This window comes from Desulfoluna sp. CYM3A, from assembly GCF_056829965.1.
In genome coordinates this window covers 4,443,086-4,498,809 of the sequence record NZ_CP186556.1, presented here as the reverse complement: position 1 = coordinate 4,498,809, position 55,724 = coordinate 4,443,086, and the positions used below count along the sequence as shown (strand labels likewise).

The 55,724-nt window shown below is 55.1% G+C and carries 61 protein-coding genes, 2 pseudogenes and 1 riboswitch (2 of these 64 running past the window's edge); of the genes and pseudogenes, 50 read left to right on the top strand and 13 right to left on the bottom strand.

The window, feature by feature from the left end; translation table 11 throughout:
• The 8 genes from ACOYW1_RS22790 to ACOYW1_RS22755 all read left to right on the top strand — a co-directional run.
• On the top strand, nt 1–610 hold the 3' portion of the coding sequence (locus tag ACOYW1_RS22790) for a YcaO-like family protein (protein WP_482419873.1). 746 nt of this gene lie to the left of the window's left edge; the window shows 610 of its 1,356 coding nt (coding positions 747–1,356); its start codon lies beyond the left edge, outside the window; its stop codon occupies nt 608–610.
• Nucleotides 583–978, top strand: coding sequence for a hypothetical protein (locus ACOYW1_RS22785; protein ID WP_482419872.1), 396 nt, complete (start codon nt 583–585; stop codon nt 976–978). Before ACOYW1_RS22790 ends, ACOYW1_RS22785 begins: the two co-directional genes overlap by 28 nt.
• Nucleotides 979–1,806: 828 nt before the next feature.
• Entirely contained in the window at nt 1,807–2,166 is a 360-nt protein-coding gene (locus tag ACOYW1_RS22780; RefSeq protein WP_180147170.1) for a DVU0772 family protein, read from the top strand.
• 197 nt (nt 2,167–2,363) lie between these two features.
• Nucleotides 2,364–3,692, top strand: a complete 1,329-nt coding sequence (locus tag ACOYW1_RS22775) for an NAD(P)/FAD-dependent oxidoreductase (protein ID WP_482419871.1) — start codon at nt 2,364–2,366, stop codon at nt 3,690–3,692.
• A gap of 33 nt (nt 3,693–3,725) precedes the next feature.
• The gene (locus tag ACOYW1_RS22770) at nt 3,726–4,538 is read left to right on the top strand and encodes a rhodanese-like domain-containing protein (protein WP_482419870.1); all 813 of its coding nucleotides are present in this window, start codon (nt 3,726–3,728) and stop codon (nt 4,536–4,538) included.
• A 263-nt stretch (nt 4,539–4,801) separates the two neighbouring features.
• Nucleotides 4,802–5,179: a desulfoferrodoxin gene (locus ACOYW1_RS22765; protein ID WP_482419869.1), complete on the top strand. Its 378-nt coding sequence runs from the start codon at nt 4,802–4,804 to the stop codon at nt 5,177–5,179.
• A gap of 2 nt (nt 5,180–5,181) precedes the next feature.
• Nucleotides 5,182–5,697, top strand: a complete 516-nt coding sequence (locus ACOYW1_RS22760; RefSeq protein WP_482417923.1) for a ferritin — start codon at nt 5,182–5,184, stop codon at nt 5,695–5,697.
• 217 nt (nt 5,698–5,914) lie between these two features.
• On the top strand, nt 5,915–6,862 hold the full coding sequence (locus ACOYW1_RS22755; protein WP_482419868.1) for a phosphotransferase enzyme family protein: 948 nt from the start codon (nt 5,915–5,917) through the stop codon (nt 6,860–6,862).
• Nucleotides 6,863–7,317: 455 nt separating this feature from the next.
• Here ACOYW1_RS22755 and ACOYW1_RS22750 read toward each other — a convergent pair whose 3' ends face one another.
• Nucleotides 7,318–8,931 (bottom strand): thioredoxin domain-containing protein, encoded by a 1,614-nt coding sequence (locus ACOYW1_RS22750; RefSeq protein ID WP_482419867.1) that lies wholly within the window; start codon nt 8,929–8,931, stop codon nt 7,318–7,320.
• Between the two features lie 16 nt (nt 8,932–8,947).
• Nucleotides 8,948–9,487: a DUF255 domain-containing protein gene (locus ACOYW1_RS22745; RefSeq protein WP_482419866.1), complete on the bottom strand. Its 540-nt coding sequence runs from the start codon at nt 9,485–9,487 to the stop codon at nt 8,948–8,950.
• 915 nt (nt 9,488–10,402) lie between these two features.
• On the opposite strand from ACOYW1_RS22745, the gene ACOYW1_RS22740 reads away from it, so the two are divergent.
• The 3 genes from ACOYW1_RS22740 to ACOYW1_RS22730 all read left to right on the top strand — a co-directional run bounded on the left by ACOYW1_RS22740 (nt 10,403) and on the right by ACOYW1_RS22730 (nt 12,590).
• The gene (locus ACOYW1_RS22740; RefSeq protein ID WP_482417920.1) at nt 10,403–10,582 is read left to right on the top strand and encodes a rubredoxin; all 180 of its coding nucleotides are present in this window, start codon (nt 10,403–10,405) and stop codon (nt 10,580–10,582) included.
• A gap of 178 nt (nt 10,583–10,760) precedes the next feature.
• Nucleotides 10,761–11,390, top strand: a complete 630-nt coding sequence (locus ACOYW1_RS22735; RefSeq protein ID WP_482419865.1) for a nitroreductase family protein — start codon at nt 10,761–10,763, stop codon at nt 11,388–11,390.
• Nucleotides 11,391–11,798: 408 nt separating this feature from the next.
• Nucleotides 11,799–12,590 carry a TIGR02757 family protein gene (locus tag ACOYW1_RS22730; RefSeq protein WP_482419864.1) on the top strand — a complete coding sequence of 264 codons (792 nt, stop codon included), beginning with the start codon at nt 11,799–11,801 and terminating at the stop codon, nt 12,588–12,590.
• Nucleotides 12,591–13,000: 410 nt separating this feature from the next.
• Here ACOYW1_RS22730 and ACOYW1_RS22725 read toward each other — a convergent pair whose 3' ends face one another.
• From ACOYW1_RS22725 to ACOYW1_RS22695, 7 genes are all read right to left on the bottom strand, one after another.
• Nucleotides 13,001–14,086, bottom strand: a complete 1,086-nt coding sequence (locus tag ACOYW1_RS22725) for an ABC transporter ATP-binding protein (protein WP_482419863.1) — start codon at nt 14,084–14,086, stop codon at nt 13,001–13,003.
• A 4-nt stretch (nt 14,087–14,090) separates the two neighbouring features.
• Nucleotides 14,091–14,360 (bottom strand): hypothetical protein, encoded by a 270-nt coding sequence (locus ACOYW1_RS22720; RefSeq protein ID WP_482419862.1) that lies wholly within the window; start codon nt 14,358–14,360, stop codon nt 14,091–14,093.
• Nucleotides 14,361–14,400: 40 nt separating this feature from the next.
• A complete protein-coding gene (locus ACOYW1_RS22715) occupies nt 14,401–15,030 on the bottom strand; it encodes an ABC transporter permease family protein (RefSeq protein ID WP_482419861.1) in 630 nt (209 codons plus the stop codon).
• Nucleotides 15,023–15,892 carry a carbohydrate ABC transporter permease gene (locus ACOYW1_RS22710; protein ID WP_482419860.1) on the bottom strand — a complete coding sequence of 290 codons (870 nt, stop codon included), beginning with the start codon at nt 15,890–15,892 and terminating at the stop codon, nt 15,023–15,025. The genes ACOYW1_RS22715 and ACOYW1_RS22710 overlap by 8 nt, the downstream gene beginning before the upstream one ends.
• Nucleotides 15,885–16,271 (bottom strand): hypothetical protein, encoded by a 387-nt coding sequence (locus ACOYW1_RS22705; RefSeq protein WP_482419859.1) that lies wholly within the window; start codon nt 16,269–16,271, stop codon nt 15,885–15,887. The genes ACOYW1_RS22710 and ACOYW1_RS22705 overlap by 8 nt, the downstream gene beginning before the upstream one ends.
• Before the next feature lie 45 nt (nt 16,272–16,316).
• Nucleotides 16,317–17,111 (bottom strand): ABC transporter substrate-binding protein, encoded by a 795-nt coding sequence (locus tag ACOYW1_RS22700; RefSeq protein WP_482419858.1) that lies wholly within the window; start codon nt 17,109–17,111, stop codon nt 16,317–16,319.
• Nucleotides 17,112–17,705: 594 nt separating this feature from the next.
• Complete coding sequence (locus ACOYW1_RS22695; RefSeq protein WP_482419857.1) at nt 17,706–19,805, bottom strand: TonB-dependent receptor; 2,100 nt, start codon at nt 19,803–19,805, stop codon at nt 17,706–17,708.
• A gap of 267 nt (nt 19,806–20,072) precedes the next feature.
• Nucleotides 20,073–20,276: riboswitch (cobalamin riboswitch) on the bottom strand.
• A gap of 287 nt (nt 20,277–20,563) precedes the next feature.
• Here ACOYW1_RS22695 and ACOYW1_RS22690 point away from each other — a divergent pair.
• The 18 genes and pseudogenes from ACOYW1_RS22690 to ACOYW1_RS22605 all read left to right on the top strand — a co-directional run bounded on the left by ACOYW1_RS22690 (nt 20,564) and on the right by ACOYW1_RS22605 (nt 37,686).
• Nucleotides 20,564–20,851, top strand: coding sequence for a hypothetical protein (locus ACOYW1_RS22690; protein ID WP_482419856.1), 288 nt, complete (start codon nt 20,564–20,566; stop codon nt 20,849–20,851).
• Between the two features lie 312 nt (nt 20,852–21,163).
• On the top strand, nt 21,164–21,961 hold the full coding sequence (locus ACOYW1_RS22685) for an MBL fold metallo-hydrolase (protein WP_482419855.1): 798 nt from the start codon (nt 21,164–21,166) through the stop codon (nt 21,959–21,961).
• Between the two features lie 43 nt (nt 21,962–22,004).
• Nucleotides 22,005–22,190: a hypothetical protein gene (locus tag ACOYW1_RS22680; protein ID WP_482419854.1), complete on the top strand. Its 186-nt coding sequence runs from the start codon at nt 22,005–22,007 to the stop codon at nt 22,188–22,190.
• Nucleotides 22,139–22,654 (top strand): class I SAM-dependent methyltransferase, encoded by a 516-nt coding sequence (locus ACOYW1_RS22675; protein WP_482419853.1) that lies wholly within the window; start codon nt 22,139–22,141, stop codon nt 22,652–22,654. Before ACOYW1_RS22680 ends, ACOYW1_RS22675 begins: the two co-directional genes overlap by 52 nt.
• A gap of 323 nt (nt 22,655–22,977) precedes the next feature.
• A complete protein-coding gene (locus ACOYW1_RS22670) occupies nt 22,978–24,417 on the top strand; it encodes an eCIS core domain-containing protein (protein ID WP_482419852.1) in 1,440 nt (479 codons plus the stop codon).
• Nucleotides 24,418–24,483: 66 nt separating this feature from the next.
• Nucleotides 24,484–24,642, top strand: a complete 159-nt coding sequence (locus ACOYW1_RS22665; protein WP_482419851.1) for a hypothetical protein — start codon at nt 24,484–24,486, stop codon at nt 24,640–24,642.
• Between the two features lie 213 nt (nt 24,643–24,855).
• A complete protein-coding gene (locus tag ACOYW1_RS22660; RefSeq protein WP_180147215.1) occupies nt 24,856–25,470 on the top strand; it encodes a hypothetical protein in 615 nt (204 codons plus the stop codon).
• A gap of 182 nt (nt 25,471–25,652) precedes the next feature.
• Nucleotides 25,653–26,393 carry a hypothetical protein gene (locus ACOYW1_RS22655; RefSeq protein WP_482419850.1) on the top strand — a complete coding sequence of 247 codons (741 nt, stop codon included), beginning with the start codon at nt 25,653–25,655 and terminating at the stop codon, nt 26,391–26,393.
• Between the two features lie 35 nt (nt 26,394–26,428).
• The gene (locus ACOYW1_RS22650; protein ID WP_482419849.1) at nt 26,429–26,848 is read left to right on the top strand and encodes a hypothetical protein; all 420 of its coding nucleotides are present in this window, start codon (nt 26,429–26,431) and stop codon (nt 26,846–26,848) included.
• 76 nt (nt 26,849–26,924) lie between these two features.
• Nucleotides 26,925–27,767, top strand: a complete 843-nt coding sequence (locus ACOYW1_RS22645; RefSeq protein ID WP_482419848.1) for an ion transporter — start codon at nt 26,925–26,927, stop codon at nt 27,765–27,767.
• Between the two features lie 140 nt (nt 27,768–27,907).
• On the top strand, nt 27,908–29,761 hold the full coding sequence (locus tag ACOYW1_RS22640; RefSeq protein WP_482419847.1) for a sigma 54-interacting transcriptional regulator: 1,854 nt from the start codon (nt 27,908–27,910) through the stop codon (nt 29,759–29,761).
• A 370-nt stretch (nt 29,762–30,131) separates the two neighbouring features.
• Nucleotides 30,132–31,361, top strand: coding sequence for an NAD/NADP octopine/nopaline dehydrogenase family protein (locus ACOYW1_RS22635; protein WP_482419846.1), 1,230 nt, complete (start codon nt 30,132–30,134; stop codon nt 31,359–31,361).
• A gap of 65 nt (nt 31,362–31,426) precedes the next feature.
• Nucleotides 31,427–32,047: pseudogene (locus ACOYW1_RS22630) on the top strand (trimethylamine methyltransferase family protein); the annotation flags it as partial.
• 91 nt (nt 32,048–32,138) lie between these two features.
• A complete protein-coding gene (locus ACOYW1_RS22625) occupies nt 32,139–32,894 on the top strand; it encodes a trimethylamine methyltransferase family protein (protein ID WP_482419845.1) in 756 nt (251 codons plus the stop codon).
• Between the two features lie 78 nt (nt 32,895–32,972).
• On the top strand, nt 32,973–33,764 hold the full coding sequence (panB, locus tag ACOYW1_RS22620) for a 3-methyl-2-oxobutanoate hydroxymethyltransferase (RefSeq protein ID WP_482423801.1): 792 nt from the start codon (nt 32,973–32,975) through the stop codon (nt 33,762–33,764).
• A gap of 113 nt (nt 33,765–33,877) precedes the next feature.
• Nucleotides 33,878–35,287: a trimethylamine methyltransferase family protein gene (locus ACOYW1_RS22615; protein WP_482419844.1), complete on the top strand. Its 1,410-nt coding sequence runs from the start codon at nt 33,878–33,880 to the stop codon at nt 35,285–35,287.
• 35 nt (nt 35,288–35,322) lie between these two features.
• Complete coding sequence (locus tag ACOYW1_RS22610) at nt 35,323–36,915, top strand: BCCT family transporter (RefSeq protein ID WP_482417899.1); 1,593 nt, start codon at nt 35,323–35,325, stop codon at nt 36,913–36,915.
• Nucleotides 36,916–37,050: 135 nt separating this feature from the next.
• Entirely contained in the window at nt 37,051–37,686 is a 636-nt protein-coding gene (locus tag ACOYW1_RS22605; RefSeq protein WP_482419843.1) for a corrinoid protein, read from the top strand.
• A gap of 216 nt (nt 37,687–37,902) precedes the next feature.
• On the opposite strand, the gene ACOYW1_RS22600 is transcribed toward ACOYW1_RS22605, so the two are convergent.
• On the bottom strand, nt 37,903–38,466 hold the full coding sequence (locus ACOYW1_RS22600; protein ID WP_482417897.1) for a (2Fe-2S)-binding protein: 564 nt from the start codon (nt 38,464–38,466) through the stop codon (nt 37,903–37,905).
• Nucleotides 38,467–38,878: 412 nt separating this feature from the next.
• On the opposite strand from ACOYW1_RS22600, the gene ACOYW1_RS22595 reads away from it, so the two are divergent.
• The 3 genes from ACOYW1_RS22595 (at nt 38,879) to ACOYW1_RS22585 (ending at nt 40,030) form a co-directional block, all read left to right on the top strand.
• The gene (locus tag ACOYW1_RS22595) at nt 38,879–39,436 is read left to right on the top strand and encodes a Crp/Fnr family transcriptional regulator (RefSeq protein WP_482419842.1); all 558 of its coding nucleotides are present in this window, start codon (nt 38,879–38,881) and stop codon (nt 39,434–39,436) included.
• Nucleotides 39,334–39,549 (top strand): helix-turn-helix domain-containing protein, encoded by a 216-nt coding sequence (locus ACOYW1_RS22590; protein ID WP_482423800.1) that lies wholly within the window; start codon nt 39,334–39,336, stop codon nt 39,547–39,549. The genes ACOYW1_RS22595 and ACOYW1_RS22590 overlap by 103 nt, the downstream gene beginning before the upstream one ends.
• A 163-nt stretch (nt 39,550–39,712) precedes the next feature.
• On the top strand, nt 39,713–40,030 hold the full coding sequence (locus tag ACOYW1_RS22585; RefSeq protein ID WP_482419841.1) for a cupin domain-containing protein: 318 nt from the start codon (nt 39,713–39,715) through the stop codon (nt 40,028–40,030).
• 40 nt (nt 40,031–40,070) lie between these two features.
• Here ACOYW1_RS22585 and ACOYW1_RS22580 read toward each other — a convergent pair whose 3' ends face one another.
• On the bottom strand, nt 40,071–40,364 hold the full coding sequence (locus ACOYW1_RS22580) for a hypothetical protein (protein WP_482419840.1): 294 nt from the start codon (nt 40,362–40,364) through the stop codon (nt 40,071–40,073).
• A gap of 1,705 nt (nt 40,365–42,069) precedes the next feature.
• Between ACOYW1_RS22580 and ACOYW1_RS22575 the strand changes: the two genes are divergently transcribed.
• The 11 genes from ACOYW1_RS22575 to ACOYW1_RS22525 all read left to right on the top strand — a co-directional run bounded on the left by ACOYW1_RS22575 (nt 42,070) and on the right by ACOYW1_RS22525 (nt 49,265).
• A complete protein-coding gene (locus ACOYW1_RS22575) occupies nt 42,070–42,531 on the top strand; it encodes a hypothetical protein (RefSeq protein WP_482419839.1) in 462 nt (153 codons plus the stop codon).
• A gap of 206 nt (nt 42,532–42,737) precedes the next feature.
• Complete coding sequence (locus ACOYW1_RS22570) at nt 42,738–43,130, top strand: hypothetical protein (RefSeq protein ID WP_482419838.1); 393 nt, start codon at nt 42,738–42,740, stop codon at nt 43,128–43,130.
• A gap of 236 nt (nt 43,131–43,366) precedes the next feature.
• Nucleotides 43,367–43,690: a hypothetical protein gene (locus ACOYW1_RS22565; protein WP_482419837.1), complete on the top strand. Its 324-nt coding sequence runs from the start codon at nt 43,367–43,369 to the stop codon at nt 43,688–43,690.
• Nucleotides 43,691–43,738: 48 nt separating this feature from the next.
• Nucleotides 43,739–44,137: a hypothetical protein gene (locus ACOYW1_RS22560; protein ID WP_482419836.1), complete on the top strand. Its 399-nt coding sequence runs from the start codon at nt 43,739–43,741 to the stop codon at nt 44,135–44,137.
• 130 nt (nt 44,138–44,267) lie between these two features.
• On the top strand, nt 44,268–44,807 hold the full coding sequence (locus ACOYW1_RS22555; RefSeq protein WP_482419835.1) for a hypothetical protein: 540 nt from the start codon (nt 44,268–44,270) through the stop codon (nt 44,805–44,807).
• Nucleotides 44,808–44,866: 59 nt separating this feature from the next.
• A complete protein-coding gene (locus ACOYW1_RS22550; RefSeq protein WP_482419834.1) occupies nt 44,867–45,100 on the top strand; it encodes a hypothetical protein in 234 nt (77 codons plus the stop codon).
• A 55-nt stretch (nt 45,101–45,155) separates the two neighbouring features.
• Nucleotides 45,156–45,566, top strand: a complete 411-nt coding sequence (locus ACOYW1_RS22545) for a hypothetical protein (protein ID WP_482419833.1) — start codon at nt 45,156–45,158, stop codon at nt 45,564–45,566.
• 85 nt (nt 45,567–45,651) lie between these two features.
• Complete coding sequence (locus ACOYW1_RS22540; RefSeq protein ID WP_482419832.1) at nt 45,652–46,089, top strand: DUF4279 domain-containing protein; 438 nt, start codon at nt 45,652–45,654, stop codon at nt 46,087–46,089.
• 157 nt (nt 46,090–46,246) lie between these two features.
• Nucleotides 46,247–46,657, top strand: a complete 411-nt coding sequence (locus tag ACOYW1_RS22535; RefSeq protein WP_482419831.1) for a DUF4279 domain-containing protein — start codon at nt 46,247–46,249, stop codon at nt 46,655–46,657.
• Nucleotides 46,658–47,176: 519 nt separating this feature from the next.
• Entirely contained in the window at nt 47,177–47,494 is a 318-nt protein-coding gene (locus ACOYW1_RS22530) for a hypothetical protein (protein WP_482419830.1), read from the top strand.
• Between the two features lie 1,420 nt (nt 47,495–48,914).
• A complete protein-coding gene (locus ACOYW1_RS22525) occupies nt 48,915–49,265 on the top strand; it encodes a zinc ribbon domain-containing protein YjdM (RefSeq protein WP_482417881.1) in 351 nt (116 codons plus the stop codon).
• 290 nt (nt 49,266–49,555) lie between these two features.
• On the opposite strand, the gene ACOYW1_RS22520 is transcribed toward ACOYW1_RS22525, so the two are convergent.
• Nucleotides 49,556–50,725, bottom strand: coding sequence for a radical SAM/SPASM domain-containing protein (locus ACOYW1_RS22520; RefSeq protein ID WP_482419829.1), 1,170 nt, complete (start codon nt 50,723–50,725; stop codon nt 49,556–49,558).
• A 157-nt stretch (nt 50,726–50,882) separates the two neighbouring features.
• Between ACOYW1_RS22520 and ACOYW1_RS22515 the strand changes: the two are divergent.
• From ACOYW1_RS22515 to ACOYW1_RS22505, 3 genes and pseudogenes are all read left to right on the top strand, one after another.
• Nucleotides 50,883–51,703: pseudogene (locus ACOYW1_RS22515) on the top strand (damage-control phosphatase ARMT1 family protein).
• A 128-nt stretch (nt 51,704–51,831) separates the two neighbouring features.
• Nucleotides 51,832–52,074, top strand: a complete 243-nt coding sequence (locus ACOYW1_RS22510) for a DUF6630 family protein (protein WP_482423799.1) — start codon at nt 51,832–51,834, stop codon at nt 52,072–52,074.
• Entirely contained in the window at nt 52,064–52,447 is a 384-nt protein-coding gene (locus ACOYW1_RS22505; protein ID WP_482419828.1) for a hypothetical protein, read from the top strand. Before ACOYW1_RS22510 ends, ACOYW1_RS22505 begins: the two co-directional genes overlap by 11 nt.
• 148 nt (nt 52,448–52,595) lie before the next feature.
• Here ACOYW1_RS22505 and ACOYW1_RS22500 read toward each other — a convergent pair whose 3' ends face one another.
• A complete protein-coding gene (locus tag ACOYW1_RS22500) occupies nt 52,596–53,654 on the bottom strand; it encodes a CNNM domain-containing protein (protein ID WP_482419827.1) in 1,059 nt (352 codons plus the stop codon).
• Nucleotides 53,655–53,878: 224 nt separating this feature from the next.
• Between ACOYW1_RS22500 and ACOYW1_RS22495 the strand changes: the two genes are divergently transcribed.
• From ACOYW1_RS22495 to ACOYW1_RS22480, 4 genes are all read left to right on the top strand, one after another.
• Nucleotides 53,879–54,370 carry a GNAT family N-acetyltransferase gene (locus ACOYW1_RS22495; protein WP_482419826.1) on the top strand — a complete coding sequence of 164 codons (492 nt, stop codon included), beginning with the start codon at nt 53,879–53,881 and terminating at the stop codon, nt 54,368–54,370.
• Nucleotides 54,371–54,505: 135 nt separating this feature from the next.
• Complete coding sequence (locus tag ACOYW1_RS22490; RefSeq protein WP_482419825.1) at nt 54,506–54,832, top strand: DUF3795 domain-containing protein; 327 nt, start codon at nt 54,506–54,508, stop codon at nt 54,830–54,832.
• Between the two features lie 92 nt (nt 54,833–54,924).
• Nucleotides 54,925–55,218, top strand: a complete 294-nt coding sequence (locus ACOYW1_RS22485) for a YciI family protein (RefSeq protein WP_482419824.1) — start codon at nt 54,925–54,927, stop codon at nt 55,216–55,218.
• 120 nt (nt 55,219–55,338) lie between these two features.
• Nucleotides 55,339–55,724 carry the 5' portion of a LysE family translocator gene (locus ACOYW1_RS22480; protein ID WP_482419823.1) on the top strand. Its footprint extends 247 nt past the window's final position, so the window shows 386 of its 633 coding nt (coding positions 1–386); its start codon is at nt 55,339–55,341; the stop codon falls past the right edge of the window.

Genomic DNA, 55,724 nt, shown 5'->3' with positions numbered 1-55,724 from the left:
CTCCCTGGGGGGGCGCTGGCCCGTGATCTGTATTGCCGCGGTGAACCCCGAGGACGGCGGCGTGTTTGCAGCCTTCGGTGCCCATCCCCTGTTCGGTGTGGCCCTGGAGCGTACCTTCACCGAGATGCTCCAGGGACGCAGCGAGATCAAGGGCTTTGCCGCTCCGAGCTTTGATGCGGAGCTGGTGGCATCTCCCACCAATATAGAGGAGCATTTTGTGGACTCTGCGGGCGTGCTCCACTGGGATTTTTTCAAACAGACCCCGGATTTTTCCTTTGCCCCCTGGGGCCTGGAGGACTCCACTGGCGGCGGCAGGGGCCGTGAGTACGACCTTCTGGTGTCGCGGATCCATGACGAGGGTTTTGAGATCTACAATTGGGTGACCACCCATCTGGGCATGCCCTGTTGCCGTATGGTGGTGCCGGGGATGTCCGAGATTTATCCCGTGGAGGACCTGCTCTGGGAAAACCGCAGCAGGCAGGCCGAGGTGCGCCATGGCCTGATCCGGCTTCAATCCCTGGTGCAGGACGAGGCGGAACGCCTCGCCGACCTTCTGGAAGAGGGCGGGGGCCCGAAGCCCTGGTGTGCGAACTCGTGGGCGTGGAGGTGACGCCGGGTAGCGCCTGGGCAGATGCCCGGGTGGCGGAGATGATCGCCCTGTGCAGCCTCCGGGCCGGTGACCGGGAAGGGGCCGCCCGCTGGAGTGCCATGTCGTCCCAGATGGAGATCCCCCAGGGCCGCCGCCTTTTTTTCCGGTGCATGGAAGCCCGCCTGGAGGCCGGGATAAGGGAGACGGATTTACCGGAGCTTGGACGCATTTTCGGCGCCGAAGCAGACCGCCTCACCGCCCTTGCCTGCGACGGCAGCGCCCCGTTCCCTTTCTTCGACGAGCCCCTGGACTCCTTTCTGGACAAAGGCCCCCACGGCCACATCACCCGCTGCGTGAGGGCCCTGAGGCAAATCGTTTCTCACCCCTGACGGGCTACGATCCGAAGGCTCCAGACCACTGGAAGCCCCCGCAGCCTGTAGGGTGCGTCCCACGCACCGAAACCGAGAGGCAACGGTCCTTCAAAACGTGCCGGAAACCGCTTCCTTCCGGGGATCCGTCCATGGTGCACAGAGTGCACCCTACGGGCCGTCGCCTAACGACCGGGATCGTTTTTACCCGAATTGATTTGAATACCCGGGGTGGGAAGAAAGCCAAATCAGAATGGCAGTGATGTCTCACCCTTCGGCGCGTACCGAACACACCAGAACCACTGGAAGCCCCGCAGCCTGTCGGGTGCGTTCCACGCACCGGAACCGAGGGGCAACGGCCATTCAAAACGTTCCGGAAAAGCGAACTCAAGTCCACAAAAAAGCTGTAAAAGTCTTGTAAGATGGCGATTCCCGTGTTTTCATTCCCTATTCCCTATTCCCTATTCCCTATTCCCTATTCCCTATTCCCTATTCCCTATTCCCTATTCCCTATTCCCTATTCCCTATTCCCTATTCCCTATTCCCTATTCCCTATTCCCTATTCCCTACCTGATACACAGGTGTATCGACGATGTGTTAATGGCAACCTAACACACGTCTTGTTTTGGAATGTCCTGTGAAAACGGCCTTGTATCTCTTTTATGCGATTTTGGCACGGCTCTTGTAATGTATCTTGTCAACGGGCAAGGATGGCGGGTGCCACGCCTTGCAATGGACAGCCTGGACGGTAATGAAGAGCTTCATGGGGCCATCGGCTCCGGAGGGCAAGGCACAGGAACTTCGGGCCGGATGGGCATGGGATGAACGCCACGACACAGGAGGCGCCGAATGAAACGATTGGAAGAGCTTAAAAATGACCTCTCCCTGCTCAACAGCGTGGACTGGAACATCAACCCCGCCGCAGCGGTGGGGCGTCATCTCGAGTGGGGCGCCGGCTGGTATTGCGACGAGCAGCGGGGCCGTGGAAGCGAGGATGAGTCCACCTATTTTGCCATCAACACCTGGGGCGAGTATCCGGTGATCACCCTGGTACACCGCAAAGGGTTCGATATGGAGGAGCTTGCCGTGTTCCGCATGCCCCCCAAGCTGGAGAAAGCATTTATGAAGTCCATCAACAACCATCGCGGCATTTATGAACTGGACCCGAACATCAAAAGCTGGCTGAAAGATCAGCTCAATGTTCACTGAAAAAGGCCAGGTGAAAGGGGCTCCCCGGCATGATCGGGGGCTGAACCTGTATAAGAAAAAGTGAATCTGATAAGGTGGGGCATCACGGCTTGCAAAAAGCCCGGTTTGCCCCACTTTTTTTCTTTTTGGCGTCTGTCTCCTGAAGCACGCACACAGCGATCAACAGTTATGTATCTCAAAAACGGGAATCTGCGATTATGACGAAAAAGGTGATTATTGTCGGCGGAGGCTTTGCCGGTCTCAAGGCCGCCAAGCTCCTGGGCAACAAAGAGGGAATTCAGGTTACGCTCATCGACAAGGCCAACCACCATCTGTTTCAACCCCTGTTGTACCAGGTGGCAACGGCTGGGCTCAGTCAGTCCGATATTGCCATGCCCATTCGGAGCATTCTATCGGAGTTCAAAAACATCAAGGTACTCCAGGGAGAGGTCGCCGGGGTGGATTTTGACGGGCGCACCGTGATGACCGATTTCGGGCGATTGTCCTACGATCACCTGATCCTGGCCTGCGGGGTCCGCCACTGCTACTTCGGCAAGGAATCCTGGGAACCCCACGCACCGGGCTTAAAAACTCTGGAGCAGGCCCTGGAGATCCGGCGGCGCATCCTGAGTGCCTTTGAGGTGGCTGAGCGGGCCGAAGACGAAGCCGTGCGGCGTCGCGCCCTGACCTTTGTGGTGGTGGGCGGAGGCCCCACCGGCGTGGAGCTTGCCGGAGCCATCGGGGAGATGACCCGTTACACCCTGGGGCGTGATTTTCGCAACATCGACCCCAAACTCACCCGTATTATCCTGGTGGAGGCCGGAGACCGCATCCTCGCCTCCTTTCCCAAAAAACAGAGCAGTCGCGCCACCCGTGACCTCGAAAACTTAGGGGTCCAGGTTTGGACCCAGAGTCCCGTAAGCGAGATCCGGGAGACCTCCATTGAGGTGGGGTCGGAAAAAATCGAGACCATGACCGTGCTCTGGGCTGCCGGGATCACTGCAACGGACCTCAACCGGGGCCTCGGGGTGGAGACCGGCGTGCAGGGGCGCATTGTGGTGGATGCCTGCCTCAATATTCCCGGCCGTAAGGACGTGTTTGTGGCCGGGGACCAGGCCGCCTTTACCGATTCTTCGGGCAAGGTCCTTCCCTGCCTTTCGCCCGTGGCCATTCAGCAGGGGCAGTGCATTGCCGAAAACATCCTTCGGGACCAGGCCGGTGAGGCCATGGAGCCCTTCGACTACGTGGACAAAGGCCAGATGGCCACCATCGGCCGCAGCCGGGCCATCGTGGATTTCGGGTTTTTCCGGCTCCAGGGGTTTATGGCCTGGGTGACCTGGCTCCTGGTGCATATTTATTTTATTTCCGGGTTCAACAACCGCCTCTCCATTTTTCTGAAGTGGTGTCTCTCGTACCTTACCAACAAAAAAGGGGCACGGATTATCTCTGGTGCAACCTGGCGATTTTTTGATACATTACCGGAAAGCATGCCGGGTGAAGCATCCGTTGACCCCTCAACCTCGATATCTCTTAAAAAAGCGGAGTAATCCTTTCCCACCATTGAGCCCTTCGGAGGTCCCATGAGCGAAAACCGTGTTGTTGATGCAACCCCTGAGTCCGTCAAAGCGTATATGAGCGAGCATGAGGAGAGCGAGTACCTCCTATTGGACGTGCGGGAGCCCCAGGAGTACGAGCAGGCCCACATCCCCGGCGCCAGGCTCCTTCCCCTGGGGCAGCTGGAGACCCGTCTTAAAGACCTTCCCGAACACCGGGACATTATCTTTGCCTGCCGGAGCGGGGCGCGGTCGCGGGTGGCGGCTCACATGGCCGTGGAGAAGATGCCGCGGCACCAAAGCATTTTCAACCTGGAAGGCGGTATTCTTGCCTGGCAGGGACATACCGTCACGGACTTTCCCCGGGTAAGGCTTTTGGTCCTCGAGGAGGGCATGCAGCAAACCCTCATGGCGGCCATGGATCTTGAAAAGGGCGCATGGAACATCTATCGGCATATCCTTGATGCGTACCCCGGCACCGCCCTGACCCGGACCATCGAGTCCCTTTGCCAGGCAGAGCTGGCCCATGCCAGGGCACTTTACGATGCCTGGCAACGCCGGGAGGATATTCCGCCACGGTTTGAGGATGTTTTCGATGGCCTGAAGGGCGAAATCCTCGAAGGGGGCATGCCCCTTGAAGGTGCCCTGCTTCGCCTGGAGAGCACCATGGTCCCTATGGACCTTGCCATCTATGAGCTGGCCCTGGACATTGAGTTCACCGCCTACGACCTCTACCGATACGCCGGCGATCCCGCCTTGAAATCCCTTTTCCTGGAGATCAGCGAGGGGGAGAAAAAACACATGAATACCATTGTGGGGGCCCTGGACACTGCCTTTTGAGGTGGTTTTTCCGTGAGACACTTTTTGCGTCGGGTGTCTCATGGCCCGTATCGTCTCTGTTTTGCTTTCGAGCCGTAACGAATCCTGGGCTCGATCACCTTGTCATGAAATCAGTGTGTTGTCTCTTTTTTGTGCCGACAATGCCGTGTGGCATGCTTATTGAAATGTTTTCCTGGGCAACAGGTTAAGGAAAGGGGCTTGGCCCCGGCATGATCATATCCTTGCGGCGGATACAGAATCGGAAACGGAAAAGGAGACCCACCATGATGAGGCGCAATCAACTCTACGCATGCGAACACTGCGGCAATATCGTTGAAATTATTCAGGCTGGCGGGCCCACGGTAAGGTGCTGCGGGCAGGCCATGACCCTTTTGGAAGAGAATACCCGGGACGCCTCCCGGGAGAAGCATGTGCCTGTCGTGGTCGAGGTAGACGGTGGCATTTGCGTTTCCGTAGGCGAGACAGCCCATCCCATGACAGAAGAACACTGGATTCCCTGGATCGAGGTGACCCAGGGAGCAACCATCCTGCGAAAGCACCTCCTGCCCGGAGAGAAGCCCGAGGCGTTTTTTGCAGGGATCACAGGACCTGTGGTGGCCAGGGCATACTGCAACCTTCACGGCCACTGGACAAGGGGGTAACCATGTTGAAATCAGAGGTTGAAGACGCACTGAACCTTCAGTTGAACCGAGAGATCTTTTCCGCGTATCTCTACTTTTCCATGTCGGCATGGCTGGGCAGCCGGAATTTGACCGGTTTCAGCCACTGGATGTACGCCCAGGGCGTGGAAGAACTGACCCACTCCCAGAAGTTTTACGATTACATCCAGCAACGGGGCGGCACGGTTCGCTTAAGCGCCGTGGAAGCACCCAAGGCAGCCTGGGAGTCTCCCCTGGCCCTGTTTGAAGAGACCCTGGAGCACGAGGTTTTTGTCACCGGGTCCATCAACGCCCTTGTGGACATTGCCCGGGACGCCTCGGACCACGCCACCGGGATTTTCCTTCAGTGGTTTGTCACCGAGCAGGTGGAAGAAGAAGAGAGCGTCGAGCAGGTTCTCCAGCGGCTCCGTCTCGTGGGGGACAACCCATCGGCCCTGCTCATGATGGACCGCGAGATGGCCGGACGTGCCATGCCTGCGCCAACCGAGCCCGCTGAGTAGCCTCCCGTATATTCAAAAGGCCAACCCACACTCCCATGGCCGGATAAAGACCGTCTGCGAACGCCGCATGCGGTCTTTTGGTTTGGGTGGCTGCAGGGGTGCGGTTGTGGGACGGCATGTTGCGGGTACAGCCCGTATGCACATGTGAAGGGGCGAAGCCCCAGAGGCTGGCTTTGCCCCTCAACGGAACAGTGATTTAAAAGCGAGACGAGAAACCATGGACGAGACAGTAATGAAGCAGGCCGCCCGGGCCTGGGGTATTGAGGGCGCGACGGTCTGCAATGAACAGGATCCTGCCGGGAGCCCGGAGCGCTCCCTGGGGCGCTGGGTGGTGCAGGGGGCGGGCGGCGCCCGTTTTCTCTTGGAGCGCATTGATCCGGCCACGGCACCGAGAAAACGTGAGATGGCCCGGTTTATGAGCGCCCTGGCCCAAGCCGGGCTCCCGGTGGCGGCGCCCCGTGCCACCCAGGCCGGTGATTTTTTATCCTCCCAGACAGGAAATCTCTGGCAGCTGACGCCCTTTGTGCAGGGCCTGCCCCTGGATCGGCCCGCGTACACACAAGAGGCATGGCGGGGCAAGGCTCTCGCCGGGTTCCTGACAGATCTGCGCACCGCATCCGCTCCCCTTGCCCCCTCCTTTCCGGGGGCGTCCTTTGACCTGCCCGGGTACATCGACATCTTGACCTCCACCATCCGGGCCCGAAGGCCCAAGGTGGAAGGCGCCCTTGACGAAGCCGTCCGATACCTCACCGACCATCTTTACCCCCACTGGCCGGGCCTTGCCACGGCCTTGGCCCACGGGGATGTCCACGGCGTCAACATCCTCTGGAAGGAGAAGGACATCGAAGCGGTCATCGACTGGGAGTTCTTCGGTCACAAACCCCTGCTCTACGATGTGGCCAACATGGTCGGCTGCTGCGGCATGGAGACCCCCGACGCCCTCCTTCACGGCCTGGTCCCTACCCTGACCCGAACCCTTCGCCAGGCTGATTTTGCCGATGCAGCAAGCTGGAACCTTCTTCCCGAGTGTGTCATGGCCCTGCGCTTTGCCTGGCTCTCGGAGTGGCTCCGCAAAGACGACGCCGAGATGATCAACCTCGAACTCTCCTATATTTACCTGCTGATGGATAATAGAGAAAAATTGGTGGCGTCTTGGGGCATTTAAGAGGGGGCGCTACCCGACCTTGGTGCACAGAGTGCACCCACCGTGCCGTCACCTGAGCGATCCATCTCCACCAGCCCCATGCCTTCGCCCGGCGAAGCAGAAGGGATGAACCAGCTCCATTGGAAGCCCCGTGGCCCGTAGGGTGCGTCCCACGCACCGAAACCGCAGGGCAACGCTCCTTGAAGCCGCCACTGCCACGATGCCCGGCCTGTCCTCAAAAGCGGGGGAAAAGTCCGCATGGGCGTGCTGCCTCGGCCACAGGGTACCCGGTCATGGTGCTCAGAGTGCACCCTACGTGCCGTCACCTGAGCGATCCATCTCACCATTCTCATGCCTTCGCCCGGCGAAGCAGAAGGGCTGAACCAGCTCCATTGGAAGCCCCGTGGCCCGTAGGGTGCGTCCCACGCACCGAAACCGCAGGGCAACGCTCCTTGAAACAGCCTCTCCCACGGTGCTCAGCTTTCCAAAACCACCTGCCCGAATATCCCCGGATCCGACACCGGGAGGCCGCATGTACCTTCTTTGCACGGATAGAGGGTGGGTTCGCCATCCTGTGCGGCTTTGTCCTTGACCGCAGGCAGGTGTGCCTCCATGGTTTTTGCCTGTTCTCCCTCCCGCAAGGGCGCTGTGACGGCATAGGGGGCGTACAAAGATGAAAGGGTACTCACGGCCTCGGTCTCTTTGGGCGACGGTGTCTCCGGCAGGATAAGGAGCAGGGCCTTGGGGCCTGCCAGGTGAAAGTCCAGGGCCGACACCAGGGTGGCATAGGGGGCCGGAGAACGGTCCGGGGCAAGGAAGGCTGAAACCGTTCCCAGGCCCTGGGTGAGCAGGGCCGTGTCACCTGTGAGGGCGTAGAGCCTGAACAGGTTCATGGCGGCCACGCTGTTTCCCGAGGGGATGGCCCCGTCTGTGCCGGGTTTTTCCCGGGTGATAAGGGTCTCGCCGTCGCTGCCGGTCATGTAGTACCCCCCTTTTTCCGAGGCAAAGAGACGGTGGGTTTCGGTCTGGAGGTGAAGGGCGCGGGTGAGCCAGGAGGCGTCGCCCGTGGCTTCGAAAAGGTCGATGAGGCCTGCAATGACAAAGGTGTAGTCCTCTAAGAATCCCAAGGGGCCCAGGTCTTCCAGGCGGCTTCGGTGGAGCCTGCCGTTTCGGGTGAGGCAGGTCAGGATGAAATCCGCGGTGCGCATGGCTGCGGCCAGGTACGTCTGGTTGCCAAAGGCGCGTCCGGCACGGGCAAAGGCCGAGATGGCCAGCCCGTTCCATGCGGCGATGATCTTTTTGTCGGTAAGGGGCGCTTGCCTTGCTGTTCGGGCTTGGCGCAGGATCTCCCGGGCGTTGTCCAAAAGAGCTTCAAGCTCTGCCACGTCCAGGCCGTGTTTTTTTGCGGTTTCCTTTACGTCCCTTCGGATGTGGGGAATGTAGCGCCCCTCGAAGTGGGGTACCCCGGTGAGGCTGAAGTGGTCCAGAACCGCTGCCCAGGAATCCCCGGGCAGGGCCGCGTCGAGTTCGGCCTTGCTCCAGGTAAAGAAGTATCCCTCTTCTTTGTGGCCGTCCGGCGTGAGGGAGTCGGCGTCCGTGGCCGAGTAGAATCCCCCTGCCGGATCTTCCATCTCCCGCAAAAGGTAGGCCAGGGTGGCTTCGGCCACGGTTTTAAAACGCGGATTTTCCGTGGCCAGGAACCCTTCCACGTAGGCAGAGGCCAGAAGAGCGTTGTCGTAGAGCATTTTTTCAAAGTGGGGGACCAGCCACTTGGGGTCGGTGCTGTAGCGATGGAACCCGCCCCCTGCCTGGTCGTGGATGCCTCCGTCGGCCATGGCTGTGAGGGTGTGCTCCGCCATGTGGCGGTACGCACCGATGCCTGTGCGCTGGTGGGCGCGCAAAAGGAGCTGCACGGGCAGGGTGGCAGGAAACTTGGGAGCACCCCTGGTGCCGCCGAAGCTGGGGTCGTAGCTTTGGGAAAACAGGGCCACGGCCTTGTCCACCCACGCTCTGTCGGGCAGGGTCCCGCTCTCCTGACCGCCCCCCAGGTGGTCAATGGCCTGGGTGAGTTGGCTGGCGGAGAGGTCCACCTTTTCCCTCTCCCTTTCATAGACCTCGGCAAGGCCCTTTAAGACGGTGAGAAATCCCGGGGTGGGGCGGTCTGTCCCCGTCCCGGGCCGGAAAATAGGTGCCTCCGTAAAAGGGTTTGCCGTCCGGGGTCAAGAAGACATTCAGGGGCCAGCCGCCCCCGCCGGTGAGTACCTGCACCGCGCCCATGTATATGGCGTCGATGTCCGGCCGTTCTTCCCTGTCCACCTTCACCGGCACGAAATGGGTGTTCAGGAATTCGGCGATCTCCACGTCCTCAAAGGACTCTTCCTCCATCACATGGCACCAGTGGCAGGTGGCGTACCCGATGCTCACGAAAAGCGGGCGGCTCGTCTCCTTTGCCAGGGCCATGGCCTCTTCTCCCCAGGGAGACCAGTTGACGGGGTTGTGGGCATGCTGCAAGAGGTAGGGGCTCTCCTCAAGAAAGAGGCGGTTCGTATAGGTTGCCGTGCCGTCGGGGTTCAGGTGGCGGGTGCGCGGAACATACTCCGGGCCTCGGGCTTTTGCTTTTTCTTTGATGCGGTCGTCAAGGCTCATGGCAGGTTTTCCTTGGCTATGGGTGAAAGGCAGTCCCCCTTGCTCTCCGTGGTTCGAACAGTCAGGGTGAGAAGAGGCCCATGGTGACGACGGGCGTTGATGCTCGGCACAGGAGAAGCAAGGGCTGCCAGGGTGGAAAAAACATGGACACCTTCATCATGGCCTCGGGACGCACGTTGTTTCCCACAGGGAGGTTCGGTTAGCCCGGATATTTCATGAGAAAACAATCAGTCAAAAAAACACCAGTATTTCGGATGGCTACAATGGAAATGTCAGCTATTCTGAAAATACAAAATGTAAACCGACGTTTGCTGTTTGATTTTCTCACCCTTCGGGCGAGCCGAGTGCACCCATCTTCTGCGTTATCAGAGCTTTGAGGTAAACAACTACATCTGCAGCTCTGATGCCTTGAATATGGGTGCACTCGACTCGTGAAATATCCGGGATAGGGTAACCCGTGGGAATGCGTGTCGATCCCGAAACATGTGATCCGGCCACCTTGGCGGGGCGGGACCGCCTGGGAATGTTATTGCAAGATGAAGACCACTGTCGCGAAAAATCGTGATGGCCGCTGACGCACCATTGACAGGGACGCTCTACAGGCAGAGACTAAGGGGAATGCTTCGAAACTGTCCCGAAGAGAACAGGTACATGAGACAGAATCATCTCATGATCTTCCCTGGGATGCGTCACGTCCCATGCTGCGCCGTTGAATACGCCCTGATATGTTGCGGAATTCCGGAAGGATAGTGCCAGCTTTGGGCCTGGCCCCGAAGATGGCATGCTTTTTGATATATTGTCGTCACTGTGAAGACCAAGGAATACGCCGGCGGCCCTGCCGTGCGGCATGTTTTGACCATAATCTATCGGCCCCGCCTGTCACGGCCCGGACCGCGATACCTGAAAGGAGACACCATGAGCCAGCCCCACGAAATGTACCAGTGCCAGATCGCAAACTGCGGATGCATCTACAACCCCGATAAAGGAGACAGAAAGGGCAAGATAGCCAAGGGAACCTCTTTTGACGACCTGCCCGAGGACTGGAGATGCCCGGTGTGCGGGGCGAGTAAGAAAGCCTTTAAAGCATTGGGGTAAAAAAAGAGGGCATAGGAAAAAAAGGTCATAGATCATAGAGGAATAGGGAATAGGGGGCGGCTGTTGCATCACGTCTCTTGCCGTGGGGTTGTTTCCATGCACAGGGCGGATGCACGTTGTCCCGGCAACAGGTGAAACCTGAAAGGTTGTGAACCACTTCAACACGCAAGGAGGAACCATGGATTTTTCCGACGTTATTGCCACCCGCCGCGCAGTCAATCATTTTGATTCCAACCAAGATGTGCCGGATGCCTTGTTGAGAGAGGTCGTGGAGATGGCCGCCACCACCCCGTCGTCCTTTAACCTCCAGCCCTGGAGCCTCATGGTCCTGCGGGACGAAGAGGAGAAGATGCGTCTTCGCAAGCAGGCCATGGGCCAGGCCAAGGTGAGCGAAGCCCCGGTGACCCTCATCGTCCTTGCCGACCGCAGGGGCTGGGCCCCGGGCACCCCCTTTGCCGAGAAGAATTTTCAGGAGATGATCAAAGCCGGGGCCATGACCGAAGACCGGCGGGACTGGTTTGCCAATGCCTGCACCAACCTCTACGGCACCTCCGAAGAGTCCCAGGTGGCCTTTGCCACCAAGAACACCGGCTTTTTCGCCATGGCCCTGATGCTCGCCGCCCGGAGTAAAGGCCTCCATACCCACCCCATGGACGGCTTCTCCCGGGAGGGCGTCATGAAAGAGTTCAACATCCCCGACCACTACTGGATTCCCCTTCTCATGGCCGTAGGTTATTTCAACGACGGAAAAGAACTCGCCCCTCCCAAATGGCGCAAAACCTACGACGAGATCGTTGTAACATTTTAAAGAGAGAATGCGATTGCGTAACCCACGCCGGGCCCCATGGTGGTGAACGTAGTGCGCCCTACGGGTGTGACGGTTTGCAATCTCCGTCATGGTAACCGGGCCAGTTATGAACCAAGTGGTGAGAAAAAAGCCGCACAGGAGTGCGGCGCTCCACAGGCGAGGAAGAAAACCGGTTTTGACCGCATAAGCCGCCACCATTGGAAGCGCCGGGGCCCGTAGGGTGCGTCCCACGCACCGGAACCGAAGCGTAACGATCCTTAAAACGCATCCCAAAAACCAGGGTTGTTGGGTGCTCAACCATGGTGCACGGAGTGCACACCATGGGTGTGACGGTTGGCAACCACGGTTACGATGATCCAGCTTGCCATTGAAACGAAGGCAAATTGATAAAAACGAAGGACGGATTGGTTGAATAAAAAAGAGAAAGCCCTGAAAGCCCGGCTGGAAGAGCTCCACGATCGCTGGAACCGGCGCGAATACGTAAGCCCTGACCCCCTGGAGACCCTGTATGATTACGAGGATCCCCTGGACCGCGAGGTGGCGGGCATGGTGGCCTCGGGCCTAGCCTACGGGCGCGTGGCCCAGATCCTCATCAGCGTGCGAAGGGTTTTGGAGCTGATGGGGCCGTCTCCCCGGGGCTGGCTTCTCTCTATGGAGCCTGCCGAGATCGAGGCGGCCTTGAAGGGCTTTGTCCACCGTTTTACCAAAGACACCCATATGGCGGCGCTTCTCGTGGGCATCCGGGAAGCGCTCCTCTCCCACGGCTCCTTGAAGGCGTGTTTCCTTTCCGGGTACGACGCCCGGGACAAGACCCTCCTGCCCGCCCTGTCCGCCTATGCAAAAACAATCAAAGGAAGCCGGGACCTGCCCGGCCACCTCCTCTCCGACCCCGACGGCAAGAGCGCCTGCAAAAAGGCGAACCTCTTTCTTCGCTGGATGGTCCGGTGCGATGAGGTGGACCCCGGGGGCTGGCACGATGCCCTCCCTTCCGCCAAGCTCATCATTCCCATCGACACCCACATGCATAAAATCTCCCTGGCCCTGGGGCTCACCGCCCGCAAAGCCGCCGACCTCAAAACCGCCGTGGAGGTGACAACCCGCCTCGGCCGCCTCTGCCCCGAAGACCCCACCCGGTACGATTTTGCCCTGACCCGCTTTGGGATTCGCGGCGAGCTGGAGCTGAGCGACTTGTTACGGTAGGTCTCCTTATCGCAAGGTAGGGGAAAAAGAGGCTCCGGCGCCCAAGGGCTGAGCCCTTGGAACCCAGGTTCGGGAGTGCTCCTGGCCTTCGTGCCTCAGGCCCTTCACATTCCCTGACGGGCTTCGCCCGTGTCCATGTGTCGCCATCCAACCCATGGCACGATGCTTTCGAGGCGGCTCACCTTGCCGGCGGAGCGTGTTCGGTGACATCCTGTAGGGTGTGCTTGCGCACCATGTGGTCGAAAAATCGATATCTTTTATCATGTCTATACGGCGTGGAGCTTACCCGTGTATGGGGTTCTATGACCGTTACGAGCCTTCGGCGGTGCGCAAGCGCACACCTCACAGCCCCTACTCCGTGGGCAAGGTGTCGTTCCCACACACGCTGAATCGTTCCATTGAGCCCCCGATCATTTGCGAACCCGTCCGGTTTCCGGGTCGAAGAGGTGGGCATGGTCCGGGGCCAGGTCAAAGCATACGGGGCTGCCGGGGCTGATTCCCTCACCTGCGATGCCTGTGAGGGGGTCTGCGCCGCAACGGGCGTGGGCGTAGCGGACCAGGCCCACCATCTCTTCGTCGACGCACAGGCCCGGAGCGTCTTTTGGCTCCGGGACCGCTGTCACCCGGACATGTTCGGGGCGGATGCCCAGGACCACCCGGTCTCCGTCCACGGGGCGGGACAGGGGGACGCGGAGGGGGCCGTCGTCCTGGATGAAGAGGCTCGCATTTCCATGGGCCTGGATGCGCCCGGGGATGCGGTTCATGGGGGGCCAGCCCATGAAGGTGGCGGCAAAGAGGGTCTCGGGGTGGTCGTAGAGCGTTTTGGGCGGGGCCACCTGGACGATGCGGCCCCGGTCCATGAGGACGATGCGATCCCCCATGGCCAGGGCGTCTCCCTGGTCATGGGTCACCATGATCACGGTGAGGTTCAGGGCCTTCTGGATCTTGCGGATCTGAATCCTCAGGTGCATGCGCAGGTTCTGGTCCAGGTTGGAAAAGGGCTCGTCCAGCAGGAAGACCTTGGGGCGCTGCATGATGGCGCGCCCTAAGGCCACGCGCTGGCGCTGGCCTCCGGAGAGGGTTTCAGGTTTGCGGCCCAGGAGGTCGGCATCCAGTTTGAGGATCTCGCAGGTCTCGGTGAATCGCCTGCGGATCTCTTCTTTGGGCGTTTTTTTGACCGACAGGGCGTAGGTGAGGTTTTGCCGGGCCGTCATGTGGGGGTAGAGGGCGTAGTTCTGGAATACCATGGCCACGGGGCGCTTGTGGGCGGGAAGGGCTTTTAAGTCGGCCCCGTTGAGGAGGAGGTCCCCTGCGCTGGGGGCATCAAGGCCTGCGATCATGCGCAGCAGGGTGGTTTTTCCGCACCCGGAAGGGCCCAAAAGGACGATCATCTCCCCTTGGGAGACGGTCAGGGAGAATCGGTCCACGGCCGTGATCGATTTTTTCTTTTTGGGGGCAAAGACTTTGGTGACGTCGTTGAAAACCAGTGTGTCCATGGGGCTAAATCCGATGCTCCGTAAGTTCTGAGAGTTGATAGCGGTCGATGACAAAGGTTTGGGCCAGCAACAGAAACCCCAGGGAGGGCAGGGTGAGGACCACGCTGCCTGCCATAAGCAGGGGCCACTGGGTGGAGTGAAGGGTTTGGAAGGCCTTGAGCCCCACGGTGGCGGTCTGCATGGAAAGGGTGGAGGTCACCAGAAGGGGCCAGGTGAAGCTCTGCCAGGAGGAGAGAAAGGCGATGAAGGCCACGGTGACGAGGGTGGGTGTCACCAGGGGCAGCACCATGTCCCGGACAGCCGGTAGTGGAGCCTCAGCCCCAGGCAGAGGCTGTGTCCTCAGGACTGTTGGGAACCCGTTTGATGGCCGTGATGAGCAGGAAGGTGGCGGTAATGGAGACGCTGGCCGGGACAACAAGGGTAAAAAAGGAGTCCAGGCCCAGGAGCCGTCCCACGGCCATCCCATGGCCCCCTGCGGGCACAACGCGGTGGGCGGTCCAAAAATCGGTGCAGGGAAGGATGTCGGGCAGTCGGAGCATCATGAAAAACCGGGGGATCAGGACCACGGAAAAGGGGACGAGCCAGGAGAGGAAGAGCAGTCGGCGGACGCGCTCGCGTCCTTTCCAGTTTAAGATGCCCAGGCCGAAGCCGGCAAGGGCGGCAAGGCCTGTCTCCAGAAGGGCGCTTGCAGACGCTGTCAAGGCGCTGTTGGCAAGGTAGCGGCCAAAGGGAATCAGGGTAAAAATCTCTCGGTAGTTTTGCCAGCGCCAGGCGTTGGGCACGAGCATGGCGAGTCCCGAGGCCCCGTCGAACACCTCGGCGTTGGATTTCAGGGAGGTGGCGACCATCCACACAAAGGGGGTGATGAACACGAGGATCAGGCCAAGGCCCCCCAACAGGGCACCGAGCCTTCGGGAAACCGATGGGGCGGGGGCGTTATTCACGGCGCTCTCCTTTCCATTTCAGGACCAGAAGGGGGGAGATCATGAGGAACATCAGGATCCCCACGGCCGCTCCGTAGCCCATTTTTTGCCATTGAAAGGCGTTTTCGTAGAGAAGGTAGGACAAGGTGGTGGTGGATCGCAGCGGGCCGCCGCCGGTCATGATAAAGGCGATCTCAAAGCCGCCCTGGATAGCGCCGATAAACCCCAGGCAGAGGTTGAATCCCACCAGGGACTTCATCCAGGGCCAGTAAATGTCCCGAATGCGGCGTGTCACGGGCAGTCCGTCCAGCCTTGCCATGTCGTGAAGCTGATCCGGGATCTGCCGGAATCCGGCCAGGAAAAAAAGCATCTGAAACCCTCCGACGCTCTCCCAGAGCAGCACCACCATCACCGCCGCCTTGGCCCAGCCCGGGTCGTCCAGCCACAGGGGTGCCGATACGCCCACAAGGCCCAGCAACCGATTCAACAGCCCCATGTCCGCAAAAAAGATGGAGCGCCACATGATGTACAGGGCCACCGGGCTCACCAGGGTGGGCAAAAAGACCACCAGGCGCAGCAGGCGGTGCCACGGGGTTGTCCCGCGCAAAAAAAGGGCCAGGGCAAAACTGCCCGCCACCTGAAGGGGCACCGCCATGGAAAGGATGAGGGTGTTGGTGGCGGCCTGGAGAAAGAGGGGATCGGGCGCGCCGCCGGTCAGGCCCAGCAGGGTGCGGTAGTTTTCAAGGCCCACAAAGCTCGGCGGGGAGGTCAAGGACCACCTGAAAAGGGAGAGCACGGCGCAGGCCGCCCCGGGGATGAGAACGAGGAAAAAGACCCCGGTGAGCAGGGGGGCCACAAAGACAAGGCCGCGGCGATCAGTCACAGGCCACCTCCACGGCTCCGGCCTCAAGGGCCGAGGCCATCATGTCCGCCGCCTTTTGGGCATCGGCCACGCCCAGTCTGTGGGCTTCCAGGGCCTGCTTGAAGATCTCTTTGACCAGGCCTTCGTTGAGCAGGGCGCTGTGCTCCGGGCACCGGGCCTTTTGAGCCTGGTCTTTTAATACGGAAAGGGATGGGGGAACGGGGATCTCCTTGCGAGCGGGCAGGTAGATCCGGTGGGCAAGGTGTCGCTTTTGGGCCGCTTTACCCCCCAAGGCGGCCACGAACTGCCTGGCGAGTTCGGGGTGGCTGGATCGCCCGGAGACCCCGAAGGAGTTGCCTCCCATCACCGTGACATCATTGACCGGACCGCAGGGAAGCATTCTTACCTGCCAGGGCACCCGGTCCTGGGCCTCAAAATCGCCGATTCACTCGGACCAGTAGAACAGGGCGCGGCCCTGGAGAAAGAGGCTGCCCAGGACGCCCTGGCTGGCGCCGGAAGAGGGCAGGTTGAGGCGGTCCGACGGCTTTGGAATGACCCCGGGAAGGCGTCGCCAGTTCGCCATGGCGGCCAGGGTGTCCCGGGCGATGTCCCGGTCCAGCACCGAGGTCCCTTCCTCGGAAAAGAACCGCCCGCCCCGCTGCCAGTACCAGGTGGTGAACCAGACGGACTCGTTTTGGATGTCCAGGCCGAACACGGGTTTTCCCGTATCCGTCACCGCCGGGGACAGGGTTCGGATGATGGTCAGGAGGTCCCCCCAGGTCCGCACGGCCATGGCTTTGTCCTTGGGCACGAGTTCGGGGTTGACGTAGAGCACATAGGGATAGGCCACCTGGGGAAGGGCGACGAGCTCGTCGGTGTGGCCTTTGAAACAGTAAGCCTGAAGGGCGTCGTAGTAAGGCCAGGCGTGTCTGGATGGCCCGGACAGGGGACGCAAAAGCCCGTTTTCCGCAAAGGCCTGGAAGGTGTCGGCGGAGAAAAAGGTGATGACATCCGGGGCGTCTCCGTAGAGGCATTTCAGGAAAAACTGCCTGGCATCGCCCATGGGCATGATCTCCACGCGGACCCCCGGGTGCTGCTTTTCAAACCACCGGGCCGCGTCAACCCGGGACGGGTGGCTGTTGGTGGCCCAGACCAGGGTGACGGTTCCGTCCGGGGCCGGGCGGCATCCTGACAAAAGGGCCAGCAGGCACAGCAGCATGAGTACTTTTTTAATGGGCATGGCCCGGCTCCTTGGAATTGGTCAGGTCACGGTGATCCGTGGAAAACGTTGCAACGATTCAGCCCAATCGACCACAGATTGGCAGAGTCACGTTTACAGTTCGTTTTGTGACATCCTGTAGGGTGTGCTTGCGCACCATTTATTCGAAAAACCACATCTTTTGCCGCGTCTATACAGTTTGGCGGGCATCTTAACAGGGGGCATGACCGTTGCGATTCTTCGGTGGTGCGCAAGCGCACCCTACCTTTGCTTTGCCAGTGATCCGTGGAAAACGTTGCAACGATTCAGCCCAATCGACCACAGATTGGCAGAGTCACGTTTACAGTTCGTTTTGTGACATCCTGTAGGGTGTGCTTGCGCACCATTTATTCGAAAAACCACATCTTTTGCCGCGTCTATACAGTTTGGCGGGCATCTTAACAGGGGGCATGACCGTTGCGATTCTTCGGTGGTGCGCAAGCGCACCCTACCTTTGCTTTGCCAGTGTGAAGCGATTTCAACCGTTGTGGCGGAGCCTCCGAGCATCATTCCCAGGCGGAGCCTGGGAACGAAAGAACGTATCCGGTTGCTACGAAGTTTGTGGCTCACCTCGCTTTAAAAATCAGCCCTCAGGCTGACGGTGACGCTCCGGGGCTCTCCGGGGTAGCCGGCGTCTTTGGACGAAAAATCGTCGGCGATGTAGTACTCGTCGAAGAGGTTGTGGACAGCCACCTGGAAGGAGAGGTTCTTCACGGGCACGGTGACGGCGGTGTTGACCGTGATGTAGTCATCCAGGGTGTGGAGGTTGCCGGTGGTGTTGTCCCGCAGGTTGCGTTCGCCCACGTAGTTGGCCGAGACGTTCCAGTTGAAAAAGTCCGTGGCCAGGTTGGCGCCGATGCCTGCCATGTGCTCGGGGGACATGCGCACCCGGTTGCCTTCAAAGGAGTTGCCCGAGGTATCGGTGAACTCTTCGTAGCGGGCGTCGTGGTAGGCGTAGTGGCCCCAGGCGCTGACAGCGTCGGTGATGCGGCAGGAGATCTCCGCTTCCACGCCGTCCACCTCGGTGCGGGTGTTGGTAAAGAGAAAATCATCGGTGGAGGTGCGGAAGGAGCGGGGTCCTTTTTTCTCGGTGCGGAAGCAGCTCACCTGAGCAAAAAGTGTGTTGCCCGAGGAGAACTTGACCCCTGCTTCGTAGCTTTTGGTCTCTTCCGGGTCCAGGATCTGGGGAAGGGTTTTGTTGTTTTTGGTGCTGAGCTTGGGAAACTGGGTGCGAAAGCCCTCGGCATAGGTGGCAAAGAAGGCCGTCTGGACCGAGCCCACCCGGAAGGCGTTCCAGGTGGCGCCCACACGGGGGCTGAAGGCCGAGTCGCTCTGGTCGGCTTCCACGTCTTTATTGGAGGTGGTGAGCTCTTCGTGGAAGTGATCGTAGCGGATGCCCGCCATGAGGGAGACGTCTCCGATGGCCAGGGTGTCCTGGGCGTAGGCGCTGTAGACGGTCTGTTCAAACTCGCTTTTGACCGTGGTGCCGGTAGGGTTGCCCGTGGCCGGGTTGCCCACGTTGGTCAAGGGGGTGTCCCAGTTGGGGGGGCCGTATTTGGGCATGCTGCTCCAGGAGTAGCCGGGGGCGTCCTTGTCCTGGGAGGCGATCTCCACATAGGTGCCCACAAGGAAAGTGTTGTCCACGGTCTCGCCGGTGTGGTCCAGGGTCATGCGCAGGTCGTTGTGAAAGGCGGTCTGCTCGGAATCGCTGACCCACCAGCCCTTGTTGCTCTGGCTTGCCGTTACCGTGGTGCCCCCGGTGGCATAGCTGTCGAATTGGGTGAAGGTCAGGTCGTTGGTGATCTTCACGTTCTCGGAGAGGGAGAGGGTGGGGGAGATGGTGACGGACTGATACCTTCCGTCGTAGCACGCGCCGTCGATGGCGTGGTTCTCTTCCCGGGTGACCCCTGCCATGGGTTTTCCGTCCACAATGGGGATGGTGGAGCCCCTGTCCGCGTTGACATTGGACAAGAGGGCCTGGACGTCCACGGCAAAGGTGTCCGAGAACTCATGGTGACTTGTGACCATGGCGTTCTGTGCATCTCTTCCGACACCGTCCTGGTAGCCGTTGCTGGTGGTTCCGCCGCCGCTGACCATCACATACCCTTTGTCGGTGGGCCTGAGCACCCGGGTGTCTGCCCCGTAGGTGTCAAAGCTTCCGCCCCGGGCCACCAGGGTGGTGGAGGCTTTGGAGGTATCCTGCGGGACGGTGATGATGTTCAAGGTTCCGGCCACGGCGCCCCGGCCCCAGATGGAGGAGGAGGGGCCTTTGGCAAACTCGATGCGTTCCACAATGTTCAAAGGAATCATGGTCAGGTCGGCGGAGCCATTGACCTGGCGGAAGGGGATGCCGTTGATGAGAACGGCCAGGTCCTTGGTGTCCCGGGAGCCCCGGACCTCAATGTGGGGGTAGGCGTTGCCCTGGATCCCCATCTGGAGGCCGGGAACGGTTTTGAGGGCCTGTTCGAGGGTGGTGGCCCCCATGCGGTCGATCTGTTCACGGGTGACCACAGAAACGGTGACGGGTACCTCCATCCGGTCCTCCGCCACCCGCGTGGCCGTGACGACGATTCCTTCCATGGAGGGCGTTTCCGTGGTTTCTGCCGAGGCGGTTGAACCGCCCAGGGCGCAAAGGGCCAGGGCCAGGACTGCACATCTTCGTATTGCGTAATTCACTGTCTCACCTGCTGCATCTCAAGTGGAATTGCTTCCATTGCTTCAACAGGGATTTTTTTAACACGATACCCGGGCAGGGGCATCCATGGCCGCGGAACGTGCATGCCGGGGGGCAGGCAAGGGTCCCGGTGGCTCATGGGCAGGTCCGGATACAAAAAATCCCCAGCTTCCATACAAAAGCCAGGGACTGCACCCGTTCAAACTTGATCCCCGGGTCGCCCCGCCTAAGGGGGCTCTCCCACGTTTTTCGTCGCTCGCAAAAAACATGGGTATGTCACATCACAGACAGGTCTTCTGACTTCCGGATCGATCTACTCAACGCGCCTTCCCGGCAAAGCCAGTGACATGAACACGCACCAGGGGTGTCGTGCCTGCGTTTTTCGTCCCCGATTACAGCGGCGGGACCGTGACGGATTTACACCGTCTTCCCTATTAAGTCCGATTAAGGACATCTGTGTGAATGAGGTTTGCTATCACTCATTTTCCGCTTTTGTCAACAACAAGTTGCACCTTCTCGGTAAGAAATTAATGTCGGGTTTCCTGTGCCCTGGGTACCTTGTGACGTAACTTTTGACTTTAAAGGTATGAATAGCCATGGGGCCTTTCACCCCACGTCTCTTGCGGCGTGATCCGTTTCATAGGGAAATAGCGGGGGAACGGTAGATACTCTTGCGCGTGGGTGTTCGGCATGGTTTCAGGTCGGGTGCCCCCGGGCTGGGACATCGAACCATAAGGCAAAAGAAATTAAGGAATCGATTATGGATGAGAGGGTAACGGTTTACAGGTACGTGGGTGAAAAAGGCGAGAGCACAACCATCGAGGCTTTTTTCAAGGGAGACAAGCTGGTGGTGCAGGGCTGCGACACAGGCCCTTCGGCAGTCGGCATGTTCGGGGACTGGGATTACGAGTACTGGCTCTATGCGGACAAGGCCATCTGCCCCGGCAACATTCTGGAGATTTTAAAAAGTGGCTTCCGGGGGTTTACGGCCATCAAGCGGTGGTTTGACGAACAGCAGATTGACTACGACGTTGTCTCCTATGCCTGAGTTTCCAAAGCATGCTTTCTGGGTGCCATATACGTCACGTTGCAGGCATAGGACCACATATGACCCCGTGTGACGCCGCATGCGATCCTTTGTGTGCGGCTGCCGGACGTAACTTGCTCAAAACGGGGGGGATGTGATGTTCGGCACGGAACTTGATTTCCAAATAAGGCGGGCACAGCCCTTTTGCAAGGCAAAGGGCCGGAAACCAAGACACAACCAAACGGCACACAGGAGGAAGCCATGAACGCAGGCAAGGCAATATAGGGGAAAAGATATCACAGCTGGGATGAGGTTTTTCAGGCATCAAGGCCCATGGCATTCAGGGCATTGAACACAGGGACGATTACCTCCCCCCTGGCACCTTACACCCAGGCGGAGAGTATCCCGGCGGGTGTGGACACATCGAAGACCGTCTCCCACGCGGTGATGGTGTTTTACTTTCATCACCCGGAGAAGGGCGATATCCTCATCGACAGCGGGTTTGACAGGTCGTTTTACGAAAATCCCCCTTTTGGGAATTTGTCGCCCTTTGTCATCGATTTTCTCGAGGGCAACAGGGCCCGCTACACCCAGCAAAAAGATGAGGACTTAGAGTCCCAGCTTCGAAAAAACAATATCCATCCTACCCACCTCTTTTTGACTCACATGCACCCGGACCATACCGCCGGGATACCGGCCCTGTCTCCCTGGTGCAATATATGCTATGGAAAGAAGGAGAATTCGGCGCACTACCGCCTGATGACGGGGAGTCACCTGAAAGGAAAGGGGGATATCTCTCTTATTGATACCGATCCAGCTCCGGCGATTCCTCCGTTTGATCATGCGGTGGACCTGTTCGGGGACGGCTCTTTCTGGGCGCTGTCCACACCGGGCCACACAACGGACCATCTTGCCTACCTGATCAATGCGGAACCGTTCCCCATCCTTGTCGTGGGGGATGCGGAACTCTCGGCCTGGGGCATGACCCAGGGGGTGTTCATGAACTCCGATGGCGGGAAAGAAGGGCAGCAGGCCGTTCGGGAATCGGCAAATGCGATTCGCGGGTTTCATCGGATGTACCCCCACGTGGCCGTGTGGTTTTCCCATGATGAAAAGCCCCTGGCCCCATGAGCGCCCAGACCTAATTACCCTGCAAAGACAGTAAGGAAGAATCATGGAAACAACAGCCCCCAGCCCCTGGGATACCGATTACAAAGGCACCGAACCGTCCCCTGTCTACGAGCCGCTCTGGCACATGCTCCAGCAGTTTCTAAGTGACTTTCCGGCGACATCGGTGCTGGACTTCGAATGTTCAGGTCGGCAACTGCCTACCTCATGGCCGAAGAGGGGCTTCGGGTAACAGGGGTTGATATCTCGTTACGGGCCGTAGAAAAAGCCGTGGCCCTGGGCAACGCGCGGACGAACGGACGATGCCGATTCATGAGGCACGATTCCATTCCCGAGGACGTGCCCGACGGCTCCTTTGACGTGGTGGTGATGCTCAATGTCCTTCATTGCTTAACGTTAAAAGAACGGGTAGACTTACTCGTCAAGGCAAAGAGGGTGTTGAAACAGGGCGGGGTACTCTTCGCCAGCGTGCTGGACGTGGAGGACGAATCCTACCCGAGGCACGAATGGACGGAAATCGAGCCACATACCTTTGACGACGGCACCGGTAAACTCTTTCATTTTTATTCTCGGGAAGAACTGACCGAAGAGTTGAAAGGGTTTTCCATTTCCGAGTGCGACATGCTTCGGAACATCCATCCTGATGTGGGAAGGCAAAGCGCCTTGTTTGTGCTGACTGCAACGAACAAGGGGTAAGGGCGCGCATTCTGTGCCGTTTTTCAATTGGGACTTGCTTCACACTGAAAAATATACAGATTCCAAGGGAATACTTGCTGACGGTGGCGTTGAGGCACTCTCAACGCCAAGGGCGGGCTGAGACAATTCTGACAAACAGGCTTGTGCCTTTCGGGTGAAGGGAGACGTGCCATGCGTGTGTCGGCGGGAAAATCCAGGGCAGCGGAGGAGCGTACGGCAACGGTTACGGGTGCCGGGGTGCCACATCGGCCACATGCCGGGCCCTCCCTGTACGGCGGTCCGAACATCGCCTTGCAGCGGGCCCGTGCGTGGTGGAATTCTCTGTGGAGAGACTGGCGCGGCAGGGCACCCATGCTTCCGTACAGGCCGGGCTGAGGGTGAGTGCCCCCGGCGACGCGTGTGAAGGGGAAGCCCACCGCATCGCCGACGAGGTGGCGTGCAAGGCCTGCGAGGGCAGCACAGAGCCTTCCGTGGCCATCACCGGGCGGCCTGCCCCTGGCACCCCCTGGCTTTTTCGGGGGAAAGGCACCGAAGCGCTCACCCCCATTCCCCATGGCGGCGGAAAACCCTTGCCCGAAAAAACCAGGGCGCGTTTCGAATCCTCCCTGGGCCGGGATTTTTCCCGTGTCCGGGTCCACGCCGACCACAAGGCCGCCTTGTCTGCCGAGCGTCTGAATGCCGAGGCATATACTTTTGGCAATGATATTGTCTTTGCAAGGCAGCGATACGCCCCCGAGTCACCTTCGGGCCGCCACCTGCTCGCCCACGAACTCGTCCATGTGGCCCAGCAGCAAGAGGGGCCCGACATCCCCTGGGTGGTCCAGGCGCCTCCTCGCCCAGAATTTCGCGGGAACACCCCCCAGACCTGTCGCGGGAGCATCGATGTTCGGGCAGGGGAGATCTCCATGCCCAATATCTCTTTTTTTCACCTCTATGTGGTGTTCACCGACGCCGACCGGTTAGGGATCCCCTGGGCCATCCGGGGCGGCCCGGCAGGCGGGGGCCGGGGGTACGGAAACATCGTGACCAATTGCGGTGCCTACCGCCCGGGGTTCATCGATTACGACACCCGCTCTCCTTCGGTGACGGTTTATCAGGGGAACCAGGCGTGCACCAAGGCCCGGACCATGAAAAGCCATGCCAGGCAGATCAACGGGTGGAACATCCCGTATGCCCCGGACGGCCCCAACTGCAACTCGGTTGTGGCCTCCATGCTGAGGAGCGCCGGGCTCCCCATGCGAAAGCCCAACGTGGCGGCCCCGGGATTCGACACGGTGCTTTCCCCCACCGGGCCGGTGAACGCAGGGGGGCTGGGGGACAGGCGGCATCGGGTCTTTCTCCAGGTGAACAGCCTGGACCAGTTCCGCACCCTGGGTTTTGGCTACAGCATCGACACCTTTGAGGTGAGCGGCATCTCCTTTCCCCTGGTGCTCGGGGCCGAATACTCCATCGGAAACCAGGCCCTCCTGGGCAGGCTTGGCCTCGGGGTGGAGCTGCCCCTGCTCAACATTCCCACAACGCCCCTTGCGCCGACCCACCTGCGGCTGTCCGGCGGGTTCCAAGGTGGGGGCCAGCGTTCGGAAGAGGGGAGCGAACGGCGCATGGATACCCTTGTGGGCGGGTATTTCCAGGCCCAACTCGGCCTAGACATCAGCCGGTTCCGGATCAGTCCGTTTTACAGATTCAGCGCCCTGCGCAACATCAGCGACAGAACCACCACCAAGGCCCATGTGGGCGGTATAAATCTGGGGTTTACCTTTTAACGTAATGCGCTTCAAGCGCCCTTGGACAGGAGTGTTATGAACCGATTTCACAACGGGAGACGCCTGATGAAATGGCTCAGTCTGCCGGGAATTGTTCTGGTTTGGGCATCCTTTGCCGTGGCTGCACTGCCACCCCAATACCAGAACATGAAGGATCTGGACGTGATGATGGACTATATCAAAAAACACCCCGAAGTCGCGGCCACGGGCGGCATATCTGGATAGATTTGGAGACATACACCGTCTATTACGGCCAGGGGTGCAAAGCCGTTTTCGGGCGGAAGGAAACGACAAAACCAAAAGGGTTTGTCGGACCGGCCGCTCCTTTGGAGTTCAAGGAGCAAAGCTGCTCCGAAAGCTAACCCGTCTATTTCACGAGCCGAGTGCACCCGTAATCCGGGTGAGGGGCGTATCAAATTAACCCACAAGGGGGAATGCATGAGCTATATCGATTCGTATGATCATGAGTACATCGGGTCCCTGGGCTATTTACCCATCTATCATCCCCTGGAGGAGATCGAGGGTGATGACTGGGGCGGCTATGATTTCAGCGCGTCCCCTTCGGACCTCATCCTGGGCGGGGGAAGCGGCGAGCACCCGGGCCTTGTGATCCATAAGCTGGAAAGCCCGGCGGCAAAGTTTCTGTACGATCAGCTCACCGAGGAGGAAGAGGAGACCCTGGCCGATGCCGAGCGGTCGTACCTCCTTGAGCTTTGCTACGCAGACGACGTCCTGGAGTTCTGCGACTGGTCCGTGCGGCAGTACGCCAACCTGGCTGCCATGGCAGCTTCGGAGACCTTCGGGGCTCCCCTGGGGGAAGACGAGTCCGTGGAGGACTGGCTGCGCAAATCCATCGGCGAGCTGGTCTATTACTCCCTGCCGGAGCTGAACCCCGAGCATGGAAAGCTGACGGAGATGTTCAGCCGCTTCAGCATAGACGCCACCATGCGCAACGTGTTGTGCGTGCCCCCGGGGTACCCCGCCTGCGGCGGCCGGAAGACCACCGACGGGGAGTCCACGTGGGGATATCATCGGTGGGGCGTGGCGCCCTGATCCTTGGTTTTTGTAACGATTCAGCTAAAAAAACTCCGGCGGCAAGGTGGGCCACCTTGAAAGCTGGTGACGAAGAAGCAAGGCGTGTTGAATGATAAAAAAAGGTCTGATTGGTGTTCTTTGCCTGGTGTTGTCTGGCGTGGTGTACCTTTTTCTCTGGGGGCTTTCCTTCGTGGTCACCGGTGAAACCCGGATATGCCCACGAGGGGAACGCCCGGTGGTCGGTGTATTACCCCGAGGGTACGTCCCTGCCCGATGACTACGGGCATATCGGGGACCTGATGGCGGAAACCGAAGCCTTTCATCATCTGGCATACACCCACCCCGTGAAGGTGATTCTCTGCGCCACACCGGCGCAGTATCACAGGTATTCGACCCAGCGATCCCATCTGTGCACCATGGGTACCGGGACCGTCATCTATGTCAACCCCACGGTAAAGGAGACAAAACGGGATATTCGAAGTTTCCTGAAGCACGAGTTGTCCCATGCCCTTGTTTTCCAGCACATGACCCTGCCCCATGCATTCAAGCTGAAGCGGTGGATCAGGGAAGGCCTTGCCGTGATGATGAATAACCCCCACCATTACTACCAGGGCGATGCGTTTCTCTCCCTGGCCGTGGACAAAGGGTACTTTTTTGATTTCACCGGTGACGACGGGGAAAACCCGGACCTGATCGGGCACATTCCCGCCGACCGGCGATACCTTTTTGAATACGCCGAGTACCGGTGTTTTGTTGATTACCTGATGACGCACTACGGTTCCGATCGGTTTTTTGCCTTTCTGAACCTGGATATGGGGGCCCCGGAGGCTGAGAATGAAGCGTTCCGGCAGGTCTATCAGGTTGAGTTGTCGGCTGTGTTCCAGCAATTTAAACAAGAGGTGATGGCCAGGCACTGGCCAAAGACAACTGGCCGGGAGTAAGGCCGGTAAAGGCAATGTACGGGAAAGGAGTATGGATGGTTTCGCGGAAATACGGCGCGAGGGTTGTGTATGGTGTGTGTGTGCTGATCTGCCTGTCGATGGCGGGGTGTTCGGTGTCTAAGTCGGGTTTTGATCATGGCAAGTATGAAAAACTCGGATGGATTTGCGTTGATAAAAACTATGCTGCAGGCTTATTCGGGTACCAGCTGATGGTCAGGGAGTCCGACTGTTCGAGGATTGTAAAGAGCGTTGTCGAGGAACAAGGCCTGCCGGATTACCTCTACAACCCCGAACGTTCTATCCTGTACCTGGCATATATCGATGAAGGGATCGTGTATAAGCTTAACACCGGGGATCAGGTGATTGTCTCAAAGGATTATTTCAGGTCTGTGGACGACCTCCCGGATTTTCTCGTGGAGAGATTTGTGGCTGTTGAACTCAAGAACCGAAGCTGAGCCGTCCCATGATGGCACCTTGAGGGCAGCGGGGCTTTCTGATGCGTAGCCCTCGTCTTTTTATGGAGAACTGACAATGGCCGTTGCAAAAGAAGCGGTGCCGGGGTTTCGACACCGGCTCCATGAGATCATCTTTGAAGCCGATACCCGGGCCGGTAAATGGTTTGACGTGGTCCTGATCGTCTCGATCCTGTCCAGCGTTCTGGTGGTGATGCTGGACAGCATTTCGGGTTTCAGCGCCCGTTACGGGTATTACCTTTACGGGTGGGAATGGGCCTTTACCCTGATGTTCACCCTGGAGTACATCCTGCGGCTGGCCGGGCGCGGTGACCCTGCTGATGCGGGCAGCTTTCTGGGGATCGTGGACCTGTTGGCCATCCTGCCCACCTACATCAGCCTGCTGGTTCCCGGCAGTCAGTATCTCATCGTGGTCAGGATCCTGAGGGTGCTGCGCGTGTTCCGGGTGTTCAAGCTGGTGAATTACGTGGGTGAGGCCTCGGTGCTGGTGCGGGCCCTGCAGTCGAGCCGTCGGAAGATTACGATTTTTCTCCTTACCGTGCTGACCCTGATGATCATTTTCGGCTCTCTCATGTACATGATCGAGGGGCCGGAGCACGGGTTCACCAGCATTCCCAGGAGTATCTACTGGGCCATTGTGACCATGACCACCGTGGGCTACGGGGACATCTCCCCCAAGACGAATGCCGGGCAGGCCCTGGCCGCCCTGATCATGGTCATGGGCTATGCCATCATCGCCGTGCCCACGGGCATCGTCACCTCCGAGTTGAGCCTGGCGGGCCAGAAGCGGGTTTCCACCCAGGTGTGCCCGGCCTGCATGGCCGAGGGCCATGACCCCGATGCGGTTTTCTGCCGGGTGTGCTCGGAGCGATTGAACCCGGAGACCGGCCGGGACACCTGACCCGGCTGCCATGGTGCCTCAACACTTTCCTCTGGATCCTCAGTAAATCAGTTCTTTAATTTCTAAATTATTTATTTTAGTATCTTCAGTTATCACGTCATTATCTGTGTTTTTCCATGATTTGATTTCTGGAGTGTGTGATGGCACAAGCGCCCAGTTATGAAGAGTTGGAGAAAGAACTTGCCTACCTTAAATTCAGGCTTTGCCAGCTGAATCCCGAGGAGCTTTTTTTTGAGGAGCGCAGTGCGCCCTACGAAACAGAAGAGCCCAAGCTGTGGGAGTGGGTGGCAGGGGAGGACAAAGCGGTGTGCAGCAGCGGCTACTATGCCATGCTGGGATACGCCCCGGATGAGCAGGACCCCTCCCCCGGCATCTGGATCGACTATATCCACCCTGAAGACAACCGTGCCATTCGCAGAATCATGGCCCGGGTGCTGACCCAGCGAAGGGGGTCGGTGCAGGTGGCCTTTCGCCTCCGTGCCCGGGGCGGCGCCTACTATTGGACACTCTGCCGGGGCACCCTTGATGAGAGCCCGGGCAGGCCCCTGCGTCTTTCGGGGCGTGTCTCCAGTATTTCGGGCAAAGAGGACTGGCAAGAGGCGTTTCTTGAGAGTCAGAGGCGCCATCAGACGCTTCTCCAGAACCTTCCCGGGATGGCGTATCGGTGCCGGGAGGTGGCGGCCAACGGCTGGGTCATGGAGTTTGTCAGTGACGGCAGCCTGGAGCTCACCGGCTATTCCCCCTCGGAGCTCATGGGCGACCGGGAGATCTACAACAGCCTTATCCATGCAGAAGATGATCGCCCCCTGGTGTGGGACCAGGTGGAAAAGGCCCTGGGCCGAAAGCGGCGCTATGAGATCGTTTACCGCATCACCACGGCCACCGGTGGTGTTCGGTGGGTTTGGGAACGGGGCACGGGGGTCTTCGGCAACAGCGGCGAGCTGGTCTGTATCGAAGGGTTCACCATGGACGTCACCGCCCAGAAAACCATCGAACAGGAGCTTCTGCATGAGAACCTGAGGCTCAAATCCCTGGTGACGGGGGAGCCGGGGTTCGGGGAGATCATCGGGAACAGCCCGGCCATGCAGGAGGTCTACGAGCTCATCGCAAACACGGCCGGGTCCCAGGCCAACGTCATCATCTACGGCGAGTCCGGCACCGGCAAGGAACTGGTGGCCCGGGCGATTCACAACCGCAGCAAACGCAGCAAGGGCCGATTTGTCTCGGTGAACTGCGGCGCCATCCCGGAGACCCTCCTTGAAAGCGAGTTCTTCGGGTGCAAGAAAGGGGCCTTCACCGGGGCCACGGCAGACCGGCCCGGCTACCTGGAGATGGCCGACGGCGGCACCCTGTTTCTTGACGAGGTCGGTGAGATCAACCTGTCCATGCAGGTAAAGCTGCTCCGGGCCATTGAAGACGGCGGATTCACCCCCGTGGGGGGCCAGGAGGTGAAACGCCCCGATATCCGTATCATCGCAGCCACCAACCGTGATCTTGAAGAGCTGGTCAAAAAGCAGGCCATGCGCCAGGATTTTTTCTTTCGCATCCACATTGTCCCCATTTACCTTCCCCCGTTGCGAAAGCGTCGAAGCGATATTCCTCTGCTTATCTATCGATTCCTCGAAAAGTTCAGCGACGACAGCCATATCGCCACCATGCCCGAGCATGTGATCCGCTCCATGCAGAATTATCACTGGCCGGGCAACGTGCGTGAGCTGCAGAACATGGTGCAGCGCTACCTGACCCTCAAGCAGGTGGATTTTATGGCCTCCACATGCCCCGAAAGCCCGGTGCCTGAAGATGGGGAGACCCTTGCCGTCTCTGTGGGCACGGAGAGCCTTTCAGAGGCCGTGGCACGGTTCGAAAAGGAGTTTCTCTTAAAGGCCCTGGAACGCCATGGCGGAAATCGGACCCATACGGCAAAGAGCCTGGGGGTGGGGCTCCGCACCCTGCAGCGACGGCTGCGTCAGCATGGAATTTCGCAAGGGGACTGAGGGCGCCAGGTGTGACGCATACGTCAGAATTGGCGCACCTGGGCCGTAACCCCTTTCAACACAAACTCTTTTTCAGGCAGTGATCACAACCGCGTCAGTTTTGACGCGGTTTTTTTGTCTGCGTTCAAACGGGTGATGAATTAGAAAAAGCCTTTGTTTACATGGTGTTGAATCGCAAATGCGGCTTCTGGCACGACTCTGGCAATACCCAGAAGGCAGTTTCACCAAACGAGAGACGAAAAAAAGGCCAATTCGATGAAGGGGTTACCCCGGGTGATGCAAGGCCCTTTGTTTTTCGTCCAAGCCGTTTCACGGACACCCGTGAAGCCCATCATACGAGACTGTCTGAGCAACAAAGGAGATGTGACGCATGAACTTTATCGAGAATGTTCAAAACAAACCCATTGCCGTTTTGGGTGCCGGTGGCGTCGGCAAGGCTGTGGCCGGGGACTGCGCCCTGGCCGGGAACACTGTGCGTCTGTGCGACCTTCCCCCCTTTTCCGACCAGACCCTTTTCGGTGTGGAGAAGCAGGGCCTGAAGTTTTACGGCGATCAGCTCAACCTGTACGGGTTTGAACGTTCCGGTCGTGTGTTTTTTGACGGTGTGACAACGGATGTGGCCGAAGCGGTGAAAGGCGCGGGCATCGTCATCCTCACCACCCCGTCCCTCGGGCACCGGGCCTTTTTTGAAAAACTGATCCCCGCCCTTGAAGACGGCATGATCATCCACATCATTCCGGACAACTACGGGTCGCTCCTGCTCCGAAAGATGATGCGTGAAGCCGGGTGCGACAAGAAGGTGATCATCGGCGGATGGTCCAGCTCCCCCTACGGAAGCCGCGTGGACATCAAGGGCGGGGTGGTGCTTCCCAGCATTCGCGCCTACTACCGCGCCATCACCCTTCGGGGGGCGTCCCTGCCCTCCCTGGACCAGGATGTTTTCCTGGAGTCCACCAAGTACATCGGTGCCTTTGATGCCATCACCAACGGGGATGGCGTTGCCGGGGGCGACACCGTCATGGACACTGGTTTTTCCAACGTCAATCCGGTCCTTCACTGCCCCGGCGTGATCCTGGGGGTGGGCGTCATGGAGAACTGGGGCGTTATCTACGGCGAAGAGAAGAACGACTTTTCCATTTATTCCCATGCCTATTGCCCCTCCATCTCCAAGGTTCAGTACGGGCTGTATGAAGAGCAGTGCGCCCTGGCCGAGGCCATGAACGTGGGCATCCAGTTTTTTGAGAAGAAGCAGTTTTTCTCCCGCGAGAACATCCTGGGTTGCGAGTACATGGGCCCCGATTACGAGATCCCCTTTGAAGAGCATGATTACATCCAGTACGGCACGGGGCCGTTCACCGTCCACAACCGCTACATCACCGAAGACATCCCCGTGGGCTGCCATGTCTATCACGAGCTTGGCAAGAAGTTCGGTGTGAAAACCCCCATCGTGGATTCCCTTATCAGCCTGGCCGGAGTCATGACCGAATCGGATTACTACGAAACCGGTTACACCCTGGATTACCTGGGAATCGGCCATATGAGCGGGGACGAGATGCTGGAGTACCTGCACAAGGGCACCTACAAGCCCCTGGAAGCCTAATCGCGAAGAGAGACAGGCCTGGGCCCCCCTTTTCACCGGGGGCCCCAGGCGATTGGGAGGAGAGCATGGGAATTGAGATGAAGCGACAGATCGATGTCACCTTCCTCGGGCCGGAGAAGGTGGCGAAGATTCATGAGGCGAGCCTCACCCTTTTGGAAACGGTGGGCATGCGCGTGGGCGGGGAGCGCGGCATCCGGGTGCTGCGTGAGGCTGGGTGCGAGGTGGACGCAGACGGCATGGTGAAGATCCCCAGGGCCCTGGTGGAAGAGGCCCTGGAGACGGTCCCCAAGGAGCTGGTGCTCTACAACCGTGCCGGTGAGAAGGCCATGGTGATCAACGCCGAAAACGCGGTCCATTTCGGTACCCACGCCGATCAGCTGGAGTTTGTGGACCCGGACACCGGCAAGGTGCGCCCCTTTCTCAAGGCCGACACCAAGACCATGTGCACCCTGGCCGATGCCCTGCCCAACATCGACTTTATTCTGTCGGTGGGCATGAGCAAGGACGTGGCCCCGGAGATTCAGACCCAGATCTCTTTTATCGAGACGGTGAAGCACTTCAGCAAGACCATCAACTTTTCCACCAACGACATCGACAGCCTTCAGGAGGTCATCGATATCGCGGCCGTGGTGGCCGGCGGCAAAGAGGCCCTGGCCGAAAAGCCCTTTACTTCGGCCACCGTGAGCCGATTCCGCCCCTCTCGCACCCGGAAGAGAGCACGGAAAAAAAAACTGACTCACCAGGGGCGGTGCCTTGAACCGCATCCCCGTGGTCTACATGCCGTACTGCATGATGGGGGGCACCGCGCCCATGAGTTTTTCCGGTGCCCTGGTGCAGTGCAACGCCGAAGCCCTGGGAGGCCTTGTGGTGCACCAGCGCACATGCCCGGGGGCTCCGTTTATCTACGGTGCCATGCCCTCCATCATGGACATGATCTCATCCATCGGCAGTTACGGCGCGGTGGAGTTCCACCTGATGGTGGCGGCGGCGTCCGAGCTGGTGAGCCACTATGGCCTGCCCTTCTACGGCACGGCAGGGTGCACCGATGCAAAGGGGCTGGACATCCAGGCGGTGTCGGAGGTGACCCAGGAGATCTTCTCCACCCTTCTGTCCAAGGCCAACCTGGTGCACGACGTGGGGGTCTCCGATCATTGCAACAGCGTCAACCCCGAGCTGGTGGTGCTCTGCGATGAGATTATCGAGAACCTCAAGCACTATGTGCGCGGCGTGGATGTGGACGACCTTGATGAGATGGTGGAGATCATCACCCGCACCGGTCCCGGGGGGGCCTATCTCACGGAGAAGCACACCATGAAGAACTTCAGGACCATCCACTACCCCAAGTTCTTCAGCCGCAAGATGAAAAACCCGGAGACGTCCGAGGTGAGGGCAAAAATCCGCGAATCCATGCACGCCATCCTTGCCACCCACAAGGTACCTGCCCTTGATGAGGCCGTTTTGGCTGAACTGGACGCATGGACCCGGACACTTGAGGCAAGGCCCAACGTCAACCCGATGTCAGACGCGTCATAGACCCCAGAGGGAGAAAGCATATGAAACGCAAACCCACCCGTTTTGACCTGCAGAAGATGAAGGAGAACCAGGAGAAGGCTGGTCTGGCTTACCGCCTACGACTACCCCACCGCTGAGTTTGCCGAACAGTCCGGCGCCGAGATGATTCTCGTGGGAGATTCCCTGGGCATGTGCGTCTACGGTTACGACGGTACCGTGCCCGTGACCATGGACCAGTGCCTCATGCACTGCGAGGCGGTGCGAAGGGCCGCCCCGAATACCTTTATCGTCGGCGACATGCCTTTTTTGAGCTACCAGGTGAGCGTGGAGGACGCCGTGCTCAACGCCGGGCGGTTTTACAAGGAAGCGGCGGTGGACGCCATCAAGCTGGAAGGCGGCAAACGCGTCTGTCCCCAGATCCGCGCCATCTCAGACGGCGGCATGCTGGTCATCGGTCACATCGGGCTCACGCCACAGAGCTCCGGTCAGCTGGGCGGGTTCAAGGCCCAGGGCCGCACCGCCGAGACCGCTATGGCCCTTATCGAAGATGCATACGCCATCCAGGAGGCCGGGGCCTTTGCCCTTCTGGTGGAGGCCGTGCCCCCTGAGGTGATGAAGATTATTACCGAGGGGCTGGACATCCCGGTCTACAGCATCGGCGCAGGCATCCACGCCGACGGTCAGCTCATGATCTGCAGCGACGTCCTGGGAATTTTCCAGGCCTTTACCCCCAAGTTTGTCAAGAAATACGCGGCTCTCGGGGCCGAGATCCGCAAAGCCTTTGAAACCTACGGCGAGGAGGTGAGGGCGGGGCAGTTCCCGGCCGACGAGCACACCTACAAGATGGTGGAGGGCGAGCTTCCCAAGCTCCTTGACTGCCTTAAAAAGTGACCCGTGATGGGATGCCCCCCTCTTTTTTAAGTGACGGGATCGTTCCGACAGGGGAGGGGGGCCTTGAAGCGGCCCAGCGTCTTTGCGAGTACATGCCATGAGAAGGAGGTGTAATGAACAGTCCGTTAAGCAGTATCCATGAAGCATCCATGAGCATTCTTGAAACCCTCGGCGTCCGGATCCACCATCCGGAGTTGCTGGAGATGCTCTCGGATCGTGGTATTCGAAGGAACGGCGATACCCTCTTTTTCACGCGGGCGCAGGTGGAGTCCCTCATCGCCTCAGCGCCGTCGGAGATCAGACTCCACGCGGCAAACCCGGCATATGACATGGTGCTGGGGGGAGATCGGACGTACTACGGCGCGGGCTACGGGTGCCCCTCCATCCTTGATGGGGAGGGCGTGCGGCGAAGCGCAACCTTTGAGGATTACCTCACCTTCCTGAAGCTTGTGGAGTGCAGCCCGGCTTTTTGCCTCAACGGCGGGGTCCTTGTGCAGCCATCGGACATCACCCCGGAGCACAGCTTTCCCCTGATGCTCCGCGCGGCCATCCTGCACAGCGAAAAGTGCCTCATGGGCATGCCGGGGCATGGCCGCGAGGTGGAGATTCTCATGGAGATGATGGCCATTGCCCGGGGAGGAAAAGAAGCCCTTGAGGCAAAGCCCCAGATCATCACCCTGGTCAACGCCACCAGCCCCCTTCAGTTCGACAGCATCGCCCTGGAGACCATGGAGGTCTGCGCCCGTTACAGGCAGCCGGTGATCATCTCTCCGGGCCCCATTGCCGGTGCCACGGGGCCGGTGACCCTGGCTGGAAACCTTGCCATGGGCAACGCAGAGGCCCTGGCCGGTGTGGCCATCACCCAGCTGTTGAGGGAGGGGACCCCGGTGGTGTACGGGCTCCAGGCCACCACCGCGGACATGGCCACCGGCGGGGTCTCCATCGGCTCGCCGGGCTTCTCCCTTGAGGCCATGACCACAGCCCGCCTGGCAAAACGCTACGGCCTTCCCTGCCGCGGCGGTGGAGCCGGAACCGATGCCTGCTGCGTCAATGCCCAGAGCGGCTATGAGAGCATGATGTCCCTTATGGTCTCCCGTCGCGAAAAGGTGAACCTGATGCTGCACAGCGCCGGGATTCTCGATGCTTACGGGGCCATGAGCGTGGAGAAGTTCATCACCGACCTTGAGGTGATCTCCATGGTGGAGTACCTGGAGGGCGGGTATGAGACCGCCACCGACGACCTGGCCGTTTCCGTCATTGAGCAGGGGGTAGAGGGCGTCCCCTTCCTGGCCCACCCCCACACCCTGAAAAACTGCCGCACCACTCCCTGGATCCCGTCCGTCAGCTGGCGGGGGCCCCTGAAGGGCCGTACGGGAAAAGAGGTGTTCGACGACCGCATCGACGCCGCCCGTGATCGCCTGCTGAGCGCATATAAACCGCCGCACAATGAACCGAACCGTCAGAACCAACTGGACACCTTCCTTGAATCATTGGGCATACCCGTCGGCCATACGGCAGGGTAGTGCCCGGCCAAAATGACATGAAGATGGAGGAACAGATGAAGACAAATCAAACGGATCGTCCCTGGCATCAACGCATAGAAATCCCGGTCGTTTTAAGCACTCTGGCCGTTGTGCTCGCTTTTTTCTCTTGGGCATTCACCGACACCGACGGCATGGGTGAGGTCATGAACCGCGCCTTTAAGGTGGCCACCCATCAGTTCGGCTGGCTCTATCTGCTGGTGGGCTTCCTCCTGGTGATTTTCGCTTTCTGGCTCGCCTACGGCCGCTACGGTGAGATCAAGCTGGGAGGCCCGCAGGACAAGCCCGAATATTCCTATTTCTCCTGGTTTGCCATGATCTTTGCCTGCGGTTACGGCGTGGGCCTCGTCTACTGGGGCGCTGCCGAGCCCCTCTCCATCTTCAAGGCCCCTCCCTTCGGGGTCGAGACCGGAACCCCCGAAGCAGGGGTGCTCTCCCTGGCCTACGCCTTTTTCCACTGGGGATGGACGCCCTGGGCCATCTACATGGCCATCGGTGTGCCCATGGCTTATTTCATGCACTGCAAGGGCGCAAGCCCCCGCTTTTCGGCCGCCTTTCGGCCCCTTATGGGGAACCGCGCCGACGGGTGGGCTGGCAAGGTGATGGACTCGTTTCTCGTCATCGGTGTCATCGGCGGCGTTACCACGGCAACAGGGCTCGGCATCATGCAGCTTGCCTCCGGCCTCAACTCCCTGTTCGGGATCCCCGAGACAAAGATGGTCTATATCCTCATCGCCGTGGTCTGGATCTCCATTTTTACCTTCAGTACCGTCAGCGGCATCGACAAAGGCATCAAGGTTCTCAGCAACATCAACATCCCGCTGGCCATGGTCCTCATGCTGTTCGTTTTTTTCGCAGGACCCACCATTTTTCAGATCAACATGGGCATGGACGCCTTCGGTCTCTACCTGACCAACTTCTTCAAGATGAGCTTCTGGACCGACTCTGTGAGCAAGGGGGGCTTTCCCCAGGGGTGGACCATTTTTTACTGGGCCTGGTGGATTGCTTCAGCCCCTGCAACGGGCTTGTTTGTGGCCAACATCTCCAAGGGGCGGACCATTCGTGAGATGGTGCTCGTGCACATGTTCGTGGCCCCTATTGCCACATGGCTCTGGTTCACCGCCTTCGGCGGCACCGCCCTCTATCAGGAACTCATCGCCAAGACCGGCCTGGTGGACTCCATGGCAGAGACCGGTACCGGCGGCGTGGTCTTTACCATGCTTGAGCAGCTCCCCATGGGAAGCGTCATGGCAGCAGCCTTTTTGATCCTTGTGGTGATTTTTCTCTCCACCACCGTGGATTCGTATTCATACGTCTGCGCCCAGGTCTCCACCCGCGCCGATGCAAACCCGGATCTGCCCCCCAAGGGGATTCGCGCCCTGTGGGCCATCGTCATCGGCCTTTTAGGGATCACCCTTGTCATGGTGGGTAAGGGGATCTCAGGGCTTCAGCTCTCCTCCATCATTGCCTCGCTGCTCATTATCTTCATCATGGTGGGCATGTGCGTCAGCATGGTGGTGTCCATGCGAAGGGACGACCCGTGTATTCCCGATTCTGAGGAGTGCGGCCCGGCCCCTGATGTGCAGGAAAAAGAGCCTGTGAACGCTTGATATAACCATCGATGACAAAGAAAGAGCCTTGCCTCCGGCGAGTCGCTTTTGGAAAAACGTACCAAAAGGGCCGTCGGAGGGTGGTTCCAACGGAAGAGTCACTTTGCAGTCACCCCATCACAGAGGAGAACGATCATGTCTAATCACGATGCCATCATGGCCTCATTGATGTCAGGAGATACCGACCAGCTCATTGATCGGGTCAACAGCGCACTGGACACCGGCATTCCCGCAGTGGAGATTCTGAATGAGGGGCTGATCTCCACCATGGATATCGTGGGTGAGAAGATGGAATCCGGCGAGATGTTTATCCCCGAGGTGATCATGTGCGCCCAGGCCATGACCTCCGCCGTGGAAGTTCTTAAACCCCGGCTGGGCGAGGGGGACAACCGCAACGTGGGCACCCTTGTTATCGGCACGGTCAAGGGCGACCTGCACGACATCGGCAAGAACCTGGTGCGTATGATGCTTGAAAGTTCGGGGTTTGGGGTGGTGGATCTCGGCGTGGACGTGGAGCCCGAGGCCTTTGTGGAGGCGGCCCGGAAGCATGATGCGGATATCGTGGCCCTGTCGGCCCTTCTCACCACCACCATGCCCATGTTGAAGAAGACCATGGACGCCTTCGAGGAGGCGGGCCTTCGCGATTCGGTAAAGATCCTCATCGGCGGCGCGCCGGTGAACCAGGGGTTTGCCGACGAGATCGGTGCCGACGGATACGCCCCGGATGCCGGTTCCGCCAGCAAGCTGGCCAAGGCCGTGGTGACAGCATGAGTCCCTGTGCTTTTGGCAGGGGACAGGCCCATGACATGAATGGATTGAACAAAAAAAAACGAATGTTTTTGCCGGATAAAAACAGATGACCAATCTGCCGCCGGGTAAGGCATCTTTGTGCCCCTGGCCCATGGAGAAGGGGGGCGATCCTGTGTGGACTGTGACGTTGAAAGTGCCTGTCCACAGAGAAGATCTGCCCCCTTTCTCAGGGAATCATCACCTCTTTATGTCAATGATGTTTTGCAGGAGGTGTTTGCATTTTTCACAGCCATTGCCTGCCCCTGTTGCCTCCATCATCTTTTCAACGGTATCGGCACCCCCATGGAGGGCATTCACCGCATCGTCCATGGTCACATTTTTGCACCCGCAGGCGATGGACAGGATATGCTCGATCTCGCCGATACAATTCCCGCATCCTGTGCCTGCGCCGGTGATTTCCTGGATCTCCTCCACTGTGCGGGCTCCGCTGGCCATGGCCTTCCTGATATCTGTGTAACTGACCTGGTTGCAGTGGCAGACAATCCTGTTTACAGGGATGAGAAGGACCCCCAATACAAGGGGCTCGTCATTTCGGACGGAGTGCATTTTTCCGGCCGGTGCCGTAAACACATCCCCGACATTCAGCTCGAATTCCTGGTCTTCCACGATTCCAACGCCAGAGCCCTGGATGCAATAAAACACCTCATCCTGGGTCGGGTGCTCGTGCAACGGCACTTTCTCACCTGGTTGAATATGATATACTTTCGCTTCAATTGTTTTTTTCAACGTCTCTATATCCATTTTCTCACTCCTTGTTTCTCTTTTTTGGGGGCGCTTTTATGGCGGTTTCTTGAGCCAGCTTCGGGTGATGACATCACCATGGCTCGTCGATGCTCTGCCTTTCGGCCTTTGCATCATTTTTTTGCCCCGGGGTAAGTGGTTGAAACCAAAAGCGCCTCTGATGTGGGGCTACTGTAGCCCGTAAAACGTGGGGAAAAAATAACATTTGTTATGTTTTTGGTTTGATGAGTTCCATACAATGAGTCCGGCTAACAGAAAGGGTCGGTTATGGTTTCACCCCGTCGTTGCCTGATACCGGATAACCCGGGGATGGGCTGCGGCTGCTGATTCGGCAGGGGGATGATCATGTGGTTGTTGGACTGAATCTATTGGCGGGAACGTACGAAGCGGTAAGTGAGATCATGGGGGCGAGATGACTGAAAGACCATACGGATTTCCGGACCACCAGAAGGTAAACATCATCATTGAAGGGATGAACACCTGCTGGAAAGAGATCCTTCACATGGCGACCCTGCAATCCTTTGCCAAGGGGCAGGTGGTGGATCAGGCGGCCGACGGGGTCTACCTGATCAAAGAGGGGTGCCTGAGCTACAGCTGCTATCTGGACAGCGGCGAAAAGCGTATTTTGTATTTTGTGGGGCAAGACTCCCTGTGCAATGAAGCCGGTTGCATGATTCACCACAAGGACTGGGTCTCGTTCGAGTTCCTGGCGGATACCCAGGCCTATGCGTTTTCACCGCGTCAATTTATGGATACCGATTTTGTCCGCACATACCCGGAGCTGTCCATCAACCTTTCCCAGTACATTATCTACAAACGGATCTACCTCAGCCATTTCGTGGCAAACCTGTCCAGAAAAGCACAGCCATTACCGGGGTCGCGGAAATCCTTTTCCAGCTTTATGAAAGAGATAACGAGATCACCATCAGCCAGCAGGACATCGGCAATTTTCTCGGCCTCCACCTCATGACCGTGTCCAGGGCTCTTTCCCAACTGCGCAGCGAGAATATCATCGGCAAGATCACCAAGAACAAGTTTGAGATATTCGATGTCGAGGGCCTTGCGGACTACGCAGCATGGTGAGCCATTCTGAACGGTCTTTGCCGCTTTGCTTTACTCCTTCGTGAACGATCTTGTATAGACGTTGTAAGGTTGATGCCAAGTTTAATCCTTGCGGTTGTCATGAATGAGGAATACATTCTGGTTTTTGTCAGGCCTCCCCAAGCTATGAAGAAAGAGAAAAAAAATGAATGATTTTATCACACCCAAAAATCACAAAGCGTTTAAGGCACTGGTCCTATCGTCACACATCGATGACGAGGTAAAAGACTGCGCCATTGCCTACATCGACCCCCGGGGCGGTGGCCCCGACCCCGACCACACGCATCCCCATGACCACCTGTTCACGGTGATTGCAGGCGAAATCGAGATCAGGATGGACGGAGAGACCTTTACCGTAACAGAAGGGATGTCCCTGAGGGTTCCGGGAGAGACACGCCACTCCGTCTGGAACACAGGTCTCACCACCGCAAAGGTCATGGGGATCTCCCTTCGGAAGGAATAACGCATCCATCCGCTTTGTGTAAGCTGCCCCGGATTTCCCGTCACCCCCTGTTTTTCCGGGCCATTTTCTCCTGTTCGCCCTTGTAAAACGCCACAATGTGCTCCACGGCCTGGTACTGCCGCTCCAGGAGATCCTCCGTGATGGTGCGAAGGCCCCATTTCTTGAAGTCTATCTGAAGGCCGTTTCCTCCCGGCGCCTCAGCACCCTCCAGTTGGGAAAAGAAGGCGCCCACTGACGTGAGAAGGCGATGAACGTCTTTGATGGCGTCACAGAGCTCGGGTATCTCCGATCCCGAAAACATACCGGGGCCGGCTTGGCTGTCCGATGAGATCATGATGAACCCCCATTTTTTTGTGAAGAGTAAATAGGCGCAGGACTGCCCGGAGCCCATTACAGAGCCCCGGGAACCATGGCATGGAGTGAGGCTGTATCTGGCCGCCCATCTCATAGTCATCAGTGGTAAAAGTAGAATAGAGATGGGACTCCGGGGTCCTTTACCGCGCCCCGTGAACCACCAGCCCGTAGGGTTCACTCTGTGCACCATTATCGCGAGTCGTAAGTGGTAAATGGAGATCGGGTTGATCGGGCCACAACAGGACACCAGAGACAATCAGACATAGGGCTCACTAGATGGACCCATGCCCATTACCTGTGATCTCCAATCACTACTTCCTGCTCACTACTCACTATTTAAAAATAGGCCATTTATAAAGGCGGTTGCGTTGATGGACGGGGCGCAGGGTTGCGCGTGATGAGGAAAATACGACTTGAAAAGGGGGTGGGGGTGGTGTAAAAAACCGTGTAGCCATGACGACCTCCTATGAAGGTTGTTTTGGTCAGGCCTGGCAGGATGTTGCTGCATCCTGTCGGGTCGCATCTTGAATTCCATGATTACCGTAATAACTAGTTATTACGTTCCACCCTAATTCCATCCTTTTTGCGTGTCAATAGTTTTTTTGTTGGTAAATCCCGCTGTTATTCATTTCGAAAACCACCGAATCAATTCCCTTCCTAACATCTTCATTCTCATCATACCTTGCGGGCCTGTTTCCCAGTCCCGGGCTCACTGTTCATTCTATCTATCCCAAAAAAGATTACTCCCCTCTTTGGATCTGTGAAAGCGTCCAGATCAGGTGTTCAGGTTGGTGTGGGAAACGATGACAGATAGGCATGTATGTTGATGAGAAAGAGAAATTTTTACAGGTTTACAGCTTGTTGTCCAAAGTTCTCTTTTAGGGATAGTAAGTTTTTGAGTTGAAAAATGGAGGTTTACGGCGTATGACTAAAATTGTTCGGGCCTTGGTGCTCAGGGCACAGGTTCCTGTCTGGTGGAAAAGGTCCTGCGCATTACTCTAAAGCCGTTAGCCTGGATATTTCACGTGTCGAGTGCACCCATATTCAAGGCATCAGAGCTGCAAAGTGGGTTGGTTTTTATGAAAGCTTCTGATAACGCAGAAGATGGGTGTACTCGGATCGCCGAAGGGTGAGAAAATCAAACAGCAAACGTCGATTTACATTTTGCATTTTTGAATAACAATTTTTTATTGTAGCTATCTGAAACCATGATGTTTTCGTTCTGGCTGGTTGTCTTCTCACGAAATATGCGGGTTAGGTTGTGTGCGAAGCCATTTTACTTGGGGGTACTAAAGGCCAAACATGGAAATGAGCGAGTATCCAGATGCAAACAAAAATTTAGTGTATCGCCGTATTAAAGGACAAACACGGAAAGTGACATCGGGGTGTATCAATACCCTGTGTGGTTGGTGACTACATGGTGGGTTGGTTCGAAATTTGAATAATATCAAATGGGTTTTATGGGTGAGATGCTCGCTGTTTCTTTGGTGTGCAAGCTATCTGGGTGTTGAGTGTGCCGGTCGGCAGTATTGAACCACAAAAAGTGGAATCTGAAACGGACATTTTTCCACTTTAACCCTTTGAATATCCGGTACCCTGGAAAATTGTCAATTTTATCAGGGTAATATACATGGTAAATTGTCGGGGTATTCGTAATGTTATAAACAATATCGGAGAAGTATCATATGTTTGAACAATTGCTCAATGTAGGGCAGTTATTAATTTCAGTATTGCCTGTCATACAAACTGATAAAAAACGTTCAATTGGGATTGAATTAAGTAACTTTCATCGTTATTTATCACTTCTATACAATAATGGTGTTACAATATTAGAATCATTTACAAACCATAACAACGGTCAAGATATTGACATTGACCAGATCAAAATACTGCTTCTTGAACAACAATATTTGATACCAAAATTACAATCATTCTTCGAAAACGAAGATGTTCAAACAATTCTTTCGATAAAGGCACCAGAAATTAAGCCTCTTAAGTACCTTTTATTCCGTAAAGGTTTTCGAATTAAATTTTATTTGGATGAAATAGATGAGAATGAGAGGCGTTCTTCGGAAGGGAGCAGAATTGATTGGCTTCGTCATGACCCAAGCATTGAAGTTCCAGAACAACCTAATATTGAAAATTAGAAATCTGGAATTTGGAAAAAATTTCCGATATAACGGAACAATTAAGGTGCTTCTTAGTAGATAACTTTGAAATACAAGAAATAATTTAAGTAGTTTATAACAAGTCACTTATACGGACCGCCTACAGCTGGCCGTTGGTTGCTTCGAACGGTGGCGCGGCGGCCGCATAGCTCAACGTTAACCGACTTTAAGGATATAGTAATTTCATGAAAGCGGAAATCCTTGATAGGCCGCCCCTGTCTGGAGATTTTGAAGAACACAATTTTTCAATGTCTGGGAATACATTGTGGGTTAAGTTTCTTGATGAGGATTATTTAGAATGGGTTGGTGTATTCAGTCAAAGCGGGTGGAGTTCTTTTAACTCTGTTTTTCGTATACCCAATGAAAAAATATTTTTAGTCGTTGCAGGTGGGCAGGGATATTTCGTTGATCCTAATAAGAGAGAAATTATCTCAACAACTGAATGGGATGGGATTGACAACATACTTTACAACGACGAAACAGGTTTTTTAGTAGCAACTGATGGCCTGTGCCTCGCGCTATTTAAGGGGCCTAAACTAAAATGGTCAGGCGGAAGAAGTATCGCTGACAGGCATTAGTTTTACGGGTCAATCAGGGCCGATAATTAAAGGCTTGCTAAATGACCTTACTGATGAAGGGTGTAAATTTACATTTAATGCAATCACACGTGAGTTCAAATCCGCATGGATATTCTCCGAGAATTGGGGTTAACAAGTCGCTAAACTCGGATTGCCAAAAGCCGCGCCGCTTCGCTCTGCAACTTTTGTCAACCGGTTAGCTCAAAACGTTACATGCTCTTTTGATTAGGTGGCTTATGTCTGAATTTATTAATTATCTAAAACCTTATGCTATAAAAGTCATTGAAAATAGCGGTAAGTTAGAACCGTATGAGTTTGTAGCTCAACTTGAAAAAGAATACATCCGAGCTGGTGGTGATTGTGAATGGTTTTCCGAAAACAAAGGAACAATAGCCATTAAAGCAAAATCACTAATTGATGCATCACTAACTGAGTGGTTAAAAAAACAATATGATTCTTATCCTCATAAAACGAGGCGTAATGGGCAGTCAGTTATTTGCGGTAAGGTTTCAGCTCTTGAAAATTTATCTGCGTCATCTATGTATTCATATTCTGTCTAAAACGGGTGGTCATTGTGGCAGGCTACTGGAATAGAAAGTGGAAAAAAATTGCAAAAAGTTCATCTTCAAGATGAAACTGAACCCTATTATGTTGTTTGGACAAAAGATGCAATTGGCATACGCCAATACAATATAATCGATTTTAGTTGGGAGCCGAAAAATAAGTTTCGAGTAATAATAAAAAAGAGTCTTGAAGGACATGGTTTAGGTTTTGGTGGAGCCAAACCCATTACTATTGGAGCGGTTCATTATCCATCAATAATAAGCGCCTATAATCGCATTCTTCCTGACGTATCTTACTCAACAATATGTTCGAGGCTAAGGAGTGGTATGTCTTCAAAAGATGCTTTTTATACACCAAACAAAAGAATTAATTCTGATATTAATAAATTAGGTGTGCGTATAAAAAAGGGGACTTGGATTAGGCAACGTAGAAATATATCGTGAAATATTCGCTCTGGCGAGCATGTAACAAATCGCTTTAGTGGGACAGCCAACCGCTGCGCGGTTGGTTCCCTCGCTTCGCTCGGCTGCCCCTAAGCTCAAATGTTATGTATTAATCCCATTACGGTGAACCATGAAACAAAAGTGTCTGTATATAAGCAGTTTTCTTGTAGTTTTTTGGTTAATTTTTGTTGGTATAAACCAGCAAGAGTTTTTCACTAAAACGCGTGATCTAACAATTTTTCAAAACCACTTAGATGATCTAAAAGAATTCGAATCCAAAGGTGTAGATATCATAGACACTGGAGGCCTTTTTAAAAAAGACAAAAAATACACTTTGGGTGAAATAGAATACTATCAAAAACGATTTGAAAGTAACGTGTATTTTATCGAATATTTTATAGTTAGTGCCGTTACGATTGGTATAGGTTTATTTTCATTTTTTATATGCTATTTGATCGGTTTAATGGTCAATAACCATATTGGAGCTTTCAGACTATCTGTATTACTTTCATTTTGTTGGTTAACTGGAGTGATATTTGAACAATACTATTGCTTTCATTATGATATAGATTTCATATTGTTGTTTATTTACGGTTTAGCACCCATTTGTATTTTCTATGGCGTAATTTGGGTAATTAAAGGATTTACAAAACAAATACATAACAGTTAATTAGCACGACGCAAAAAACCGCGCGGCTGATTAGCGGCGTTACATTCGAATGGATCAAAATGATCACTGATATTCGAGATAGCAAAAACTTAGAAATCTATCTTGACCAAATGGTAGAGGTTAGGGCAAGGCTTGAGTACATTGAATCATACTCAAACCCCGAAAAAAACAGATTCTTAATTGAATCTAATGCCTTGCAGATCCGTAAGCTGATTGAACTAATGGCTTTTTCTTTAATAGCCATTCACCAAAAAAGTACAAAGGGTTCAGAGGAAAAGGTCAAAAAATTATAAATCCGATTGGAATGGCAGGGATATAATTACAAACATATTGAAGTTAAACCCGGATATGTTTTTTAAAGCAGTTGAAAAAGACCCAGTAGTTCAAAACGATGGCACGAAACAGGTCCGGTTAAGAAATGAGACTGAGTGCTATACATTAAAGAGGCTTGCAAAGCTTTATGATCGTTGCGGTGGTGTCTTGCACGTTGAAAATCCTTGGAAGCAGTCAAATAAGGTCACCCAGTTCCATCAAGAGCTACCATCAATAAGCAGAAAGCTAAAAAACACTCTTCAAGATCATGTGGTCCTGGTGAACCACCTGAAAGAAAGTGAGTCGACGGCGGTCATTTTTAATCTGGGTAAAAATTCTGAAAAACCAACCTATTCACTTGCTCACGGGCAAGGAAATTTTGTCTTTTGGGAAGGCATAACAATTGGCTTATGGCCGACCCCAAAAAGCTGGTCACGTCCTTCGTAACTTCAAACGCCGTCCCTATCAGCTTTTTGGGTCGGCATAGCCACGCGTTGGGCGCCTATCTACCGCCAAGGATGTAAGGGATTTAATGAAGGAATTTAAAATTTTAAAAGGTTTTGTCGAGAACGAAGATGATGACGATGAAATTTACTTTGCCCATTCTGCATCTTTAAGAATTTTCGGTGAAATACCAGACTTAAAAGAAATTTCACATATTTTGGGTTTCGAACCAACGTCTTCTCACCGAAAGGGGGAGAAGCGTGGAGAGAAGAGTATACCTTACAAAGACGATATGTGGCTTTACCAAGCCCAATTAGATGAAGAAGAACCACTTGAGAAGCATATTGATTTACTTTGGTCAAAGCTAAAACCGCATAAACAGTATTTGTTAAAACTCAAAGAGAATCTACATGTACTGTTTTTGTGGGTTATCGCTCAAATTGCGATCACGCTGGAATCGAAATTCCACAAGGCACATCACTTGAATTGTTTTCTGAACTACAAATACCATTTGGTATGTCAATAATAGTTACTTAAGCGCCCAACAAGCGCTTCCACGCCGACCGGCCGCAAGTGCGGTTTTTCAGGCGGCATCACTTAATGACGGTCGCCATTTTTCAAACACTTTCACTCATCAGCGCCCGTCGGGTGAAGCGCGGCGTTAGCTTCTGAAGGATAACCAATTGGAAACAAATGAATGTTATGTCTATTACGCAATAGATGGAGATGGTTTCAATCCTGACGAGGTAACAAAAGCAATGGGATTAGAACCAACATCCACAATAAGGAAAGGTTCAAAAATTCCAAACGAAATCCCCAAGTTTAGTTGCTGGAAACTATCAACGGGAAGGGTCGTTAAAGAAATAATTGATGTCGAAACCATGGTTTTAGATGTAATTCGGATATTGCATACAAAAATCGATACAATTAACAGCATAAAAAAACGGTTCAACGCCACAACGCGCCTTCAAGTCGTTTTGTGGATTTCAACTGATGAAAATCAATCTACACCAGCAATAGGCTTTGGTCTTGAAATTATTAATTTTTTAGTGAAGACAGGCGCATTCATAGATATTGATACATATAAACATTAAAGCTAACAAACGCATAGTAAGGGACCGCTGGCGCTCCGCGCCAGTGCCCTCGCTTCGCTCGTGTGTCATGAACGAGAGACTGCGGTCTCTCCTGCTGTATTAACGATGAGGGTAGGCCCCTCGGACTCGATCACCAGAGATCGGGGCCAAACCGCCCTATGCGGCTGTCATTAAGAGTGATGGTCGAGAGGATAGAACCTACACATTTTCAATAAATAATTACATTAGGAAGAGGGGATAGACTTTTTATAATCTTGTGTGCAATCAACTATGAGTTGATCCAATAATTCGGAAGAGTGGCGTAGGTACTTGGATTATTTAGACATAATTTGATTCGTGTGCATAACGAGGGGGTGTTTGATGTCCGAGATGAAGTGTTAATTTGTGGTAAAAAAGTAACATGGTGGTCTGGAAGATTTGACTGTGAAATCCCATATTGTAAAACGTGTTTTCGCCAGGAAAGAGACAAAATAATATCCGGGGATAATCAATTAGCTCCTGAGTGCTCGGAGTTTCACGGTGAAAATGACAATTCTTCAAAGTAATTATCATGAACTAATGTCTAACACCATCGAATCAAATTATGGCACGGCACTTTCAATTTCGGCTTTGATGTCGACCATAGGGTGGCTCATTGTTGTGATTGGTTTGGTAGCGATCGTCATAGGTTTTTCTGAAGGATCGAGAAGTGGTGTTTGGTTCATTGCAGCTTTACCTGGTATTGGAATGTCAATATCCGGTTTCTTTCTTGTTGCCTGTGCTCAAGTCACCAAAGCCGTTGTAGATAATGCTGACCAAACAAGAGAAATTCTCAATATACTTAAAGAAAGGTCCTAATACGATTCGTGTATTTATTCATTTAGCAAGGTGGAGAGGGCAAACCTACACCTTTTACAAAATGAATCCATTCAAAATGTTGGTGGGCTATGTTGTGCCCCAACTAATGGAAACAGTGGGGAATGGGTGAGGGGAACGGGGCACGTTACAACATCGGACAAAACGAAACAAAACAGGTGGCATGCTTTTTAATGAATATAAATATCTGCCATAGCCTGCCTCAAGCAGCCTAACGTTCTCCCTCTAATCAACTATTTGGCAGCTTTAGAAGCACCTGGCCAATCGGGAAATGATGGCGCTTCAAGCATCAGATGGGCACGCTTCGCTTTGCCCATCCTACGTGTATAGTCCCGCTGCTGTTAACGGAAGATATGCGGAAACGGGAGCGAACGCTCTAGACTATCATAGGCACTCTCTCATTTTGCTGAAGCGAACATAAATATCAATATGATAGGAATTATAATGGAAGCATGGCCTTTTGATCAGGCGTCAAACGTAGCTGCTATCACAACTCGTCAAGTTCTTGAGGATGGACATCCCATTTTGAGAGTTACACATTACTCTGATGACCACTCATGGGCATTTTTATGCGGAGCAACAGATAATACAGACGATGGTAGGATTGTAGGTATGGGGACGGCCTTACAAATTGATCCCTCTCTCCGTGACATCGCTGATTTACCCGTTGGTTGGTGTGCCTGGCGTAAATCTGTTGATTCTCCCTGGCAAAGGGCTAAAAGATCCATCTGCTTAACAATTAATTGCGAGGAAGGGTAAGAGTGAGAGTAAGAGGACAGGTTTTTTAAGCTATATAAAGTACAAGCCTTAGTCCATCTCAAACAGCCCCACGCTCTACCTCCAACCAAATTCTTTTGCGGTTATAGAAGCGTCCGGCCAATGGGGAGATGACGGCGCTTCAAGCATCAGATGGGCACGCTCCGCTTTGCCCATCCTACATGTGTAGGTTTGCGAATATTGGCAACCACATCTGCTGGCGACGGTTCACCTGGGGGGCATGAATTCCGAAGACGACATCCGACTGAGGTAGCGTTTCTTTGTGGTGAGGACGCGGAGTTTCCGAAGGGGGGCTCACCACGGGATCAGGTTTTCGTGCCTTTCAGCCGACATCAGGGATATTAAAACGCATCACAAAAAGAGTTTGTTCCTTGCCGTCTTTGGTTCAATGAAAACCGCTATGGCTTTGATCTCTTTGGCATGTTAAAAGCGTCAACACGCCGAGAGCCGGGCGTATCCATCTTCTGCGTTATCAGAGCGTTGAGGTAAGCAACGGCATGTGCAGCTCCGATGCCTTGAATAGTGGGTGCACCCGACTTGTGAAATACCCGGGCTACGTGGTTCGTTGCACGGAAAAAAAGTGTTTTAAACCAAGCTTATATTAAAAAAAATCAGGAATAGTACTATGTCAGTTGAAGAGATGATGTGTCCCAAATGTAATTCACCTTATGCTTATCCCGATGGGTTCATGTGGGTATGCCCTGAATGTGCTCATGAGTGGTCAGCTGATGAGGCTTCTGATACCTCTTCAGAAGATGCTTCCAAGTTTCTTGATGCCAATGGCACTCCGTTGCAGGATGGAGATACAGTCACCACCATCAAGGATCTCAAGGCCGGGAAAGATACCGTGAAATGTGGTACGAAGGTCAAAAATATCAGGCTTCTTGATGAACCTGTAAATGGACACGATATCTCCTGTAAGATTACAGGCTTTGGTGCCATGTATCTCAAATGCTCTGTTGTCAAAAAGGGCTAAGAGACAAGCAGAGAAACAGGGGACAGGCTCATTAAGCTGCATAACCCACCTCAAACAGCCCTACGATCGATCTCCAACCAACTCCTTGATGGTTTTAGAAGGGTTAAGCCAATGGGGAGATGAAGGCGCTTCAAGCATCAGATGGGCACGCTTCGCTTTGCCCATCCTACATGTATCGTCAGGATTCAGGTGTCCGAAGGTCTGGGTGAAACAGGGCTGGCGTTTTGAGCGGGGCATCTCTTGACCGATCCCATGGGGGTAAGGCGACAGGTTCATGATGACCATAGACATCATGAACCTTGTTTTATTTCCGGCCTTGTTTCTGTAGGCTCCACGGTTTTCGGTTTCATGGCCTTTTCCATGCGCCGTATGGCGTCTCTTTCCGTGTTGGCTTCCTGAATGATCTGCCAGCGACAGGTCATGGATTCGGGGACGATCTGATACGCTGTTTCCATGGTTTCGACGGACCGTTTCAGGCAGGTGCGGCATGGCCCCTCTGACCGTTTTTTCTGTTTGCGGAATGCGCTGTATGGCTTCTGCTTCCAAATGTTGCTGAACTTCACCTCCTGAATCGTTCCCCAGTGGAGGCTCTCTTTTGGTGCAGAACGGCCATGGGCCCAGTGGCGGACTTGCCCGGTGACGGGAAGGCTTGACATAACGCAGGGGGCTACGGTGCGCTCAGAGGCGATCACAGCGGATTTTGCGATGTTTTCCGTGCAGTGATTGAAGAGCATGAAAGGGGATACCAGGTGAAACCGCAGCACGTTTTGCAGACCGGTATTGGCGCGCATACCATAGAGCTTCCGCTTCAGATCATCCCACTCTTCCATGGTGTCGGCCAGGCAGGCCTCCTTCTGGAGCTCGGGCCGCGTGACCAGGGACAGTGAACTGAGCACCACCTGATCAACATGGAGCTGCCTCCAGAAGGCCGGATAGGTGTCGAGGTGGGGCAGGCTCGACCGCAGCAGCATCTGGGCGATATGGACCCTGGGAAACGCTGTGTGTCTTTCGGCCTTGTACTTTTGGATGGTATCGATGCAGCGGATGACCTGCTCCAGGGAGGTGCCCTGGCGAATGGGGTCATTTTCTTCACTGCTGCAGCCGGCAGTGGAAAAAGCGATGAGGTCCAGGCCCATATCCACCAGCGTTTTCATGGTCTCGTCATCCAGCATCGTGCCGCTGGTGGTGGTGCCGACCTTGAATCCTTTATCTTTTAAGTTTTTGATGATGGAGACCAGTTGCGGATGGGCAAAGGGCTCTCCCCAGCCCTGGAGATGGATGTAGGTCTTCGGGTGAAGAAAGGGGAGGACGGCGTCTATCTGTTCGGGGGCAAGGAGTCTGTCTTCCCAGCACGCTTTGTATGCGGTCTGGGGGCAGTAAATACAGGCATTGCCGCAGACAGAGCTCACTTCAATCTGCAGCCAGTCAAGGCGAGTGCGTTGCCATGGTGTTTTCCACATACGACGTCCTCCTTTGCGGGTCCTTGAGGTGCCACATGGATGACTCGCACCGCAATTTCCATACGGATGCCAGTTTTTTTGCTCCCGCGACGGCGGGCGGCAGCCGGATACCGAATGGTAAAAAGAGAAAAGAGAACGCAAAAATCGGCGTACACTAGTGCTATTTCTGCCATATCAAGACCGGTCATCGATTCGTAAATTCAAGCCTGATGCGGATACCGAAGGCTTTATTTTTGCCGTGCATGAGCTGCTGGCCGCCAATCGCGATATGGCCAACCCGCAGCTGGCAACGCAGGTTCACCGGATTGCCAGGCAGCACCTGGATAATGGGAATCTGTATGCAGCGGAAAAAAAAGAGGCCAATGACCTGCTCCTCGGCCAGTATGAAGACTGGAAAAAGAGGGTGCGTGACACAGACGACCCGTTTCTCACCGCTGCGAAACTGGCCGTGATCGGAAATATCATCGATTATGTGTCGATACAGTTGAGCGTGACATCTCCGCTCAGATTCAAGGCTTTCTCCAGCAGGGCCTGACCATCGATATGCGTGAGGAATTGAAAGAGGCGCTGGGCCGTGCGGAAAGCGTTCTCTACCTCGGTGATAACTGCGGGGAGGTGGTTTTTGACAAGCTGCTCATCGAGACCCTGGGGCATCCGAATATCACCTTTGCCGTGCGCGGCAAGCCGGTCATCAATGACGTGACAGAAGAAGATGCCGGGTATGTGGGCATGGACCGCGTGTGCCGGGTCCTTTCCAATGGAGCGGATGCGCCGTCCACACTCATGGATTTCAGTTCGGACGAGTTCAAGGAGGCGTTTTATGCGGCGGACCTGGTGATTTCAAAGGGGCAGGGGAACTTTGAGGGACTTATGGAGAGCGATCATCCCAACATCTTTTTTCTTTTGATCGCAAAGTGTGCCCCCATTGCCGAACTTTTGGGTGTGGAGAAGAGCAATATGGTCATTGTGAAGCGTTAGCCCGTATATGTCATGAGTAAATGCCAACGCTGAAGCAACATGTCGTTCATGGCTTTCTGATCGATTTCATCATGCGCATGGACTGGGCAGCAGATATCGCAGATTTGGAAGGCCCATGGTCCTGAAACATTCAGCACAACCACGGACTCAACACAGATCTGCCAACACCCGATACCTACAGTGAGGACGCAACCGTTTCATTTGATCATGTTTTCGAAGATTACGATAAACCATTGCGAGAACATGGCCTGCAACTGGGGTTTATCGACACAGAATCAGATGAATACATCGTTCTTTTGCATAAGGTTCAAGATACAAACAGGGTTGAACAGGCTGTGAACAAAATGGGGTTTGACTATTATGAAAAATAAGAAATGGGGAAAAGGGATTGCCTTCACAATCATGACGGCAATCATAGGGCTTTTGTTCTTGGTTTCTCCGTCCTTTGCGTCTGAGCTGAAGACAAAAAACTACACCATCACCATTGAGACCCATTGTGAGGAGGGTGTTGTTTCATGTGGCGATGTGACTTATGTCGGCACCCATAACAAAACAGGTAAATCCATCATGCTGATGGGGTCCACCTGGCATTCAATGTGTGCCGATGGCGTTACGCCCAATCGTTTTATCGGGTATCGCTTTAAAAATGGTGATATTTCCTATCTCGTGTTTGAGGAGGGGCTGTTGGAGGTTTACCGTGGGGATGAGTTGCTGCTGAGCGAAGAAGGGACGTGGACGTATTAGCCCGGATATTTCATGAGAAAACGTCCACCCCAAACCTATAAGATACCACTACAGCTGGTTACTCGCGAAATATCCGGGGTCGCCCATTGGGAAGCAGCGCCTGCATGGGCAGGATACGCAACTTGTCCATAATCAGGTATACGGGCTCTTACGAATGGTCGAGCTGCTTGTCCTTGAGCATCCTTCGGTTACGCTCCTCCCATTGGGCACGGGCCAGGGCCTGCATGTCGGCGATGGTGTCCACCTCATCCATGATTTCCATCCCCAGCAGGGTTTCAACAATGTCTTCAATGGTGATAACCCCAGCGGTCCCCCCATACTCATCAACCACCAGCGAGATGTGTTCCTGTCGTGTGAGCAGAAAGTCGAATATCATCGTCAGGGATGTGGTTTCCTGAACGGTAATGATTTCTCGCTTCAACTCAGAAATGGGCTTGGAATCCTCTCCCTTGGCTGATGCCAGCAAGATGTCATTTTTCATGACATAGCCGGTGATGGTGTCAATGTTGTCACTGTAAACCGGAATTCTTGAGAAAATTATATGCGGATGGGTTTCGATGACCTCCTCGGAGAGCATCTCTTCTTTCAGGGCAAACAGCACCGTTCTCGGTGTCATGATGTCCTTGACCTGCAGGGAGTTGAACCGGAAGAGGCTTCGCAGGATGCGGGCTTCCTGTTTTTTGATCTCTCCGGATTTTTCCCCGAGCTCAGCCATGGCTGAAAATTCTTCCCTGGAGAAGGCGTGCGGCGCGGTTTCAGGTGAAAAAAGCCGGGTGATGTACTTTGATATCCAGACAAAGGGCAGCATCGGGGGAATAAGGTACATCAGCATCAGCGACACGGTTCCGGCAAGCTGCTTCCAGTAGGTGGCACCGAGGGATTTGGGGATGATTTCCGATACGATCAGGATCAACAGGGTCAGTATCGCAGAGATGACTCCAACATACTGGTTTCCGAACACCGCTGCAGCCTGTGCACCTGCTCCGGCAGCGCCCACAGTGTGGGCAATGGTATTGAGGCTCAAGATGGCGGCCAGCGGCCTGTCGATATTCTGTTTGTAGTCATTGAGCCGCTTTCCGACCTTTGGATTTTTTTTCTCCACAACACCGATATACGAGTGCGGTATGCTCAGAAGGACCGCTTCCATCATGGAGCAGGCAAAAGAAAAAAACAGGGCGATGGAGATGTAAACGAAAAGTAAGGTCATGTGGGGTGCCTTTGAGTTGATCCTCGTTAAACAAAGTTATCCTGCAAGATATCAGGGATTCAGACATGATTCAATATGACTTTAGGGGGCGGGCGGCGGGAAGCCGTGGGAAAGGGATTCGTGCAGGGACGGAATTTGCCTGAGTCCGGATGACCACTTATAACGGATTTTTATTGACTTGGACTGGTCGTTTTCTCATAAACTATCCGGGTTAGGGGGTTTCAATGATCAGAGAAGCTTGTGATTCAGATTGCATCAATTTAGCGGCACTCTCTTTGGGGGTGTGGCTTCAAACATATTCCGCTGACGGCATCTGCATGGAGAATTCAAGATTTGCCTTGTCTACTTTCAATGAAGAGTATTTTATGCAGCGCCTGCGAGATTCCAGATACCGGTGCCTGGTCTTCGAAGAGGGGATGTATATCAGGGGGTATGCTCTCATCAATTTGGAATCTCGGTTCCAACGTGGCGTGAGTGGGTTTGAAATTGAAAAACTATACGTCCATTCCCCTTTCCAGGGGCGTGGCATTGGCCGGAAGCTGTTGGACGAGATAAAAGAACGGTTTGGGGACAGATTCTGGTTGTACACTTGGGTCAGGAACAAGTCTGTGGGATTTTATGAAAAATGCGGATTTGAGCATATCGGCACCCACCGCTTTGCCTTTGGGGATCATACCATCGAAAACCATGTGCTTAGCTATGACGGTTCATCGTGATTCCATCGGCTTTATCCGCACCTGTGCCGTATTTTCGGTTGCCATTGTGGTTTCAATGGTAACGGAAAATTAATCTTGTCGTACCTTGCTGCACGTTAGCCCGGATATGTGTTACCTCCCTAAGGATAAGAATGAATGATTGCTTACTGTGGAATTGACTGTTCGAAATGCAAAAGCTATATAGCAACTCAGTCGGGTAAACGTGAAGAGTTGGAAAACGTTGCCCGAAATCTGGCGCAAATCTATCAGGCTGAAGTCAGACCGGAGTATGTTGTCTGTGACGGTTGCAAAGAAGACAAAAGACATTCCTTCTTTTGCAGTAACAGATGCAAAATGCGGCCGTGTTGCATTGGGAAAAATTATACGTCCTGTGCCGAATGCTCCGAGTTTCCGTGTGCTGAGTTAGAATGTGAAATCAAGAACAAACCAGATGCGTGGGAGAACCTCGGAAAAAGGGTGTGAAACCTAACTTCGCCGGGGCCGATGTCGATGGGCAAGGTGAACTTGTTTCCATGGTTACGGGACGCCCGTAAAAGAAAGGTGAATGAGGTATTATGCTATTTGTGGTGCGCTTTACAGACAAGCCGGACAGCCAATTCCTTCGAGAGAGGTATCTTCAGTCTCACATCGCCTGGCTGGATGAGAGACGACAGGTGATCCTTGTTGCTGGGTCCATACGCGATGAACCTACCTCAAAACCTCTTGGTGCATTTTGGGTCGTGGAGGCGGAGAGTAAGAACCACGTTCATGAAATCTACACATCAGATCCATTCTGGACCAGTGGTATGCGTGAAAATGTGGAAGTCTACCATTGGTCAAAAGCATTTGACGAGAAAACGGCAGTTTAGTTTTTACATTCATTGAGCTGAGCATTTGCCGAATATTTGGTGCTACCCTTTCCCCAGCCTGGAGAGTTCTTCCGTCTATCTGAAACCCACCACGCCCGTTAAACCTGAAAAAGAGGAAAGATGACTTTTCAATCGTGGCTCATATACATGGCATTGGTGGTTGTTGCCACTGCCACTCCGGGTCCGGCTGTCTTTTTCATCATGACAAAGTCTGCGTTACACGGATGGCGTCAGGCGACATTTGCGGCCCTGGGGAATATCGCGGGGCTTTTTTGCCTTGGGCTTGTGGCGGTTTCAGGCCTGGGTGTCGTGCTGCAAACATCAGAGACGATATTTACCGCCGTAAAATATGCCGGTTCATTGTACCTGATGTTTTTGGGGGTGAAGCTTATCTTTCATCAAGGCTCCGATGCCGGAATGGAAACCAATGAATGTCATCAGGCCGGGACGGCGCCATGGAAAATATTCGCCCATGCATTTGGGGTCGCTGTGACCAATCCAAAAGC

What these genes read in the sequence shown, in the direction of transcription:
- ACOYW1_RS22780 (WP_180147170.1), top strand. Translation starts at nt 1,807, where the DNA reads ATGAAACGATTGGAAGAGCTTAAAAATGACCTCTCCCTGCTCAACAGC.
- ACOYW1_RS22775 (WP_482419871.1), top strand. Translation starts at nt 2,364, where the DNA reads ATGACGAAAAAGGTGATTATTGTCGGCGGAGGCTTTGCCGGTCTCAAG.
- ACOYW1_RS22770 (WP_482419870.1), top strand. Translation starts at nt 3,726, where the DNA reads ATGAGCGAAAACCGTGTTGTTGATGCAACCCCTGAGTCCGTCAAAGCG.
- ACOYW1_RS22765 (WP_482419869.1), top strand. Translation starts at nt 4,802, where the DNA reads ATGATGAGGCGCAATCAACTCTACGCATGCGAACACTGCGGCAATATC.
- ACOYW1_RS22760 (WP_482417923.1), top strand. Translation starts at nt 5,182, where the DNA reads ATGTTGAAATCAGAGGTTGAAGACGCACTGAACCTTCAGTTGAACCGA.
- ACOYW1_RS22755 (WP_482419868.1), top strand. Translation starts at nt 5,915, where the DNA reads ATGGACGAGACAGTAATGAAGCAGGCCGCCCGGGCCTGGGGTATTGAG.
- ACOYW1_RS22745 (WP_482419866.1), bottom strand. Translation starts at nt 9,487, where the DNA reads ATGAGCCTTGACGACCGCATCAAAGAAAAAGCAAAAGCCCGAGGCCCG.
- ACOYW1_RS22740 (WP_482417920.1), top strand. Translation starts at nt 10,403, where the DNA reads ATGAGCCAGCCCCACGAAATGTACCAGTGCCAGATCGCAAACTGCGGA.
- ACOYW1_RS22735 (WP_482419865.1), top strand. Translation starts at nt 10,761, where the DNA reads ATGGATTTTTCCGACGTTATTGCCACCCGCCGCGCAGTCAATCATTTT.
- ACOYW1_RS22725 (WP_482419863.1), bottom strand. Translation starts at nt 14,086, where the DNA reads ATGGACACACTGGTTTTCAACGACGTCACCAAAGTCTTTGCCCCCAAA.
- ACOYW1_RS22705 (WP_482419859.1), bottom strand. Translation starts at nt 16,271, where the DNA reads ATGCTTCCCTGCGGTCCGGTCAATGATGTCACGGTGATGGGAGGCAAC.
- ACOYW1_RS22700 (WP_482419858.1), bottom strand. Translation starts at nt 17,111, where the DNA reads ATGCCCATTAAAAAAGTACTCATGCTGCTGTGCCTGCTGGCCCTTTTG.
- ACOYW1_RS22690 (WP_482419856.1), top strand. Translation starts at nt 20,564, where the DNA reads ATGGATGAGAGGGTAACGGTTTACAGGTACGTGGGTGAAAAAGGCGAG.
- ACOYW1_RS22685 (WP_482419855.1), top strand. Translation starts at nt 21,164, where the DNA reads ATGGCATTCAGGGCATTGAACACAGGGACGATTACCTCCCCCCTGGCA.
- ACOYW1_RS22680 (WP_482419854.1), top strand. Translation starts at nt 22,005, where the DNA reads ATGGAAACAACAGCCCCCAGCCCCTGGGATACCGATTACAAAGGCACC.
- ACOYW1_RS22675 (WP_482419853.1), top strand. Translation starts at nt 22,139, where the DNA reads ATGTTCAGGTCGGCAACTGCCTACCTCATGGCCGAAGAGGGGCTTCGG.
- ACOYW1_RS22665 (WP_482419851.1), top strand. Translation starts at nt 24,484, where the DNA reads ATGAAATGGCTCAGTCTGCCGGGAATTGTTCTGGTTTGGGCATCCTTT.
- ACOYW1_RS22660 (WP_180147215.1), top strand. Translation starts at nt 24,856, where the DNA reads ATGAGCTATATCGATTCGTATGATCATGAGTACATCGGGTCCCTGGGC.
- ACOYW1_RS22650 (WP_482419849.1), top strand. Translation starts at nt 26,429, where the DNA reads ATGGTTTCGCGGAAATACGGCGCGAGGGTTGTGTATGGTGTGTGTGTG.
- ACOYW1_RS22645 (WP_482419848.1), top strand. Translation starts at nt 26,925, where the DNA reads ATGGCCGTTGCAAAAGAAGCGGTGCCGGGGTTTCGACACCGGCTCCAT.
- ACOYW1_RS22640 (WP_482419847.1), top strand. Translation starts at nt 27,908, where the DNA reads ATGGCACAAGCGCCCAGTTATGAAGAGTTGGAGAAAGAACTTGCCTAC.
- ACOYW1_RS22635 (WP_482419846.1), top strand. Translation starts at nt 30,132, where the DNA reads ATGAACTTTATCGAGAATGTTCAAAACAAACCCATTGCCGTTTTGGGT.
- ACOYW1_RS22625 (WP_482419845.1), top strand. Translation starts at nt 32,139, where the DNA reads ATGCCGTACTGCATGATGGGGGGCACCGCGCCCATGAGTTTTTCCGGT.
- ACOYW1_RS22615 (WP_482419844.1), top strand. Translation starts at nt 33,878, where the DNA reads ATGAACAGTCCGTTAAGCAGTATCCATGAAGCATCCATGAGCATTCTT.
- ACOYW1_RS22610 (WP_482417899.1), top strand. Translation starts at nt 35,323, where the DNA reads ATGAAGACAAATCAAACGGATCGTCCCTGGCATCAACGCATAGAAATC.
- ACOYW1_RS22605 (WP_482419843.1), top strand. Translation starts at nt 37,051, where the DNA reads ATGTCTAATCACGATGCCATCATGGCCTCATTGATGTCAGGAGATACC.
- ACOYW1_RS22600 (WP_482417897.1), bottom strand. Translation starts at nt 38,466, where the DNA reads ATGGATATAGAGACGTTGAAAAAAACAATTGAAGCGAAAGTATATCAT.
- ACOYW1_RS22595 (WP_482419842.1), top strand. Translation starts at nt 38,879, where the DNA reads ATGACTGAAAGACCATACGGATTTCCGGACCACCAGAAGGTAAACATC.
- ACOYW1_RS22585 (WP_482419841.1), top strand. Translation starts at nt 39,713, where the DNA reads ATGAATGATTTTATCACACCCAAAAATCACAAAGCGTTTAAGGCACTG.
- ACOYW1_RS22580 (WP_482419840.1), bottom strand. Translation starts at nt 40,364, where the DNA reads ATGATCTCATCGGACAGCCAAGCCGGCCCCGGTATGTTTTCGGGATCG.
- ACOYW1_RS22575 (WP_482419839.1), top strand. Translation starts at nt 42,070, where the DNA reads ATGTTTGAACAATTGCTCAATGTAGGGCAGTTATTAATTTCAGTATTG.
- ACOYW1_RS22570 (WP_482419838.1), top strand. Translation starts at nt 42,738, where the DNA reads ATGAAAGCGGAAATCCTTGATAGGCCGCCCCTGTCTGGAGATTTTGAA.
- ACOYW1_RS22565 (WP_482419837.1), top strand. Translation starts at nt 43,367, where the DNA reads ATGTCTGAATTTATTAATTATCTAAAACCTTATGCTATAAAAGTCATT.
- ACOYW1_RS22555 (WP_482419835.1), top strand. Translation starts at nt 44,268, where the DNA reads ATGAAACAAAAGTGTCTGTATATAAGCAGTTTTCTTGTAGTTTTTTGG.
- ACOYW1_RS22550 (WP_482419834.1), top strand. Translation starts at nt 44,867, where the DNA reads ATGATCACTGATATTCGAGATAGCAAAAACTTAGAAATCTATCTTGAC.
- ACOYW1_RS22545 (WP_482419833.1), top strand. Translation starts at nt 45,156, where the DNA reads ATGTTTTTTAAAGCAGTTGAAAAAGACCCAGTAGTTCAAAACGATGGC.
- ACOYW1_RS22540 (WP_482419832.1), top strand. Translation starts at nt 45,652, where the DNA reads ATGAAGGAATTTAAAATTTTAAAAGGTTTTGTCGAGAACGAAGATGAT.
- ACOYW1_RS22525 (WP_482417881.1), top strand. Translation starts at nt 48,915, where the DNA reads ATGTCAGTTGAAGAGATGATGTGTCCCAAATGTAATTCACCTTATGCT.
- ACOYW1_RS22520 (WP_482419829.1), bottom strand. Translation starts at nt 50,725, where the DNA reads ATGTGGAAAACACCATGGCAACGCACTCGCCTTGACTGGCTGCAGATT.
- ACOYW1_RS22505 (WP_482419828.1), top strand. Translation starts at nt 52,064, where the DNA reads ATGAAAAATAAGAAATGGGGAAAAGGGATTGCCTTCACAATCATGACG.
- ACOYW1_RS22500 (WP_482419827.1), bottom strand. Translation starts at nt 53,654, where the DNA reads ATGACCTTACTTTTCGTTTACATCTCCATCGCCCTGTTTTTTTCTTTT.
- ACOYW1_RS22495 (WP_482419826.1), top strand. Translation starts at nt 53,879, where the DNA reads ATGATCAGAGAAGCTTGTGATTCAGATTGCATCAATTTAGCGGCACTC.
- ACOYW1_RS22490 (WP_482419825.1), top strand. Translation starts at nt 54,506, where the DNA reads ATGATTGCTTACTGTGGAATTGACTGTTCGAAATGCAAAAGCTATATA.
- ACOYW1_RS22485 (WP_482419824.1), top strand. Translation starts at nt 54,925, where the DNA reads ATGCTATTTGTGGTGCGCTTTACAGACAAGCCGGACAGCCAATTCCTT.